At 72.2% G+C, this 54933-nt stretch carries 55 protein-coding genes; 24 read left to right on the forward strand and 31 right to left on the reverse strand.

All coding sequences use genetic code 11. From position 1 onward, the window contains the following. Window positions 1–108 precede the first annotated feature (108 nt). The 5 genes from ACFV8H_RS02590 to ACFV8H_RS02610 all read right to left on the reverse strand — a co-directional run bounded on the left by ACFV8H_RS02590 (window position 109) and on the right by ACFV8H_RS02610 (window position 4145). Window positions 109–996, reverse strand: coding sequence for a hypothetical protein (locus ACFV8H_RS02590; protein WP_380396207.1), 888 nt, complete (start codon window positions 994–996; stop codon window positions 109–111). Between the two features lie 152 nt (window positions 997–1148). Beyond that, window positions 1149–1580, reverse strand: coding sequence for an NUDIX domain-containing protein (locus tag ACFV8H_RS02595; RefSeq protein ID WP_380396208.1), 432 nt, complete (start codon window positions 1578–1580; stop codon window positions 1149–1151). Further along, window positions 1526–2425 carry a WbqC family protein gene (locus tag ACFV8H_RS02600; RefSeq protein WP_380396209.1) on the reverse strand — a complete coding sequence of 300 codons (900 nt, stop codon included), beginning with the start codon at window positions 2423–2425 and terminating at the stop codon, window positions 1526–1528. The genes ACFV8H_RS02595 and ACFV8H_RS02600 overlap by 55 nt, the downstream gene beginning before the upstream one ends. Next, window positions 2367–3041, reverse strand: a complete 675-nt coding sequence (locus ACFV8H_RS02605) for a YdcF family protein (RefSeq protein WP_380396210.1) — start codon at window positions 3039–3041, stop codon at window positions 2367–2369. The genes ACFV8H_RS02600 and ACFV8H_RS02605 overlap by 59 nt, the downstream gene beginning before the upstream one ends. A gap of 9 nt (window positions 3042–3050) precedes the next feature. Next, window positions 3051–4145: a helix-turn-helix domain-containing protein gene (locus ACFV8H_RS02610; RefSeq protein WP_380396211.1), complete on the reverse strand. Its 1095-nt coding sequence runs from the start codon at window positions 4143–4145 to the stop codon at window positions 3051–3053. A 189-nt stretch (window positions 4146–4334) separates the two neighbouring features. Between ACFV8H_RS02610 and ACFV8H_RS02615 the strand changes: the two genes are divergently transcribed. The 6 genes from ACFV8H_RS02615 to ACFV8H_RS02640 all read left to right on the forward strand — a co-directional run bounded on the left by ACFV8H_RS02615 (window position 4335) and on the right by ACFV8H_RS02640 (window position 8924). Beyond that, window positions 4335–4751 (forward strand): hypothetical protein, encoded by a 417-nt coding sequence (locus ACFV8H_RS02615; RefSeq protein ID WP_380396212.1) that lies wholly within the window; start codon window positions 4335–4337, stop codon window positions 4749–4751. A 175-nt stretch (window positions 4752–4926) separates the two neighbouring features. Beyond that, complete coding sequence (locus tag ACFV8H_RS02620; RefSeq protein ID WP_380396213.1) at window positions 4927–5325, forward strand: ATP-binding protein; 399 nt, start codon at window positions 4927–4929, stop codon at window positions 5323–5325. Between the two features lie 288 nt (window positions 5326–5613). Beyond that, window positions 5614–5751: an albusnodin family lasso peptide gene (locus ACFV8H_RS02625; protein WP_380396214.1), complete on the forward strand. Its 138-nt coding sequence runs from the start codon at window positions 5614–5616 to the stop codon at window positions 5749–5751. A 69-nt stretch (window positions 5752–5820) separates the two neighbouring features. Then, a complete protein-coding gene (locus ACFV8H_RS02630; RefSeq protein WP_380396215.1) occupies window positions 5821–7638 on the forward strand; it encodes an albusnodin/ikarugamycin family macrolactam cyclase in 1818 nt (605 codons plus the stop codon). Continuing rightward, window positions 7631–8365, forward strand: coding sequence for a lasso peptide biosynthesis B2 protein (locus ACFV8H_RS02635; RefSeq protein WP_380396216.1), 735 nt, complete (start codon window positions 7631–7633; stop codon window positions 8363–8365). The genes ACFV8H_RS02630 and ACFV8H_RS02635 overlap by 8 nt, the downstream gene beginning before the upstream one ends. 7 nt (window positions 8366–8372) lie before the next feature. Continuing rightward, window positions 8373–8924 (forward strand): GNAT family N-acetyltransferase, encoded by a 552-nt coding sequence (locus tag ACFV8H_RS02640; protein WP_380396338.1) that lies wholly within the window; start codon window positions 8373–8375, stop codon window positions 8922–8924. A 106-nt stretch (window positions 8925–9030) separates the two neighbouring features. Here ACFV8H_RS02640 and ACFV8H_RS02645 read toward each other — a convergent pair whose 3' ends face one another. After that, the gene (locus ACFV8H_RS02645) at window positions 9031–10236 is read right to left on the reverse strand and encodes a helix-turn-helix domain-containing protein (protein ID WP_380396217.1); all 1206 of its coding nucleotides are present in this window, start codon (window positions 10234–10236) and stop codon (window positions 9031–9033) included. 204 nt (window positions 10237–10440) lie between these two features. Here ACFV8H_RS02645 and ACFV8H_RS02650 point away from each other — a divergent pair, with 204 nt between their 5' ends. The 4 genes from ACFV8H_RS02650 to ACFV8H_RS02665 all read left to right on the forward strand — a co-directional run bounded on the left by ACFV8H_RS02650 (window position 10441) and on the right by ACFV8H_RS02665 (window position 12500). Continuing rightward, a complete protein-coding gene (locus tag ACFV8H_RS02650; RefSeq protein ID WP_380396218.1) occupies window positions 10441–11076 on the forward strand; it encodes a Uma2 family endonuclease in 636 nt (211 codons plus the stop codon). Between the two features lie 104 nt (window positions 11077–11180). Then, on the forward strand, window positions 11181–11711 hold the full coding sequence (locus ACFV8H_RS02655; protein ID WP_380396219.1) for a GNAT family N-acetyltransferase: 531 nt from the start codon (window positions 11181–11183) through the stop codon (window positions 11709–11711). Between the two features lie 172 nt (window positions 11712–11883). Next, the gene (locus ACFV8H_RS02660) at window positions 11884–12297 is read left to right on the forward strand and encodes an NUDIX hydrolase (protein ID WP_380396220.1); all 414 of its coding nucleotides are present in this window, start codon (window positions 11884–11886) and stop codon (window positions 12295–12297) included. Window positions 12298–12302: 5 nt separating this feature from the next. Further along, window positions 12303–12500 carry a hypothetical protein gene (locus ACFV8H_RS02665; protein WP_380396221.1) on the forward strand — a complete coding sequence of 66 codons (198 nt, stop codon included), beginning with the start codon at window positions 12303–12305 and terminating at the stop codon, window positions 12498–12500. Window positions 12501–12575: 75 nt separating this feature from the next. On the opposite strand, the gene ACFV8H_RS02670 is transcribed toward ACFV8H_RS02665, so the two are convergent. Both ACFV8H_RS02670 and ACFV8H_RS02675 read right to left on the reverse strand, forming a co-directional pair. Beyond that, complete coding sequence (locus tag ACFV8H_RS02670) at window positions 12576–13010, reverse strand: NUDIX hydrolase (protein ID WP_380396222.1); 435 nt, start codon at window positions 13008–13010, stop codon at window positions 12576–12578. A gap of 505 nt (window positions 13011–13515) precedes the next feature. Beyond that, window positions 13516–14847 carry an MFS transporter gene (locus tag ACFV8H_RS02675; protein WP_380396223.1) on the reverse strand — a complete coding sequence of 444 codons (1332 nt, stop codon included), beginning with the start codon at window positions 14845–14847 and terminating at the stop codon, window positions 13516–13518. 327 nt (window positions 14848–15174) lie between these two features. On the opposite strand from ACFV8H_RS02675, the gene ACFV8H_RS02680 reads away from it, so the two are divergent. Continuing rightward, window positions 15175–16818, forward strand: a complete 1644-nt coding sequence (locus ACFV8H_RS02680; RefSeq protein ID WP_380396224.1) for a hypothetical protein — start codon at window positions 15175–15177, stop codon at window positions 16816–16818. An 84-nt stretch (window positions 16819–16902) separates the two neighbouring features. Here ACFV8H_RS02680 and ACFV8H_RS02685 read toward each other — a convergent pair whose 3' ends face one another. Beyond that, window positions 16903–17361, reverse strand: coding sequence for a VOC family protein (locus tag ACFV8H_RS02685; RefSeq protein ID WP_375894462.1), 459 nt, complete (start codon window positions 17359–17361; stop codon window positions 16903–16905). A 136-nt stretch (window positions 17362–17497) separates the two neighbouring features. Here ACFV8H_RS02685 and ACFV8H_RS02690 point away from each other — a divergent pair, with 136 nt between their 5' ends. Beyond that, on the forward strand, window positions 17498–18745 hold the full coding sequence (locus ACFV8H_RS02690; RefSeq protein ID WP_380396225.1) for a hypothetical protein: 1248 nt from the start codon (window positions 17498–17500) through the stop codon (window positions 18743–18745). 207 nt (window positions 18746–18952) lie between these two features. After that, complete coding sequence (locus ACFV8H_RS02695; protein ID WP_380396226.1) at window positions 18953–20452, forward strand: alkaline phosphatase PhoX; 1500 nt, start codon at window positions 18953–18955, stop codon at window positions 20450–20452. Between the two features lie 30 nt (window positions 20453–20482). On the opposite strand, the gene ACFV8H_RS02700 is transcribed toward ACFV8H_RS02695, so the two are convergent. Next, window positions 20483–22084, reverse strand: coding sequence for a PucR family transcriptional regulator (locus ACFV8H_RS02700; RefSeq protein ID WP_380396227.1), 1602 nt, complete (start codon window positions 22082–22084; stop codon window positions 20483–20485). 358 nt (window positions 22085–22442) lie between these two features. On the opposite strand from ACFV8H_RS02700, the gene pruA reads away from it, so the two are divergent. Together pruA and ACFV8H_RS02710 are read left to right on the forward strand one after the other, a co-directional pair. After that, window positions 22443–24071, forward strand: a complete 1629-nt coding sequence (gene pruA, locus ACFV8H_RS02705) for an L-glutamate gamma-semialdehyde dehydrogenase (protein WP_375894473.1) — start codon at window positions 22443–22445, stop codon at window positions 24069–24071. A gap of 157 nt (window positions 24072–24228) precedes the next feature. After that, window positions 24229–25158 (forward strand): proline dehydrogenase family protein, encoded by a 930-nt coding sequence (locus ACFV8H_RS02710; protein ID WP_375894476.1) that lies wholly within the window; start codon window positions 24229–24231, stop codon window positions 25156–25158. A gap of 60 nt (window positions 25159–25218) precedes the next feature. Here the strand turns inward: ACFV8H_RS02710 and ACFV8H_RS02715 are convergent, their stop codons facing one another. Next, window positions 25219–25818 carry a Uma2 family endonuclease gene (locus ACFV8H_RS02715; RefSeq protein ID WP_380396228.1) on the reverse strand — a complete coding sequence of 200 codons (600 nt, stop codon included), beginning with the start codon at window positions 25816–25818 and terminating at the stop codon, window positions 25219–25221. A gap of 149 nt (window positions 25819–25967) precedes the next feature. Between ACFV8H_RS02715 and ACFV8H_RS02720 the strand changes: the two genes are divergently transcribed. Then, on the forward strand, window positions 25968–26669 hold the full coding sequence (locus ACFV8H_RS02720) for an RraA family protein (RefSeq protein WP_375894479.1): 702 nt from the start codon (window positions 25968–25970) through the stop codon (window positions 26667–26669). An 11-nt stretch (window positions 26670–26680) separates the two neighbouring features. Here the strand turns inward: ACFV8H_RS02720 and ACFV8H_RS02725 are convergent, their stop codons facing one another. The 4 genes from ACFV8H_RS02725 to ACFV8H_RS02740 all read right to left on the reverse strand — a co-directional run bounded on the left by ACFV8H_RS02725 (window position 26681) and on the right by ACFV8H_RS02740 (window position 31255). After that, window positions 26681–27169 carry a GNAT family N-acetyltransferase gene (locus ACFV8H_RS02725; protein WP_380396229.1) on the reverse strand — a complete coding sequence of 163 codons (489 nt, stop codon included), beginning with the start codon at window positions 27167–27169 and terminating at the stop codon, window positions 26681–26683. A 58-nt stretch (window positions 27170–27227) separates the two neighbouring features. Continuing rightward, window positions 27228–28193 (reverse strand): SGNH/GDSL hydrolase family protein, encoded by a 966-nt coding sequence (locus tag ACFV8H_RS02730; RefSeq protein ID WP_380396230.1) that lies wholly within the window; start codon window positions 28191–28193, stop codon window positions 27228–27230. Between the two features lie 153 nt (window positions 28194–28346). Beyond that, the gene (locus tag ACFV8H_RS02735) at window positions 28347–29723 is read right to left on the reverse strand and encodes a TerD family protein (protein ID WP_380396339.1); all 1377 of its coding nucleotides are present in this window, start codon (window positions 29721–29723) and stop codon (window positions 28347–28349) included. Between the two features lie 182 nt (window positions 29724–29905). Continuing rightward, window positions 29906–31255 (reverse strand): hypothetical protein, encoded by a 1350-nt coding sequence (locus tag ACFV8H_RS02740; protein ID WP_380396231.1) that lies wholly within the window; start codon window positions 31253–31255, stop codon window positions 29906–29908. Between the two features lie 329 nt (window positions 31256–31584). On the opposite strand from ACFV8H_RS02740, the gene ACFV8H_RS02745 reads away from it, so the two are divergent. After that, the gene (locus ACFV8H_RS02745) at window positions 31585–32085 is read left to right on the forward strand and encodes an SsgA family sporulation/cell division regulator (protein WP_375894490.1); all 501 of its coding nucleotides are present in this window, start codon (window positions 31585–31587) and stop codon (window positions 32083–32085) included. Here ACFV8H_RS02745 and ACFV8H_RS02750 read toward each other — a convergent pair. The 3 genes from ACFV8H_RS02750 to ACFV8H_RS02760 all read right to left on the reverse strand — a co-directional run bounded on the left by ACFV8H_RS02750 (window position 32004) and on the right by ACFV8H_RS02760 (window position 35671). Continuing rightward, window positions 32004–33629, reverse strand: coding sequence for a GAF domain-containing protein (locus ACFV8H_RS02750; RefSeq protein WP_380396232.1), 1626 nt, complete (start codon window positions 33627–33629; stop codon window positions 32004–32006). The two genes, ACFV8H_RS02745 and ACFV8H_RS02750, sit on opposite strands and share 82 nt — an antisense overlap. A gap of 294 nt (window positions 33630–33923) precedes the next feature. Beyond that, on the reverse strand, window positions 33924–35159 hold the full coding sequence (locus tag ACFV8H_RS02755) for a M48 family metalloprotease (protein WP_380396233.1): 1236 nt from the start codon (window positions 35157–35159) through the stop codon (window positions 33924–33926). After that, complete coding sequence (locus ACFV8H_RS02760) at window positions 35159–35671, reverse strand: BlaI/MecI/CopY family transcriptional regulator (protein WP_380396234.1); 513 nt, start codon at window positions 35669–35671, stop codon at window positions 35159–35161. Before ACFV8H_RS02760 ends, ACFV8H_RS02755 begins: the two co-directional genes overlap by 1 nt. A gap of 163 nt (window positions 35672–35834) precedes the next feature. Here ACFV8H_RS02760 and ACFV8H_RS02765 point away from each other — a divergent pair, with 163 nt between their 5' ends. The 3 genes from ACFV8H_RS02765 to ACFV8H_RS02775 all read left to right on the forward strand — a co-directional run bounded on the left by ACFV8H_RS02765 (window position 35835) and on the right by ACFV8H_RS02775 (window position 37846). Next, window positions 35835–36500, forward strand: a complete 666-nt coding sequence (locus tag ACFV8H_RS02765) for a DedA family protein (protein WP_380396340.1) — start codon at window positions 35835–35837, stop codon at window positions 36498–36500. Beyond that, window positions 36500–37162: a phosphatase PAP2 family protein gene (locus ACFV8H_RS02770; RefSeq protein ID WP_380396235.1), complete on the forward strand. Its 663-nt coding sequence runs from the start codon at window positions 36500–36502 to the stop codon at window positions 37160–37162. The genes ACFV8H_RS02765 and ACFV8H_RS02770 overlap by 1 nt, the downstream gene beginning before the upstream one ends. 168 nt (window positions 37163–37330) lie before the next feature. Then, window positions 37331–37846 (forward strand): pyridoxamine 5'-phosphate oxidase family protein, encoded by a 516-nt coding sequence (locus tag ACFV8H_RS02775; RefSeq protein ID WP_380396236.1) that lies wholly within the window; start codon window positions 37331–37333, stop codon window positions 37844–37846. A 1-nt stretch (window position 37847) separates the two neighbouring features. Here ACFV8H_RS02775 and ACFV8H_RS02780 read toward each other — a convergent pair whose 3' ends face one another. The 11 genes from ACFV8H_RS02780 to ACFV8H_RS02830 all read right to left on the reverse strand — a co-directional run bounded on the left by ACFV8H_RS02780 (window position 37848) and on the right by ACFV8H_RS02830 (window position 46863). Beyond that, the gene (locus ACFV8H_RS02780; protein WP_380396237.1) at window positions 37848–38498 is read right to left on the reverse strand and encodes a DUF3592 domain-containing protein; all 651 of its coding nucleotides are present in this window, start codon (window positions 38496–38498) and stop codon (window positions 37848–37850) included. Window positions 38499–38934: 436 nt separating this feature from the next. After that, entirely contained in the window at window positions 38935–39195 is a 261-nt protein-coding gene (locus ACFV8H_RS02785) for a hypothetical protein (protein WP_380396238.1), read from the reverse strand. A 204-nt stretch (window positions 39196–39399) separates the two neighbouring features. Beyond that, window positions 39400–39687, reverse strand: coding sequence for a hypothetical protein (locus tag ACFV8H_RS02790; RefSeq protein WP_380396239.1), 288 nt, complete (start codon window positions 39685–39687; stop codon window positions 39400–39402). 7 nt (window positions 39688–39694) lie between these two features. Further along, entirely contained in the window at window positions 39695–41146 is a 1452-nt protein-coding gene (locus ACFV8H_RS02795) for a hypothetical protein (RefSeq protein WP_380396240.1), read from the reverse strand. A gap of 30 nt (window positions 41147–41176) precedes the next feature. Continuing rightward, entirely contained in the window at window positions 41177–41509 is a 333-nt protein-coding gene (locus ACFV8H_RS02800) for a WXG100 family type VII secretion target (RefSeq protein WP_380396241.1), read from the reverse strand. Between the two features lie 157 nt (window positions 41510–41666). Beyond that, window positions 41667–41987, reverse strand: coding sequence for a DMT family transporter (locus ACFV8H_RS02805; protein ID WP_375894509.1), 321 nt, complete (start codon window positions 41985–41987; stop codon window positions 41667–41669). A gap of 7 nt (window positions 41988–41994) precedes the next feature. Further along, complete coding sequence (locus ACFV8H_RS02810) at window positions 41995–42702, reverse strand: HAD family hydrolase (protein ID WP_375894512.1); 708 nt, start codon at window positions 42700–42702, stop codon at window positions 41995–41997. 64 nt (window positions 42703–42766) lie between these two features. Further along, entirely contained in the window at window positions 42767–43852 is a 1086-nt protein-coding gene (locus tag ACFV8H_RS02815; RefSeq protein WP_375894514.1) for an ABC transporter ATP-binding protein, read from the reverse strand. Between the two features lie 31 nt (window positions 43853–43883). Continuing rightward, window positions 43884–44693, reverse strand: a complete 810-nt coding sequence (locus tag ACFV8H_RS02820) for an ABC transporter permease (RefSeq protein WP_380396341.1) — start codon at window positions 44691–44693, stop codon at window positions 43884–43886. Next, window positions 44693–45685 carry an ABC transporter permease gene (locus ACFV8H_RS02825; protein ID WP_380396242.1) on the reverse strand — a complete coding sequence of 331 codons (993 nt, stop codon included), beginning with the start codon at window positions 45683–45685 and terminating at the stop codon, window positions 44693–44695. The genes ACFV8H_RS02820 and ACFV8H_RS02825 overlap by 1 nt, the downstream gene beginning before the upstream one ends. A gap of 8 nt (window positions 45686–45693) precedes the next feature. Continuing rightward, complete coding sequence (locus ACFV8H_RS02830; RefSeq protein ID WP_380396243.1) at window positions 45694–46863, reverse strand: ABC transporter substrate-binding protein; 1170 nt, start codon at window positions 46861–46863, stop codon at window positions 45694–45696. Window positions 46864–47275: 412 nt separating this feature from the next. Between ACFV8H_RS02830 and ACFV8H_RS02835 the strand changes: the two genes are divergently transcribed. Beyond that, window positions 47276–48055: a GntR family transcriptional regulator gene (locus tag ACFV8H_RS02835; RefSeq protein ID WP_375894522.1), complete on the forward strand. Its 780-nt coding sequence runs from the start codon at window positions 47276–47278 to the stop codon at window positions 48053–48055. Between the two features lie 76 nt (window positions 48056–48131). Here the strand turns inward: ACFV8H_RS02835 and ACFV8H_RS02840 are convergent, their stop codons facing one another. Further along, on the reverse strand, window positions 48132–49721 hold the full coding sequence (locus tag ACFV8H_RS02840; protein ID WP_380396244.1) for a TauD/TfdA family dioxygenase: 1590 nt from the start codon (window positions 49719–49721) through the stop codon (window positions 48132–48134). A 314-nt stretch (window positions 49722–50035) separates the two neighbouring features. Here ACFV8H_RS02840 and ACFV8H_RS02845 point away from each other — a divergent pair, with 314 nt between their 5' ends. Beyond that, the gene (locus ACFV8H_RS02845; protein WP_380396245.1) at window positions 50036–51676 is read left to right on the forward strand and encodes an APC family permease; all 1641 of its coding nucleotides are present in this window, start codon (window positions 50036–50038) and stop codon (window positions 51674–51676) included. Window positions 51677–51728: 52 nt separating this feature from the next. Here ACFV8H_RS02845 and ACFV8H_RS02850 read toward each other — a convergent pair whose 3' ends face one another. Continuing rightward, on the reverse strand, window positions 51729–52808 hold the full coding sequence (locus tag ACFV8H_RS02850) for a pyridoxal-phosphate-dependent aminotransferase family protein (RefSeq protein ID WP_380396246.1): 1080 nt from the start codon (window positions 52806–52808) through the stop codon (window positions 51729–51731). A gap of 175 nt (window positions 52809–52983) precedes the next feature. Between ACFV8H_RS02850 and ACFV8H_RS02855 the strand changes: the two genes are divergently transcribed. Then, the gene (locus ACFV8H_RS02855; protein ID WP_375894531.1) at window positions 52984–54075 is read left to right on the forward strand and encodes an amidohydrolase family protein; all 1092 of its coding nucleotides are present in this window, start codon (window positions 52984–52986) and stop codon (window positions 54073–54075) included. A 113-nt stretch (window positions 54076–54188) separates the two neighbouring features. Further along, a complete protein-coding gene (locus tag ACFV8H_RS02860) occupies window positions 54189–54866 on the forward strand; it encodes a uracil-DNA glycosylase (protein ID WP_380396247.1) in 678 nt (225 codons plus the stop codon). Window positions 54867–54933 lie beyond the last annotated feature (67 nt).

Below are 54933 nucleotides of genomic sequence, written 5' to 3' on the forward strand. Positions count from 1 at the left end.
GCCACCTGGCCAGGCGGCGCGCGTCGCTGGTGGAGCAGGGCGAAGCACCTGTCGGAAGCGAGAGGGCCCTGTCCCTGCGGTGCCCCTTCGGGCTGGCGGGAGCCTGTCTCAGGCTGCGATCTGTGCAGGCCGAGTGCTGGTCATTGCGGAGCGCAGGGCGGTTCGGACTCGGGCGGCACCTGCGGCGGCCACGTCCGCGCCCTTGTGGGCCGTTGGCGTTCGGATGGTCAGGCCGGCGCACGGGCGGCAGATGCCCGGTCGAGGCACGGGGTCGTGGCAGTTGGCGCACTCGGCGTACCGGGCCGGTGGCCGTGCAGCGGGCCGGGCGGGCGGCATCTTGTGCTCCAGGCGGTAGCGGAGCACGGCGGCGGCCGAGTGCACCGGGGCGGGCAGGCCCGACAGCAGGGCTTGGGCGAGGTCGGCGTGGGCCGCGCCGCGTTGCAGCCACTGTGCGACGAGGGGCGCGAGTGCGGCGGCTTCGGCCTCGCCCAGGCGTAGCCGGGGTTCGGGGCGGATCACCCGGAACAGAGTGGCGACCGCTGCGCGGATCTCGGGTGCTTCCTCCCCTCCTCCCCGGTCGCTTTCGTCTGCCGGGCTCGGGGGGAGGGAGGGTTCTTGCTGCCGGTCCTTTACAACAGGGCTGCCAGCACGGCCGGTTGCCGGTTCGCCGGGCGCCGGACGGGTGGTACCCGGCGGCGCCGTGAGGTGCGGGGTGTCGTAGACGTGGGTCTCGGTGATGATCGTCCCGTCGGGCATCCGGATCTTCTCGGCCCGGTAGTACCCGGCCTCGGTCAGCTCCTTCAACGCCTTGCGGACGGCGCCACGCCCATGCGGGCTGCTGTCGGCCATGTGCCGCCCGTCCTCGCGCCAGCCGTCGGGGCGGGAGAGGAGGTCCGCGAGCAGGCCGCGGGCGGTGTAGCTCAGCCGCCGGTACTGGAGTACGGCGTTGGGTAGCACGGTGAAATTGCGCACGTGGGCGCTACGATGGATCCGCATCGGGAGGTTTGGCTCCTGGTGCCAGACCCCGGAGCGTTGGCGCGCTGCCGGGGTCACCTGTTTTTGATTGGATTACGGAACGTATCATGTTAATTGACGCTGCGTGAGACGTTCGCGGCATTCAGTGTGCTGATGTAGCTACCGGTTTTCGGCTACCCGGCGGCGAGGAGGTCCCCGCGTTCGATAGCCTCGCGGAGGACCGTGGCGATCTCCTGGGGCAGGAGGTTGATCGCGTCGAGGGCCTCGGTGGTGAGGGGGATCTCCTCAAGGACGTACTCGCCTCGGCCTTCCTGACTGAACTCGGGGCCGGTGCGGTCTTCGAAGCTCCACTTCTCGATCGCGGTGAGGTAGAAGTCCTGGCGCTCGTCGTCGGTCTCGATGGTGTGGAGGAGACTGACGATCTCAGCCTCGCCGGCGATCTCCTCGCGGACCTCGCGCAGCAGAGCCCCCTCGGGGCTGGCGTCAGTGGGCTCGATCTTGCCGCCGACGATCACCCAGTACGGGTCGATGCCGGGGCGGATGCGCTTGATCAGCAGCAGGGTGTTGTCTGGGGAGAGGAGGACGGCTCGGACGCGGTGCTGCAAGGTGGTCTGCTTTCTGGTCGGTGGTGCGAGGCGGTCGGTGGAGGAGCCAATCTCCGCTCGTCTTGCCGATGAAGCTCGGCAACCGACCGCAACTCGGTTGCCAGAGAGCTCGGACCGATTTCTGCAAGCGCCCGCAATGCCGTCACTCGTCTTCCTCCCTGCCACACGCCATCCTGTGGCGCACCGAACGGGAGTACCGTGAGTCCCCGCGAGCGGAAGGGCGCGTGGTCGATGTATCGCAGGCCGCCAGGTCCGCACAGGTAGTTGATCGAGCCCGCTTCCGCGGCGAGGTCGGCCAAGCGTTCGGAGCGCCCTTGGCGGGCTGGCAATCCGGAGCTGTGGAGGGTCTGCCCGGGCCAGCTGAGGATGGCGAGCAGCGCCCGGGTGGACTCCTCGGCGACTACGGCCGTCCGGTCCGTTTCCTTGAGGATTGCGAGGACCGGCGCGAGTACTGCTTCGACAGCGGGCCAGTGCGGGCTGCGACGGTAGGCATGGTGGACCATCCCAGCCATGCGGCGAACGCTCAGCTCGGGGTTGGCGAGACGGGCCTCGCAGATGAGGGTGGACCGTCCGGTCGGCAGGTGGGTCGGAAGGGAAAGCCACCGCGAACGCCGTGCGTCGCCGAGGTCGGCGATGCGCGCGCGATGTTGATAGTCGCGCCGGGCGAACTGGACATCGTCCAGCACCACCCAGACATCCGCCGCGAACACCTTGGCCAGGGTGCTCAGTCGGGGAAACAGGTTGGGCTGATGGACAGCGCTTGTTCGGCCAAGTGGCGGAAGAAAATTAGGACTTGATGAGTCGTGTGTCGAAGCCGGCGCGGCAAAGCCGGTCGTAAGCGGCATTGGCTTCCTCCGGGACCTCCTGCTCGACGGCGAACCCGAGCTTTGGGTACTCGATCACCCGTTGCATGTCCCCGACGAGCATGTCGATGACGTGCTTCTCGTTCCCGATCACCTTCACATAGCCGTTGAACTCCAGGGGTGCCGAGGAGCAGACCACCTCAACGTCCGGCCACAGCTTGCGGCAGGTGGCGAACGCGCGCCTCTCCATGTAGGGCATGGCGATCAGCATCACGGATCGAACCTTGCGACCGGCCGAGGCCAGCACCTCTTGCGAGAGGCTGATGTTCTGCCCGGTGTTCGTGGCCTTCGGCTCAAGCAGGATCGCAGACTCCGGGACGCCGAGTTCAAGAGCGTGCTCGCGGAAGTGCACCGCCTCGCCCCGGGGGAACCGCTCCGGGTGTGTGGGATTGGGGCCGCCGGTGAAGACCAGGGTCGGGAAGAGGCCCGTGTGGTACAGCTCGGCCGCGTAGACCGGCACTCCGAGATCGTGGCTACCGAGGCCGATCGCCGCATCGCACGGCCGCAGCTCGTGGTGCATCTGGTGGTAGTCCCAGATCGTCTGGGCATCCCGCCACTGCTCATCTGTGATCGCAAGCTGAATGTCCGCCACCCGCATACTCCTTGATCACCGGCGTCCCAGAGCGGGCTGGCGGCCGTAGTTCCGCCGGATGCCGTCGATGCTCTGTAGTTGGTGACTCATACCGTACTTGGCGGCCAGTTCAGCGGTCGCTGCGAGAACAGCGAGCCCGTCGGCGGTGGTAGCCGGGTCTGACAGGAGGATGTGTCCGTGCGCGGTGTCGAGACGGACCCGCTGCATCGGCGAGTCGAGCACGCTCGTCGAGCGGGCGATGTCGATGAAGTGCAGCGCGGCGGAGAGGTCACCGGCCCCGCGGTGGGCCAGTGCGAGCTTCTGCTGGGCGACCGACCAGTCCTCGACCTCGGACAGGTCCTCGAAGTCCCGGCTGGCGGCCTGCATGACTGAGGCGGCGTAGTCGTGGTTCCCGTTCTTGCTGAGTGCGGTCCCGACCCACAAGCGGGCCCTGGCACGGTCACGGCGGCTGAGTCGGTCATCGGCGGTCAGCTGTTCGTACTGGCCGGCTGCGCTGTTGTGTTGTCCCGACATCTCCGTGACCACAGCAAGCGACAATTCGATCTGGGCGATGCGGCGGGGAATCTCGAGTTGGGCGAACATCGTCCGCGCAGCGGAGTACGACTGATGGGCCGAGGCTGATCCGAGCAGCGCGCCCTGGTCTCGCCGCAGGTCTCCCACCAGCGTCGTCGAGCGTGCGAACAGATACAGGCCCTTGTCGTCCAGGTCCCGCGTCGGCCACCGAGTCAACCACCTGCTCAGTAACTGTTCCGTCAGGCCGAAATTTTGCCTGCTCAGGGTTATGGCTGCCCGCTCGATGTCCTCCGCCCAGGACTCGTAATCCCACAGGCGGGGCCCGGCCTGTAGGACGCGGGCAGCCTTGCCGGGGTGTGGACGCCCGGATAGCTCGGTCTCGAACCGCAGATGCACGGCGGCGTCGGCCTGGGAGAGCGCGGTATCGAGGATCGCCTGCGTATCGGGGCGTGGGTGCGTAGCAGCTCCCAGTGCCTCCCATTTGGAGATCGTTCGCTCAGCCACGCCAAGGCGCTGGGCGAAACCGCGCACGCTCAGCCGGAGGGCTTTGCGTAAGGCGGCGGCCTCCAGCCCCGTCCACTCGTGCACGCTCGCCATGCCCGCGGCCCTCCTTCTCGGAGCAGCCATCGAAGCACGCCCCGCTGGCGCGGTGCGGGGAAAGTGCAGCGGAAGTGCGACACAGCGTCATTTCGGCGCTGGTGGCGAACCGTCACTCTGGAGTCATCAGCCGCCGGGAGGCAGTTGCGCCAGCCACCTGCTTCCTCGACGCCCTGGATGGTCGTGATCATGGAATCCCTGACCGAGCACCGCGATATCCCAGCCCCGCTGGTCTACGGCTACCTGCGGCTGATCGACAGCGGGTACGAGCGGGAGTCCGCGCTCCAGGCTGTGTTGCTGGAGTACTGCCGCCAGCATGAACTGCAACTGTCGGGCGTCTTCACCGAACGGGAGAATCTCGGCAATCGTGAGAGCGCCGCGTTCACCGGGCTTCTGGACGCGCTGGCACTGCCCGACATTTATGGCGTCGTCCTGCCAGCCAGGGCCCACTTGGGCCCGGGGCCGGTCGCGGTCGAGCGGCACCGGCAGATAGCCGCCCTTGGACGGCGACTGCTGGTCATCCGCCCTTCGGCCGGGCTCGGTCCGAACCACGAGCGGTTCGGACCGGCGCCCACACCACACCACCGATCTTCCCGGAGCCTGTGATGGCTGCTACCCGTCGCCCGCAGTACCCCGCACCGATGTCCTTCGGGCCGCGCAGACCTGGCTGGGACCGCTCACGGCGGATCGCTCCGGCGACTGCGGCTGCTGGCTGGGGCGACTTCTCCCCGGCCTTCGACCTCCAGATGGGCAGGGCCTTGTGAGTACGGTGCCTGCCTCGGTGCCCGCCGTCGAGAAGTGGTCCGTCGTCCACCTGCCCTATCAGCCCGAATCGGCCTCGGCCGCCCGACGCTTTGTGCGGGACAAGCTGGCCGCATGGGGCCTTGAGGTGCTGCTGGACAACGCCGAGCTGATCATCTCCGAGCTCGTCACGAACGCTGTGAAGACCGGCTGTCGACGGCGCATGACCGTCCGGATCGACCGGATCAGTACCGCGTTGGTGCGGATCTCGGTGACGGACGGCTCCCGCGTCCCGCCGGTGCTGCTTGATGCGGGCGAGGACGACGAGTGCCACCGGGGTTTGGCCCTGGTCAACCGCCTGACCCAGGGACAGTGGGGTACCACCATCGAGCCCCTCGGCAAGAAAGTGCACGCCGACCTGCGGGCCGGTGTGACGTGAGCGGCCGACACCGCGGTCGGCTCCGCTACTTGATCGGAGCCGTCCTGCTCGCGTCCTGGGCAGCCCGAAGCCTCGCGGTGCTCGGCACCTTGGTCAAACGCCAGTGCACAGGCGAACTGTTGTCCGAGATCGAGGTGCCCCTGCCGGATGCCCGACCTGGTGAACAGCTGCGCCCTTGAGACTTCCCTCCCGGTCTACGCCGGGTCGGAAACGCGGCACCACGTGGTGCCGAGCCCTGCCGACCGACGGGGCGGCAGGGAGAGACCCCTCTGTGTTCGAGGAGAACGAATGAACGAGCTGATCCACATCGTCGACACCGAAGACGAGGACGAGCCGGCGCTGGTCCAGGTCGGTGACGCCGCCGCCCTGACCGAGGGCCAGGGCGGCGGCAGCAGCGAGGACAAGCGGCGCGCCTACAACTGCTGACCCGACGTGTTGCCGCCCCCACCCAGTGGGGGCGGCAACACCCCGTCCGGCCCCGGAAGGAGTCCCGTGGTGATATTCGGAGGATTCAGCACCACTCGCGTCACCCCGCGCCCACACGGCTCTCGGCTGTTTGCCGAGGGCTCCCGCTGCTGGCGGCTCGGCGATGGGTCGGCCACCATGGTCACCGGGCAGGGCGGAGCGCGTCGAGTCCTGGTGCTGGGCCTGTGCGGAGCCAGCGATTTCGAGCTGTCCTGCCTGGCCGACACCACGCTGCCTCCCGATGTTGCCTGGCGGTGGCCCGGTGCCTACGCGGTCGTCGAGGAAACGGCCGACTCCGTGGTGGTGCACACCGATCCGGCCGCCGCCCACCCCGTCTATGCGACGCGGTACGCGGGCGGCTGGGCCTGGTCCACCTCGGCCCGCATGCTGGCCTCGCTCACCGGCGCCGCGATCGACACCCAGCGGCTGGCGTGCGCGGTCTTCCTGCCCTCCGTCCCGGCCCTGGCCGGGACGAGGTCGTTCTTCGCCGACATCGAGCTGCTGAACCCCGGCCACCGGATCGAGCTGCCTGCCGACGGCGGATCGGCCCGCCGCCGGCCGGTGTGGCGCCCGGAGCCGTTGGCTGGCCGTCATCCCGGCCTGAAACTTCACGACGCACTCGCAGCGGCCGTTGCCCTGCGAACCACGGCCGACCCGGATCTGTCCAGCGACCTCTCCGGTGGCCTGGACTCCAGCAGTGTCGCCGTCCTTGCTGCCGATTCCCTCCCGGCCGGACACCGGCTGAACGCGGTCACCGTCCACCCCGACGGCAACCAAGCCGGCGCTGACCTGCGGTACGCACGGCTCGTGGCCACCCGCAGCGGCCGGATCGACCACTGCCTGCTGCCCCTGACCGGCGACCACCTGCCCTATACCGCCATCACCGAGATCCCGGTTACGGACGAGCCGCCGCCCTCGACCCTCACCCGGGCCCGCCTGACTGCCCAATTCATCTGGATGCGCGACGAGTTCGGCACCCGGACCCACTTGACCGGGGACGGCGGTGACAGCGTGCTCTTCCAGCCACCGATCCACCTGGCCGACCTGATTCGCCATCGTCGGTTACGCCGAGCGGTGAGCGAGGCGACCGGTTGGGCCCGCCTTCGGCACACCGGCGTGCCGCTCCTGCTCCGTGACGCCACTCGCGCGGCCCGGACCAGCCGAACCCAAGCTCTGCACCGTCTCGCCGAGACCGTCGGGACCCCGGGCCGCAATGACCACGGCACGGTGATCTGGTTCCCACTCGTGCCGTTCCCCGCCTGGGCGGAGCCACCCGCCCGCTACCTACTGGTCCAGGCCGGACGCGAAGCCGTCGCGGCGGAGGACCCGCTGACCGGCCTTGACGCTTCCGTACGGGTGCTGGTGGACGAGATCCGGGAGATCGCCCGCACCGCGACCGCCGACGCCGCCCTCGCCGCAGTCCACGGAATTGACCTGCAGAACCCGTTCCTCGATTCTGCCGTGGTCGACACCGTGCTCCGGACCCCGTTGGACCAGCGCCCCGCGCTCCACCGCTACAAGCCGCACCTCGCCAGCGCGATGGTCCGCCTGCTGCCAACGGAACTCGTGGCTCGTACCACCAAGGGTAGTTTCGACACCGATCACTACGCCGGGATGCGCGCCAACCTCCAGGACCTGACGAACCTGGCCGACGGCTACCTCGCCGCCCTCGGCCTCCTGCACCCGGCCAGATTCCGCCACCATCTGCGCCAGGCCGCAGCCGGGCTGCCGATGCCGCTCGCCACGATCGAGCAGGCCTTGGCGGCCGAGGCATGGCTGGCCACCTACCACCGCGCCCCGGCCCCGGACTGGACCTACGACCAGGCCAGGAGCAACCCCGATGACTGACCTTCCCGCCTTCGTCACCGCGCCCGCTCACATCAGGGTTGTCGACTTCGGCCACGTCCTGGTCTTCGTCGACTACCGCACCGGCCGTGTCCAAGGACTCCTCCCGGCCGCGGCCGAACACTGGCGGCAGATCGCCCGCACCGGCCGCACCGCGGATTCGCCGTCGGCGCTGGCCGAGCAGCTCCTAGGCGCCGGGCTCCTGTCTCCCGCAGCTGTCCCGGCACCGTGGCGGTCGCCGCCGCTGACGGCAGCCCCCGGCGCAAGCTGGGGGAGCACCGAGCACCCGGCAGGCGTTGACCGCCCCGCCCGCGCCCCCGTGGGCGCCACCCTGGCCGCAGCCAGTGCCCTCGCCGCGATCCTTGCCGTCAAGTGCGCCGGCAGCCCTACGACCGCGATGCACCGCCTCACCCGGACCATCCACCTGGCCGCGTCAACCTGCCACCACCCGGCCACCCCGTACCAAGCGGCCGCCGCTGTCCGGGCCGTTCGTGGCGCGGCCTGGCACTCCCCGGCCCGAACCGCCTGCCTGGAAGAGTCCGCCGCTGCCGTGCTGCTGCTGGCTGCTCGCCGCCTCAGCGTTACCTGGTGCCACGGAGTCGCCGCCGACCCGGTCCGCCTCCACGCCTGGGTGCAGACTGAGGACGGCAGCCCCGTTGCCGAGCCGCCGTCCACCCTCGCCTACGCGCCCGTCCTCACCCTCGGAGCCCACCATCGCCACCAGCTCTGACCCGATTATCTGGGTCCGCGACAACACCTGCGGCCTCGGCCCCTACCGCGCAGATCTGGTCGAGACGTACTGGCGCTGGGAACAGGACCCGGCCCTCCTCGTCGGCTACGGTCGCCAGCAACCCGAATCCCTGGAGGCCCGCACCGAAGGCATGGCCGCCCAACTGCGCGGTGACAACATCCGGTTCACCGTCTACGACCTTGGCGGCGAGGTGCCCGTCCCGGTCGGTGTCGTCACGCTGCTGCCCGACCCGTCCGTGCGCACCGCCGAGTACGTGATCATGCTCGCCCCCGAGTCCCGGGGGAAGGGCCTGGGCACCGCCGCGACCCGGCTCGTCCTCGACTACGGCTTCCACATCACCAACCTGCGGATGATCTGGCTCAAGGTCCTCGCCCCCAACGTGGCAGCCGTCCGCGCCTACGAGAAGGCCGGGTTCCGTGCCGTCGGCAGTCTCCGTCAAGCCGGTTACTGGCTCGGCCAGGTCTGCGACGAGCTGATCATGGATGCCCTTGCCGTGGAGTTCCCCGGCCCCTCGGTGATCACGTCTCTTCTGACGTAGGCCACGAGGACGATTGGCGCAGCGACATGGCGTGGAGGCCACTCGCCATGTCCGTCCCGGCCGCGGACTCCGCGCACCTCGGTGCCACCCGGATGCTGACCACCCATCAGTTGATGATCACGGATGTTCCGAGGATCGATGAGAGCTTGCGCAGCTTGGCCGTGGTGGCGCTGCCCGTGCTCGCCTTCTGTGCGATCACACCGGGAAATCCCTGATGCCGAGCCCAACCAGGCGCGGCCGAGCACACCTCGAGCAGGGTGTCCAGGGCGGTGTCGGACTGCCGAGTCTCGGCTTGGGCGAGTGCCACATCCAGCAGCATCCGGTTGCGCGCCGACGGGGTGAGCGAACTTGTGTCGCCGATTGACTCGAACAGGCTGAGTGCCTTGCCAGGTCGACCGGTTGAGACGGAGATCCCGATCGCCTGTGCGGTGACCGTTGCCGGTCCGAACGCCGTGCCGTTCACCCTCACATCCCGGCCCATCCGGGCCGCTACCGCACGCCCCTGCGACAGTAGATCGTCAGCGCCGTCCACGTCCCCCTGGCGAGCAGCGACGACGGCCGCGAAGGTCACGTGCCACCCGTAGGTGGCGAGCATCCCGAGGTCCCGGTCCCCGTACCTGGGCTCAATGGACTCGTACGACATGCGGGCGGCTGCCTCCGCCTGGTCGAGCCGGGCGTCGCGTACGTAGATCCACGACCGGCCGGATGCGACCATGGCCGAGCGGACGGTGTCCCCGGCGCGGTCGGCCTGCTGTTGTGCGTGCCCGATTCCGGCGTACGCGAGATCTCGGGCGCCGAACTGGTTGGCCACATAGGCGGCGAGGCGGTAGGCATCCGCGAGGATGCCCGCCGCCGTACTCTTCTGGCCGACCGGGGCGGCTTCCAACGTGGCCGCGGCTTCGCGCAGCGCTGGGGCGACGCGTACCCCTGCGCCCACGTAGTCTCCGGAGCGGTAGGCCTCCCACACGGCGGCGAGTCCGGCTGCGAGTTCGGCCGGGGCCGGGGGCTGTACGTCGATGCCGACGCCGGCGGCGGTGTCGTGGACGGTGCGGGACAGCTCACGCATCATCGCCCGGTCGGCGCCGTGCATCGCGCGGCGAGGAGCCTGTTGGCCGAGGATCACCGACACCTCGGTGTGCAGAGCGGCCGAGATGCGCAGCAGCGTTTGGAGGCTGCCGCCGAGGTTGCGCTCCGCCTTGCGGATCGTTGCCACGGATAGGCCTGACGCTTCGGCGAGCTGTTCCTGTGTCATGTCTGGCCCGCGTAGGAGCTTGATGCGCTCGCCCGTGGTGTAGTCCGTCCACTGCGTCATGGTGGTCCCTTCCGGGTGCACGGCCGTACCCGGAAGGTACCCGCTCCCATGGGCGGGCGGACACGCTTCGGCTCCGAGTTCTGTGCTCGGCTTCGATGTGTGAGGGGCGTTGAGCGTCAACCTGCTGGCACGCAAACCTCCCGTTCGGGGGAAGGAATCGTGCAGAGGTGGCACATCTACCAGCGGGCGGCCAGGTTGGGGAGTATGTCGTCTGTCGTTGCGGCTGGGCGGTGGGTCTTGCCCGAATCGGCCTATGCGCTGTGGGCTCGTGGCGAACTCGATGAACACCTTCGGTTGCCTGAGGTCTTGAGGGTTGAGGTGATCGGTGGGGAGTTCGTGGTGACGCCCTATCCAAGTTGCGGTCATGCTGCGGCCGTCTCGGGGATTCAACGGGCGGTGCTCTGTGCCGAGTTCGCGAACCCGTATTTCCGATGGCGGGTGGTGCAGGCGGTTGGTCTCGACCTTGCGGAGATCGGGGACGGCTATGTTCCGGACCTCGTAGTAATGACCTCAGAGGTCGAATCGGCGATCATGGCGGAGGCGAATGACCGGTACCTTCGACCAGCTGATATCAGCCTGGTTGCCGAAGTGACCGCGCCTTTCAGTGCGCAGAATGATCGCCGTGCCAAGAGGCAGGGGTACGCGCGGGCCGGGGTGCCCTACTACCTGCTGGTGGACCGGGACCCGTGGCAGTCTGGCGTCACGCTGTTCGGCGGGCCGAACAAGGCTGAGGGGACGTACAAGGTGCTGGGGGAGTGGAAGTTCGGCGAATCGGTCCGGCTTCCGGAGCTGTTCGGCGTCGAGATCGGCACCGATGCCTGGAAACCCTGGTGTGGATAGGTGAAACGTCGCTGCCCGGGACTCCGGGCAGCGACGTTTCCGCGTCTCCGCTTCGCCCGGTGTACCTGGACGGCGTACGCCTACGACACCTGGAGGACCGCCGCATGACCGTTGAACTCCGCCACCACACCACCCTGCCCCCCGAGGCCCGGCAGGACCTGCTGGATGTGTACGCCGACGTGCGGGCCCCACTGCTGCACCTGCCGAACTACCGCGTCGACGTGTTCGCCGAACGCCTCGACCGGCATGCCGCCGAGCCCGGCTTCGGACTCGTCCTCGGCTGCGACGGCGAGGTGCCGGTCGGCTATGCCTACGGCAACACGATCGAGGGGGGTGACGGGTACTGGAAGCGCATGACCGAGCCCCTTCCGGACGGCTATACGGAGACCCCGGCTCTGGCCATCAAGGAGATCGGTGTCCGGATCCCATGGCGGGGCACGGGTGCCGCCCGCCGAATCCACGACGACCTGCTGCGCCGCCGAGTTGAGGGCCGTGTCACCCTCCTGGTCAACCCGCTCGCCGGGGACGGCAAGGTCCAGCGGCTCTACGAGACCTGGGGCTACCAGGCGTTCAACGCGCAACAGCCCTCGCCGGACTCGCCCCGGCTGACCGCGATGATCCGGCCGATCCGCTGAGCCTGGGGCGGTGGTGCCTGGTACTCCACGCTGATGCTGCGCCAACCAGCTGTTGCGCAAAGCTCTCGTTCGGGATCGTCGACGTGATCTGGGTTCCGCGAGAGTCGGTGGCCCGCTTCATCGACGTCGATACGATCTGCCCACCCAGCCTGGCCGCCCTGGAGGAGCAGACATGACACAGCAGAGTGCGGAGGAACGCCCGGGAATTGCCGCCGCGATCGTGGTCCGCGGAGGCCGCGTGCTGATGGTGCGGCGGCGGGTCAGTGAGGGCCAGCTCTCCTGGCAGTTCCCGGCCGGTGAGATCGAGGCCGGCGAATCGCCCGAGGAGGCGGCCGTTCGCGAGACCGCGGAGGAGACCGGGCTGGGTGTGGCCGTCGTCGGTTTCTTGGGCGAGCGGGTGCATTCGAAGACCGGCCGGCTGATGTCGTACACGGCCTGCGAGGTCGTCGGCGGCACCGCCGAGGTGGTGGACACGGACGAACTGGACGCCCTTGCGTGGGTGGCCCTCGCCGAGATCCCCGAGTACGTGCCGTACGGGCTCTTCGAGCCGGTGCAGGCATACCTGGACATTGCGCTCACTGCCTGACCGAGGTGGACGGCGTCGGGGTCGCCGAGTTGGTCGGCGAGGGTGGCCGGTGGCGGGCCGTCGGCGCGCTGCCCGGTCGGGAGGACGGCCCCGCATTCGTCATCGGGCTCGCCGTGAGCGATACGAAGATCGCTGTAGAGCTGTCGCTGGAGTTGGACCAGGCCGGGCAGGAGCTCAGCAGCGCATCGGCAGTAACTTCCTGAGCCGCAGCAGGTCGTCTCGACCGTGGAGTGGCGGGCCCCTCGGGGAATCCGAGGGACCCGCCACCCTCGTACGCCTCAGCGTGTGATCAGCTCGCGAACCGCGTCGCTCACCTCAGGCAGGTCGCTGGGGAGGGCCCATTGGTGGGCGTCGTGCTCGGTGGGGACAACCGGTTCGGTCTTCTGCACGGTGACGGCGAAGTTGAACTGGCGGGTGGTGCCGCCTCGGCTGTTCTTGTAGTCGAAGTGCCCGATGTAGCCGGTGACCTGGTCGATGGTGAGGCCGGTCTCCTCGGCGGTCTCCCGATGGAGGGCGTCCAGGATGGTCTCCCCTGGCTCGACCGTTCCGGAGGGGACCTCCCACAGGCCGCCCAGGTAGTCGTCGGGATTGCGGCGCACGAGCAGGACGCGGCCGTCGTGGTTGATCACGGCGGCGGCGACGAAGCCGGTGATTCCGGCGGTTTCGGCCTCGGCTGCCAGGCCAGCGGCGAACTCGGGGGAGGTGGCGGTCACAGCAGCTCCTTGTGATGGTCGCTGATCTTGATGGCCGCGCGGACGTACTGCTCGGCCAGCTCCAGATCCTGTTCACGATGCCAGGCCGGGAGCTTGATCGTCTGGGCGTGTGCGCGCTCGGTAGCCCGCCGAGCTCGTCCGGCCGGTAGATGAGCGTCAACCCGTACCAGGGCGGGACCACCCCTTCGGGTAGCTCGGTGGCCTCCGGGCCCGGTATCCGGGCCAGTTTGCCGTGCGGCCACAGCCATTTCGACCTGTCCCGGAGGCCGCCCCCGGCAGCCGGGGGCGGCCTCCGGGCGCTCATTGGCTTCTTCCGGCAGGGCGGCACGCGGTGAGGCCCGGGGCGGGCACCCGCCGGGAGGCGGGTGGGGGGTGGATGGTGGGGAACGGTGGGGGCCTGGCCGAGGAAGCGGATGATGCGCGGGTGTTCAGCTGGTGACGGGAACGCCGCTGCCCGGGACTTCCGAAGGGGGAGTCCCGGGCAGCGGCGCTTTCAGCGTTGGGGTCAGGCCGTGCGGGGTTTGCGGGCGACGGCGAGGGCCAGGGCGGTGCAGAGGAGGGCGGCGACGGTGGCGAAGCCGCTGATGGCGGGGAGGAGGCCGTAGCTCTTGACCAGGGCGCCCACGATGACGATGGGGAGGGAGCTGCCGAGGTAGACGATGATCCACAGGGAGCTCATCTCGGAGCCCCGGCGTTCCGGGTTCATCGCGGCGACGGCGGTGGTGAACAGGGAGCGGAAGGCGACGCCCTGGCAGGCGCCGCCGAGGACGCTGCCGATGAAGAGCAGCGCGGGGGTGTCGGTGTACCCGGCGGCGACCACCAGGCCCAGGCCGGTGGCCAGGCCGGTCATGCCGAGGGCGATGACCGTACGGTCGGCGGTCGGCGGGACGATCAGCTGGGCGGCGGCCGAGGAGCCGAGGAGCAGGGCGGCCACGATCGCGCCGGTCAGGTGCGAGGGCGTGTGCAGCAGCTTGGCGGAGAAGGCCGGGGCCAGGCTGAGGTAGACGCCGAAGACCGCGTAGGAGATGAAGCCGGCCGAGGCGGCGAGCAGGAACTCGCGGCGGCCGGCGACCGGCAGGGCGAGGCGCTGCGGGCGCAGGTGGGCCGGGGTGGTGATGCGGGGCGGTGACGCGGGCGGGCGGTTGCGGCCGGGCATCCGGGGGTGGACGACCGCCAGCGGCACGCAGAGCGCGAGCAGGGCGACGGCGTGCAGCAGGAAGGGCGTCAGCAGCGGGTCGGAGCCGTTCGCCAGCAGGGCCCCGACGACCGGGCCGAGGGCGACGCCGCCGGCGGAACAGGCCAGGGTGAGCTTGGCGGCGAGTGTCGGGTGGTCGGGCAGCAGGTCGCCGAGGGCGGCCCCGGCGGCGCCGGTGGACAGGCCGACGGCGATGCCCTGGACGGCCCGGCCGAGGGCGAGCTGCCAGAAGCTGTCGGAGGTGGCGAACACGACGTCGCCGGCGGCGGCCAGGACCACGGCGGGCAGGATCAGGGCGCGGCGGCCGAGGTGGTCGGACCAGTGGCCGACCACGGCCAGGACCGGGACCAGCGCGAAGACGTAGATCGTGAAGAGGATCGTGGTGTCGAGCGGGCCGAGGCCGAGGCGCTGCTGGATCATCGGGTAGATCGGCGTCGCCAGGTTGGCACCGATCAGCATGAACAGCAGGGCGGCGGCGACCAGGCCGACGCGTATGCCGCGCAGCGCGTTCCAGCGGCTGATCGCGGCGAGCTGGAGCTGGGCGCGGGGCGCGAGCTCCAGGGGGAGCAGGGCCTCCGACAGTCGGCGTCCGTCGAGCTGCGCGGTGCGCAGCACGGAGCCGGCGGGGGAGAGGTCCGCCATGGCAGGGGTCTCCTGTGGCCGGGCGCCACCGGGGTCGGCTGGGTGTGCCGGCGCGCCCGTCCTGAGGCGCTGTGGTGGTGGCCGCGGTGCGGGGCTCCCTGGTGGAGCGGGTGAGCTGAGAGAAGGGGCTTCGTTGCCCGGTGGCCCGCGCGGGGTTGTGCGCGGTGCCAAAGCGAAGGATAAGGGGTGGGCGCGTGGAAGCGGCGCGCGCCCCTTTGCGCGCCCTGTGAGGCCGGGCATCGGGGGTGCCCGGCCTATACGCTGAGGTGGTAGATCGACACGCGGAGCTGTTCGAGCTGACCGCTGGCTGAGGGAGAGCACACGACGATGGCCGGACGACGTCGGAAGAACACGGGGGCGGGGGCTTCGGCCGGAGAGGGCGCGGCCGAGGCGGTCCTGCCCGCGGACCTGGAGCTCCAGGACCTCTACGGGGCGTTCGCCGCGCACGGTCTGGACGACGAGGACCTGGACGACGCGGCGATCCTGGTGCCGCCGGTGAAGCTGCCCGCGGAGCAGGAGCTGGCCGAGCAGGCGAAGGCCGTGCCGATGTTCGGCTACGCGCTGGCGCTGGCCCGCTGGGCGTCCCCGCACCGGGTGGTGGACGAGTTCGGGGACCTCGTCCAGGAGGACCGGGCGCCGGTCGCCCGGCTGCTCGGGCTGGCCCCGGCCGAGGGCGAGGTGCCGGAGGAGGCCGAGGTCGAGGCGCTGCGGGCCTGGTCGCTGGCCTGCGACCTGGACCTGGTGGAGCTGGGCACGACCAAGGAGGGCGAGCACGTCGCCGTCCCGGGCCCGGACCTTGAGCCCGCCGAGCGGGGGGACGCGGAGACCGTCCTGGAGCTGTGGCTGACCGCCGCCGGGATCGTCCGGGAACTGGCGGTGGAGGCGGACTCGCTGCCGGAGCAGGACGAGGCGGCGGAAGCGTCGGCGGACCAGGCGGACCAGGACGAGACGGACGAGGACGACGAGGACGGCCTGAGCGAGGTCGAGGAGGCCCGGGACGCCGCCGCCGAGCTGCTCGACGAGGCACTCCAGGTGCTGTACGAGACCACCGCCTTCGCCGAGCCGGGCAACGAGACGGTGCCGCTGGGCGTGCTCGCCGCGCTGCTGGTGGTGCCGGAGGGCGAGGAGCCGAGCGAGGAACTGCTCGGCGACATCACCGACGTGATGGTCGCGCTGGACCCGATGCTGGGCGACCTCGCCGAGCTGGGCCTGCTGGAGTACCGGCCGATCGACCCGGAGCTGTTCGACGAGGAGGAGGGCGAGGAGCCCGCCCTCGTCGGGGAGGCGCCGCTGGACGAGGAGGAGTCGGCCCGCTTCGGGCTGGTCCGGCTCACCCCGCTCGGCCAGTACGGCATCCGGCAGTGGCTGCTGGAGGACGGCTACGACGCCCCGCTGGTCGGCGAGCTGGCCCAGGGGGACGCCGCCGAGCTGCTGCGCGGGGTGTGCGAGGCGGCCAACGTGCTGCCGGAGGAGGAGCTGCGGGTCTGGGTGGCCGGACGGGAGCCGGAGCCGGCGGCGCGCGAGCTGCTGGCGGCGGCGCGCGGCGACGACGCGTACGGTCCGCTGCGCCGGATGCTGTGCGTCTCGGCGCTGAACCTGCTGGGGGCGGGCGCCGAGCCCGCCGCCCGGGAGGTGCTGGACGACCCGGAGCTCGGCGGTGCGGCGCGGGCCTGGCTGTCCGCGCTGGGCGCGACGGACGTGCCGGTGCCGGAGCGGACGATGGCGCTGTGGACGGTGGTCGACACCTTCGCCGCCCAGCTGCTGGACAGCGGCGGCGACGCGGCGCTGCTGCGCGAGCTGATCACCGACCTGCCGGTGAAGGGCGACCCGGCGTCGTGGTTCGGTGAGCTGTGGCGGGTCGACCACCCGTACACGGCGGACGTCCTGGAGGCGATCGGCGAGCTGCACACGGACCGGGCGCTGGCCAAGGAGGCGCGCAAGGCGGCCTTCAAGGCCCGGTCGAAGGGCTGAGGAGGCGCTGGAGGAGGCGTTGAGGAGGCGCCGAGGAGGCGCTGAGGAGGGGCGGGCGAGGACGGCGGAGGGACGGACGACGGGCTACGGGAGGTCCAGCGAGCCGTCCTCGGTGAAGGGGAAGAACGGGTTGTGGGCCAGCTCCCACAGGTGCCCGTCCGGGTCCTCGAAGTAGCCGGAGTAGCCGCCCCAGCTGGTCGGGACCGGCGGCTTGACCACCACGGCGCCGGCCTCGACCGCGGTGCGCAGCGCGGCGTCCACCAGGGCGGGGGACTCCAGGTTCACCGCCAGGGTGACGCCGCGGAAGGAGGGTTCGCCGGTCGCGGGCACGCCCGCGTCGGCGGCCAGCTCCTCGGAGGGGAAGAGGCCCAGCACCGAGTCGGAGGTGCGGAACCAGACGATCTCCGGGCTGGAGGCGGCGGAGCGCCGCCAGCCGAGGTCCTGGTAGAACCGGGCGCTGCGGTCGAGGTCGGAGACGCCGAGGGTGACGATGCTGATCCGGGCGGGGAAGGCGGGCTGGGCTGCGTCGTTCTGTGCTGTCATGCCGCCAGCGTAGGGAGGGCTGCTGACATCGTGGCCGATGGACACGGCCACCGCCCCGGTACGGCAGCGGAGCTGATGACCCGGCAGCTCCCGGCACGTAAAGTGGCGTCAGCGGTGCGGGCGCGAGGACTCGGGGGTGCGGCAGAGGATGGTGCGGGAGAGCGGCGGAAGGCCCCAGGAGTGGAACGTCGAGCGGTCGGGGCCGGAGCGGTCGGGCGGGCCGGAGCGCTTCGCCGGCCAGGAGGACTTCTCCCGCCGGACCCTCGCCACGGTGGACTTCCCGGTGTACGGCGTGGTCGGGCCGCCCGGCCGGGGCGAGGCGCTCGCGGCCTTCGAGACCTGCGGCGGTGAGCTGCGCTGGGTCGAGGTGCAGTGCGGTGACTGGACCACCGCGGCCGGGCCGTACGTGACCGTGCGGACGTACCGGCCGGGGGCCGACGGCTGTGAGGTGCTGCCCGAGCTGGAGGACGTGGTCGAGGACGAACGGGACCGCGTCTACGAGCAGTTGGGCGTGGACGAGGGGGACGGGCCGGGGCGGGTGCGGACGCTGCGGGAGTGGATCACCGTGGACGGTGAGCCCTGCGCGGTGGAGGTGCACGAGGACCGGCCGGTGCCCGGCGGTGTGGCGGGTGGCGGGGTCTCGGGTGGTACGGCAGCCGGTGGGGCCTCGGGTGGTACGGCAGCCGGCGGGGCGTCGGGCGGCGGGTCGGAGGCCGCCGGGTCGGTGTGGGCCGTCCGGTTGCGGGTCCACGGGCAGGCCGTCACGGTGTGCGGGCGCGGGCTGCCCCCCGGCGGGGTGGAGCTCGCCGGGATCGGGGACTTCGACTGCTACCTGCGCGGGCGCACCGAGCTGCTGCGCGACCTGGCCTCCCGGCGGGCCCGCTACGTCCCGGTCGAGGAGCGTGAACTGCCGACCGCTGCGGGGCTGGAGGCGCACCGGGAGCTGATCGCCCAGAGCATCGCGGAGGCCGCCGCGATCGAGGCGCAGGTGCGGGTCGGGCGGACGCCGCGGCTGCCGCGCGGGCTGCGCGGGGACGTCTGCGCGGTGCGCTGGGAGGCGGCGGTGCGCCAGCAGATGCGGCTCGCCACGGAGACCCGGGAGGAGGCCGCGGCGGCGGTGACCTCGATGGTCAACCACCTCAACCGGCTGTCCCAGCAGACGCACTGGCTGATCGGCACGCCGCAGGGCGAGGCGGCGGTCGAGGAGGTGGTCCGGTACACCGTGTTCGCCAGCGAGGTGGCGAGCCTGCCGGCGCAGCGGGCCTGGGAGCAGCTGTGGCGGGAGCGTCCGGGGACGGCCGGGTCGGGCACCCCGGAGGAGCACCGGCTGGTGGAGCAGCTGTGGCTGGCGGCCTGGGAGCAGTGGCGGACCGGGCGCGGCTGACCCGCGCTCGACCGATGTGCGCTCGACCGATCCGGGCGGGGCTGACCCGCGCTCGGTAAAGCGTGGGTCATGTGTCGGTCATCGGTTGGCAAATGGTCGCCTCGTCGTGCGATGGGCGTCATGCCGGGTTCACCCCTGCGGCGGAGTCTGCTGGGCGTCGACGACCTGCCTCGACGCCCGTACACCCCCCCCCCAGGAGTTGCTGCCATGTCGCTGTCCCGTCGGGACTTCGTCAACCGTTCCACCCTCGTCGGGGCCGGCGTGCTGATCGCCGGCGGTGCCGAGGCGCTGGCCAGCGCCCCCGGTGCGATCGCCGCGCCGGTCGGCGGCGAGGCCCCGGTCGCCGCCGCGGCCGGTGCCGCCGGGACCAACGCGGCGGGCGGCGCCGCGATCGGCTACGGCCCGCTGGTGCCGGACCCGGCCGGGCTGCTCTCGCTGCCCAAGGGCTTCTCGTACAAGGTGCTCAACCGGGCCGGGCAGACCCGGCTGCGCACCGGCGAGTTCACCCCGAGCAACCACGACGGCACGTCCGCCTTCGAGGACGAGCGCGGCGGCAACCTGATGGTGGTCAACCACGAGCTGTCCGGCGCCCGGGCCAACTGGCCGCACCCGGTGCCGCTGACCGAGGGGCACGTCTACGACCCGGGCGCGGCCGGCGGCTGCACGATCGTGCACGCCAAGCGGGACGGCTCGGTCGAGCAGTGGGTCGGCATCGCCGGCACCGCCACCAACTGCGCGGGCGGGGTGACCCCGTGGGGCACCTGGCTGTCCGGCGAGGAGACCGAGGACAAGGCCGGCAAGAACGGCTTCACCAAGGACCACGGCTACGTCTTCGAGGTCGACCCCTTCGACGACGAGTACAACCGCGACCCGCAGCCGGTGAAGGCCTTCGGCCGGTACGCCCACGAGGCCGTGGTGGTGGACCCCAAGCGCGGTCACGTGTACCTCACCGAGGACGCCTCCAACCCGAACGGCCTGCTGTTCCGCTGGACCCCGCCGGCCGGCTTCCGGCACGGCCGGTACCAGCTGCGCAAGCTCGCCGCCGACGCCGGCGTGCTGGAGGCCTTCAAGGTCTTCGACGCCCAGGGCAGGTTCGTCGACGACCTCTCCCGGGCCACCAAGGTCGGCACCGTCTACGGCGCCGACTGGGTCAAGGTGCAGGACCGCGACGCCCGGACCGTCTCGGTGCGCAAGCAGTTCAAGGAGGGCGAGGTCACCCGGGCCCGCAAGCTGGAGGGCATGTGGTGGGGTGACGGCGGCTTCTACTTCGTCTCCAGCTTCGCCCGTTCGGAGAGCCCGCTGCAGCACGACGGCCAGGTGTGGTTCTACAACCCGGCGCGTCGCACCATCACCCTCAAGGTGCTGCTGGGCGTCAACGACGACGTCCTGGGCGACCACGACAACTACGACGGCCCGGACAACATCACCGTCTCGCCGTACGGCGGCATCGTGATCGCCGAGGACGGCAACGGGATCTCGCACCTGTTCGGCGCCACCGAGGACGGGCTGGTCTACCCGATCGCCCGCAACGAGCTGAACATCGGCAGCGCGGCCAAGCCCGAGTTCAGCGAGTTCACCGGGGTGACCTTCTCGGACGACGGCCGGACCCTCTTCGCCAACATCCAGGAGCCGGGCATCCAGCTGGCGATCAGCGGGCCGTGGCGCCGGCTGAACGAGCACAAGCGCGGCCAGGGGTACGGAGCCTGACGGAGCGTCAAGTAAACGGCTGCCCGCGGACTACTCGTCCGCGGGCAGCCGCAGTTGCAGCATCGCCAGCAGCCGCTGCTGCGGCTGGGCGAGGTCGATGCCGGTCAACTGCTCGGCGCGGCGCACCCGGTAGCGCAGGGTGTTGGGGTGGATGTGCAGGGCGTCGGCGGCGACCCGGACCTCGCCGAGCGCGTCCAGCCAGGCGAGCACCGACTCGGCGAGCCGGGTGTGGTGGCGGCGGTCGTACGCGGTGAGCGCGGTGAGCCGCGGGTCGCGCAGGCCGGTGCGGTCCTGGAGCAGTGCGAGCACCTCGCTGACCAGCACCTCGGCCTGGACGTCGATCAGCGCCGCGACGTCGAGGTCGACCCCGCCGCGGCCCATCGCGTCCAGGATGCGGTCGGCCTGGGCGCGGGAGTCCGGCACCTGGGACAGGCCGTCGACGGTCGAGCCGATCGCGGCGCGCAGCGGGACGCCGAGGTGCTCCCGGGCGGCGGTGACCACCTCGGCCGCCCAGTCGCGCACGGTGGTCATCGGCAGACCGGGCGGGAGCTCGGGCAGCAGCACGTAGACCCGGGACTCGATCGGGGCGAGCAGTGCGGCGCGGTGCCGGGCGGCGGTGTGCACCGAGATCAGGCCGGTGACGTCGGAGCGGTGCAGCGCCTCGGTGGTGCGGGCCCCGTACGCGAGCACGGTGGCCGGGCGGCGCAGGTCCAGGCCGAGGTGGGTGGCCAGCGACTGGGGGCCGGTGGAGCCCTCCAGCAGTCCGGTCAGCAGGGTCTGGGTCAGCCGGACGTCGGCGGACAACTCGCGTCGGCGGCGCACCAGTTGGGCGGCCGCGACCCGGGCGGCGCCGACCAGGGCCTGCTCGGCGTGGGCAGCCAGCGGCTGGGCGCCCTCCTGCACCCAGATGGTGCCGAGCGGCTGCGCGCCGGCCCGGATGCCGACCGCCAGGCGGCGGCGCAGGCCGAGCTCGGGGTGCGGCTCGACCGCGATCGGGGTGTCCGAGCTGCGCAGGTGCTGGAAGATGCCCCACTCGCGGAGCTTGGAGAGGTACGGCTCGGGGCCCTGCCAGCCGAGGATGGAGAGCCGGCGCAGGTCGTCGACCTCGTCGGAGTCGGAGGAGCGGGAGTAGGCGAGGACCCGGCTGGAGGTGTCCTCGATCGAGACGATGCCGTTGGTGAGCACGGCGACGGTCTGGGCGAGGGAGAAGAGGTCGCCCGCGTTGGGTTCGGGGGCGCCGGGGGAGGCCGGGGCGTCGGGACCGGCGATGATCGCCCGGGCGAGCGAGTCCAGGTGCTCCCAGCGGGTCTCCCGGCGCACCGACAGCAGGGCGACGCCCGCGTCGGTGGCGGCCTCGCGCAGGGCGTCGGCCTGGCCGGGGGCGTCCAGCTTGACCGCGACGGCGGCGGCGCCGGCCCGGCCGGCCGCGCGCAGGGCGGGGAGGGCGGCGCGGCCGCGGGCGCCGATGGCGAGCACGAGTTCGCCGGGGGAGGCGGTCGGCGGGTCCTCCGGGTCGAGGATCGCGACGTCGCGGACGGGGACGTCCAGGCCCTGGGGGGCGGCCTGGAGTTCGACCAGGGGTTCGCCCAGGGACATCAGCAGCTGGCGGAGCGGGAGCCCGGGGGTGGTCACGCCGGGCCTCCTTCATCCGCTCGGACAACGGTGTGCGGTCGATTTTAGCCGGTTGGACAGGACCGGGACGGTCCGACGGTTCCGGCCGGGGCGTCCAGCGGAGGGTGGTGCCGAGAGTGGCACCGCGAGTGGTGCCGAGAGTGGTGCCGAGGATGGTGCCGGTGGGGCAGGTAGGGCGGATGGGGCTGCCGTGACCGTTGTGTGATCGCTTTCGTCGGTCCGGACAACGCCGTACGGGGGAATTTAGCCGCCCGGCCAATCAAGTGGCCGGGCAGCCAGGAATAGCGTTCGTGCTGTGGCCCGTGCGTGACCCGCGCAGGCCTTCCCCCGCATTGCAACGAAGGAGAGCGTGCGCCTCATGGACGCTGTGACCCAGGTCCCCGCGCCGGTGAACGAGCCGGTCCACAGCTACGCCCCCGGCAGCCCCGAACGGGCTCGCCTGGAGGCCAAGCTGAAGGAGCTGGGCGGCCAGGAGCCGGTCCAGCTGACCATGACGATCAACGGTGAGCGCCGGATGGGCGGCGGCACCGAGATCCACGTCGTCCAGCCGCACAACCACGCGGCTCGGCTCGGCACCCTGCGCAACGCCACCCAGGCCGACGCGCAGGAAGCCATCGACACTGCCCTGGCCGCTGCCCCGGCCTGGCAGGCGCTCTCCTTCGACTCGCGCGCCGCGATCTTCCTCAAGGCCGCCGACCTGCTGGCCGGCCCCTGGCGCGAGACCCTGGCCGCCGCCACCATGCTCGGCCAGTCCAAGACCGCCCAGCAGGCCGAGATCGACACCCCCTGCGAGCTGGTCGACTTCCTGCGCTTCAACGTGCACTTCGCCCGCCAGATCATGGCCGAGCAGCCGGTCTCCTCGGACGGCGTGTGGAACCGCAGCGACCACCGCCCGCTGGAGGGCTTCGTCTACGCGATCACCCCGTTCAACTTCACCGCGATCGCCGGCAACCTGCCGACCGCGCCCGCGCTGATGGGCAACGTGGTGCTGTGGAAGCCGTCCCCCACCCAGCAGTACTCCGCGCACCTGCTGATGCAGCTGCTGGAGGAGGCCGGCCTGCCCAAGGGCGTCATCAACATGGTGACCGGCGACGGCCTGGACGTCTCCGCCGTCGCGCTCAAGCACCCCGCGCTGGCCGGCATCCACTTCACCGGCTCCACCGCCACCTTCCAGCACCTGTGGCGTTCCGTCGGCGAGAACATCGCCGGCTACCGCACCTACCCGCGGATCGTCGGCGAGACCGGCGGCAAGGACTTCCTGGTCGCCCACCCGTCCGCCGACCCGGCCGTGCTGAAGACCGCGATGACCCGCGGCGCCTTCGAGTTCCAGGGCCAGAAGTGCTCGGCGCTCTCCCGCGCCTACGTCCCCGCCTCGATCTGGGCCGGCCTCAAGGACGAGTTCGCCGCCGAGGTCGACGGCCTCACCATGGGCGACGTCAGCGACCTGTCCAACTTCATGTCGGCCGTCATCGACGAGCGCGCCTTCGCCAAGAACAAGGCCGCCATCGACCGCGCCCACGCCGACGCCTCCGTCGAGGTCCTCGCCGGCGGCAGCTACGACGACTCGGTCGGCTACTTCGTCCGCCCGACCGTCCTGGTCTGCCAGGACCCGGCCGCGGAGTACTTCCGCGAGGAGTACTTCGGCCCGATCCTCGCCGTGTACGTCTACGAGGACGAGAAGTACGAGGAGATGCTGGCCCAGATGGAGTCCGTCTCCGCCTACGGCCTGACCGGCGCCATCATCGCCCAGGACCGCGCCGCGGCCCAGGACGCGATGCACAAGCTGCGCTTCGCCGCCGGCAACTTCTACATCAACGACAAGCCCACCGGCGCCGTCGTCGGCCAGCAGCCCTTCGGCGGCGGCCGCGCCTCCGGCACCAACGACAAGGCCGGCGCCAAGCAGAACCTGGCCCGCTGGACGTCGACCCGCTCGGTCAAGGAGACCTTCGTCCCGCCGACCGACTACCGCTACCCGCACATGGGCTGACCAGCCCACCCCGACCGCTCTGCGCCCAGTAGCCAACGGTCACCCGCGACGCCCGGCCCCGCAGCCGGGCGCCGCCCCGCCGGGGCGGCGGCTCACCCCCGTACCGCCGCCCCGGCTCTTTCTGCCACCCTTGGAAACATCAGCTCCAGGAGTCACGATGCTCCGTTCCGCCCTTCTCGCGGCCTCGCGGTCCCCCCAGGTCCGCACCGTGGTCGAGAAGTTCCCCCCGACCCACGCGATAGTCGAGCGCTTCGTCGCCGGTGACGTCCTCGACGACGCCGTGACCGCGACCGACGACCTGGTCGCGACCGGCCGCAAGGTCACCCTCGACCACCTCGGCGAGGACACCAAGGACGCCGCCCAGGCCGCCGGCACCGCCGAGGCGTACGAGCACCTGCTCAAGGCCCTCAAGGAGACCGGCCTCGCCGCCGGCGCCGAGGTGTCCGTCAAGCTGTCGGCCGTCGGCCAGTTCCTGCCGGTGGACGGCGAGAAGATCGCGCTGGAGAACGCCCGCCGCATCTGCGAGGCCGCCGCCGACGCGGGCACCACGGTGACCCTCGACATGGAGGACCACACCACCACCGACTCCACCCTCGCCATCGCGCGCGAGCTGCGGGCGGACTTCCCCTGGCTGGGCGTCGTCCTCCAGGCCTACCTGCGCCGCACCGAGGCCGACTGCCGCGAGTTCTCCGGCCCCGGCTCCCGGGTGCGCCTGTGCAAGGGCGCCTACAAGGAGCCCGAGTCGGTCGCCTTCCAGGGCAAGCACGAGGTCGACCTCGCGTACGTCCGCGCGCTCAAGATCCTGATGGCCGGCGAGGGCTACCCGATGATCGCCTCGCACGACCCCAACATGATCAAGATCGCCGGCCAGCTGGCCCAGTGGAACAACCGCACCCGGGACTCCTTCGAGTACCAGATGCTGTTCGGCATCCGCCCCGAGGAGCAGCTGCGCCTCGCGGAGGAGGGCAACACCATGCGGGTCTACCTCCCGTACGGCCAGGAGTGGTACGGCTACTTCATGCGCCGCCTCGCCGAGCGCCCGGCCAACCTCACCTTCTTCCTGCGCGCCATGGCCACCCGTAGCTGACCCTGGCGGCAGGATGAACGGCCCGCACCCCTGACGGGGGGTGCGGGCCGTTCCGTTTGCCTATGAGCGGAGGAAGTACTTGGTGTCCAGCTCGAAGTCGAACGGGGCGGGGAGGGCGAGCGGCTCACCGAAGGCGGCCAGGTGGACTTCGGTGTACTCGTCCCGGTGGGGCTTGCCGAAGAGGCTGACCTGCGATTTCTCGCGGTCGATGAGGAGGTACAGCGGGATGCCGGCCCGGGCGTAGCAGTGGCGCTTGGCGATGCGGTCCTGGTCCGGCTTGCTGGAGGTGATCTCGGCGACCATCGCGAGCCCGTCCGGGTCCATCCAGGGCGGGGCGTCCCAAAAGATGTCGAGTTCCCTCGGAGCGAAGGTCAGGTCCGGGATGACGTAGTTCTTGGGGCAGAGACCACCCCTGGCCAATCGAAGCCCCTTGTTGCCGGAGCCTTGCATACGGACTGCTGACTTCGCCTTCACCTCGTCGATCAGCAGGTCGAAGTAGTACTCGTGCCTGCCGTCCGGCGGTGGTGCCACGATGATCTCTCCCTCGATGAGCTCAGCCCGGAAGCCTTCGGGGGAGTGCAGGCTCAGGAAGCTCTCCAGCAGGATGTCGGCCTGCGACGGGGAGTTCGTGATCGGTTGCTCATGCGCCACAGCACTCATGATGCCCCTCCTTCGGATGGGCGTCACGCTATTCGCCCTTCGGTCGGGTTATGCAGTACACGGCGGACTTTCACTCGATGGTGTGAGTTTGAGGTCCGGCATAGGATTCCGGTACTGGTCAACTTGGCTTTCGGTGGGAGGAGTTGGGGATGTCCAAGGGGTTCGAGGAGTTTGAGGGGTTGTCGACGCCGTTGGTGGCGGATGCGTGTGTGCGGCTCGGGGTGGGGGTGCGGGCGGCGCCGGTGGGGGTGGGGGCGGTGGTGGCCGGAGCGCGGGTGGCGGGGCGGGTGCTGCCGGTGCGGCACTACGGGAGCGTGGACGTGTTCCTGGAGGCGTACGGGGGCGCGCTGGACGGGGACGTGCTGGTGATCGACAACGGCGGGCGGACCGACGAGGCCTGCATCGGGGACCTCGCGGTGCTGGAGGCGCGGGCCGCCGGGGTGGCCGGGATCGTGGTGTGGGGGCTGCACCGGGACACGCCCGAGCTGGTGGAGATCGGGCTGCCGGTGTTCAGCTACGGCGCGCTGCCGGTGGGCCCGCTGCGGCTGGACGGCCGGGAGCCGGAGGCGCTGGAGTCGGCGCGGTTCGGGCCGCACCTGGTGACCGCCGGGGACGTGGTGTTCGCGGACGCGGACGGGGTGCTGTTCGTGCCGGCCGACCGGGCCGGGGAGGTGCTGGAGACGGCCGCCGGGATCGCCGCCACCGAACGGGCGCAGGCCGGGCGGATCACGGCCGGGGACACCCTGCGGAGGCAGACCCGCTTCGAGGAGTTCCTGGAGCGGCGCGCCGCCGACCCGTCGTACAGCTTCCGGCAGCACCTGCGGCGGGTCGGCGGGGCGATCGAGGAGTAGGGCCCCCGTGGCTACAGCGGGCGGTACATGACGTGCAGGCCGACGTAGCCGTCGACCGGGTGGTGGAAGGCCTCGGGGACGGTGCCGACCACCTCGAAGCCCAGCGAGCGGTACAGCTTGACGGCGTGGTCGTTGTTGGCGACCACCGCGTTGAACTGCATGGCGCGGAAGCCCGCCCCGCGGGCCCAGTCGAGGGTGTACTCGACCAGGGCCCGCCCGATGCCCTTGCCGTGGTGCGCCGGGTCGACCATGTAACTGGCGCTGGCCACGTGCCCGCCGTTGCCGGGGCGGTTGCGGTTCATGGTGGCGGTGCCGAGGACCGTGCCGTCCTCGTCGACGGCGACCACGGTGCGGTCGGGGGCGGTCTTCATCCACCACTCCCGGCCCAGCTCGGAGGGCATGTCCAGGGGGTAGGGGAAGGTCTCGCCGGCGGCGACGATGGCGTGGAAGAACGGCCAGATGGCCGACCAGTCCTCGGGGGTGGCTTCGCGGATGATCATCCGACCAGGATGATCCCCGGTGGCGGGCCGTGCCACCGGTTTTCCCGCCGGGCGCCGGTCAGTTGCCGAGGAGGGTGGACTCGACCTGGGCGGCGGCGAACTTCTGGCCCTTGGCGTTGGGGTGCACCAGCGCGTACTTGAGCGGGATGATGCTGGTCAGCACGCCGTCCAGCCAGTGGTCGGGGTCGCAGACGCTGTGTCCGGCGGAGCCCGGGTAGAGGTCGACGTAGGTGTCCTGCTGGGCCGAACTCGTCTGCTCGATGGCCAGGTTGAGCGGCTTGAGGATGCTGTCGCGGGCCCAGCCGAGGTCGCCGGGGGTGAAGGTGCCGAACTGCAGCAGGTTGCCGTACTGGCAGCGGGTGGCGTCCTCGGGGATCAGGTGCGGGTAGCCGACGGTGACGACCCGGGCGGACGGGGCCTTCTGCTGGAGGGCGGTGAGCATGGCGGTGTAGTCGGTGCGCAGCTGGTCGAGCCGGCCGGGGATCTGGGCGTCGTACTTGTCCTTGCAGGGCGTGCCCAGGCCGAGGTGGGTGGCGCCGAGTTCGATGCAGTCCTTGAGGATCTGTCCGAAGCCGAGGTCGTTGCCGCCGGTGCTCACGGTGATCACGGCGGTGTCCGGGTCGACGACGTCGATCTGCGGCGGGACGGGCGGGTACGGCGCGTCGGGGTCGCTGCCGAAGGGCGGGAGCGGGCGGCCGAGCGGGCTCTGCTTGTTCGTGGAGACGTCCGGGCTGGTGGCGCCGCTGCAGCTGGCGTTGTGGAGGTCGACCAGGGCGCCGAGGTCGCGGCGGATCAGCTCGGGGTAGGAGCCGGTGGTGCGGGCGCAGCCGTCCTGGGGCGCGGTGAGGTCGCCGGTGGCCTCGATGACGCCCGCGGTGTAGGAGTCGCCGAGGGCAGCCCACTTGAGCGTGCCGGTCCGGGTGGCGGGCTTGGCCCCGGCGTGAGCCGCGCCGGGGGTGATCAGGCCGACGGTGAGGGCGACAGCGGCGCCGGCGACGGCGAGGCGGGACGGGAAGCGGGGCACGGTCTCTCCTCCACGGGTGCACAGGTGCGTGAGTGCAGGGGAGGATGTGCTTCACCCCCCGGAGAGTCAATCGAGTCGATCCGTGGACGACTTGATGCCCCAGGGGGGTGAATTCGCTGGCGTGGCTTTGACGTTGAGCGGATGTGGTCGGGATCAGAGGAGGGCGGCGGAGGGCTCGATCATCGCCCGGGCGGTCTTGCCGTCGACGAACTCGCCGAGCGCCGTCATCTCCCACTCGCCGGTGGGGCGGCGGACCAGCTTGCACATCACCACGCCGGTGCGCGGCTCGGAGTGGGTCAGGTCGAAGCGGACCAGCTCCTCCTCGGTGCGGACGTCCACCAGGCGGCAGTAGGCGTTCCGCAGCTCGGTGAACTTCTGGCCGGAGAAGGAGTTGACCACGAACACCAGCGCGTGGACCTCGGCCGACAGGCCCTCCAAGTGGACGGTGATCGCCTCGTCGTCACCGCCGTCACCGCCGACCAGGTTGTCGCCGGAGTGGGCGATCGCGCCGTTGAAGATGCTCAGCTTCATGAACCAGGCCGTCTCCAGGCGCCGGTGCTTCGCGTCGAAGGCCAGGCAGGAGGCGTCCAGGTCGATGTCACGGCCGCGGGCGGCGGACTCCCAGCCGAGAGCCATCCGGACCGAGGAGAGGAAGGGGCGGCCGTTCTTCACCAGGGAGACGGAGCTGCCCTTGACCAGGTTGACCCGGCCCTTGTCGAGGGTGACCTTGGGGCGCTCGGCGGGGGCGGGGGTGGGCGTCGCTGCCGGGGTCGGGGTCGGGGCCGGGGCCGGTGCCGGGGGCTCCGGGGGTGCGGCGGGCATGGACGGGACGGTGGCCAGGGCGATCCGGGGGTCGACCGAGGGAGCCGGCGGCGCCGGGGGCACGGGCGGGGTCGGGGGCACCGGCGGGACGGGCGGGACGGGCGGCAGCGGAAGGTCGGCCGGGGAGTGCATCTGGAGGGTCGGCGCGCTCGCCTGCGGGGCGGGGGTCGGCGCTGCCTGCGGTGCCGGTGCCGGTGCCGGTGCCGGTGCCGGGGAGTCGTCGACGGTGACGCCGAAGTCGGTGGCGATGCCCGCCAGCCCGTCCGCGTACCCCTGACCGACCGCGCGCACCTTCCAGACCCCGTTGCGCCGGTAGATCTCCACCACGATGAGCGCGGTCTCCAGGCCCAGCCGGGGCGGGGTGAAGGTGGCCAGGACGGCACCGGTGTCGGCGTCCCGGACGGTGGCGGTGGGCTCGATCCCGGCGAAGGTGGCGGACTGGTCGGCCGGGCTGGCGGTGACCACGACCTTGCTGATGTCCGCCGGGACGGCCGGGGTGTCGACGGTGATCGCGTCCGGTGCTCCGGCGGCGGCCGGGCGCAGGCTCACGCCCGGGCCGTGCGGGGCGTTGAAGAAGACGAAGTCGGCGTCCGAGCGGACCTTGCCGGCGTCGGTCAGCAGCAGGCCGGAGACGTCCAGCGCCTTGGGCGCGGTGACCTCGACGGTCACCCGCGCGGCGGTCAGCGGTGCGTTGCCGCCTTGGGTCAGGACGGTGGACAAGGACTCCTCCTCGGGTGCGGAACGACGGCCCGGGCCGGGGCCGCTGGGGGCGTCGGGCCGGGTGCTGCACACAGTAACGAACGGGGGTGCGGGGATGAGCCCGGTGAGCTGGCCGATCGTCGGACGATCGGATCGGCCGAGGGGAGGTCAGCGAATCGGCAGGGGCGAGGTCAGCGGGCCTGGCCCACCGGCTGCTGGGCGGCCTGCGGCGCGGGCTGGAGCGCCTGCTGCGGCGCGGTCTGCCGGGTGGGCTGCCGGGTGGACTGCGCTGCCGACGGCGGGACGGGCGGCCGGCCGCCGGGCTGCTGGGTGGCGTGCTGGGCGGGCTGCTGGGCGGCCTGCTGGTTGGCCTGCGGCGCCGACGGGCCGAAGCTGCCGAGCGCGGCGACCGCCCGGGGGCGGTCGATGCCGAAGGCCGCGGCGTTCCAACCCTCCTGCGGGCCCGACTTGCGCACCGGACCGGTCTGCTGGGTCGGGCGGGTGCCGCGCACGACGAAGCCGTAGCGGCCGGGCTCGACGTCGGTGCCGGGCGGGGTGGTGAAGCGGTAGACCAGGGTGCCGCGTTCCTGCTGGGTGGTCACCACGGCGCCCGGCAGGTCGGTCCAGACGGTTCCGGTGCCGGGGGCCAACTCGCCTGCGGCGAGCCGGAATTCGGCCTGCAGTGCGGTGACCGGTTCGCTCACGGTGAGGTCGAGCGCGTGCCGGAGGCCGTCGCGGCCGAGGGTGGTGGTCAGCCCGGCGCCGGTCAGGGCCTGGTCGGTGTCCGGGGCGGTGCCGTCGGTGGTCTCGGTGCCCCCGGTGGCGCCGGTGCTCTCGGTGCCGGCGGCGCTTCCGGGGACGACGGCGGCCGGCGGCGGGAGCGGGCGGCCGGGCTTGGCTGGCTGGAGCGCGGGCGGGTGCGGGGACTCGCCCGTACCGGCTGCGCCGACGTCCGGCCGTCCGGTGCCCGTCTGCCCACTGCCCGGCTGCCCGGGGGTCGGGGCGGACGGGTCGGCGGCCGTGGGCGGCTGGGCGGAGGGGGAGGAGCCGTCGGCCGGGGTGTCGGCCGAGGGGCGCGGGTCGTGCCCGGCGGAGGCCTGCCCGCCGGTCGACGGCGTGACCGGGGCGGCCGTTCCGGCGCGCAGCCCTGACGGCGGCGTGGCGGCGGCGTTGGCCGGGCCGGACGGGTGCGTCGAGGGGTGGCCGGAGGGCTTCGGGGCGTGCGGGTGGCCGGAGGGCGGGGGAGGGGTGTCCGTGGTCCGCTCGGAGGCGGCCTCGGCCTGGTCCGTACCGCTCGGGCTGGGCGGCGGGGTGGTGCCGACCCGGGCGACGCCGGCCCGACGGCCGATGCCCTGCTGCTCGTTCAACAGGAGGGTGGTGGCGATGCTGATGCCGACGACGGTGGACATCGCCATCGCGGCACCGGAGAAGCGCAGGGTGGGCAGCCGGAAGCGGCCGCCGAACGGGCGGGGCCGACCGTGTCGACCCTGCCGTGCGGGTTCGTGCTGCACGTCCCGCGTGGTCTCCCCACGCACAGCCACCGGACCCCTCCCTCCCCGAAGCCGCCGTCGCGTCGCCGTATTCTCCCACGCACCACGCCGGGCAGCGGTCCGGCCGTTCCGGGCCGGCCTCGCGGGCGGGCCCGCGCCGGGAGGGGGAGAGCGTACCAGCGGGTGGCCGGACGACGGACAGTATCCCTCCATTTTCCGGACATCCGTTCGATGAGCGGAAGTTGACGGTCCGTCTGATATTCCTGGTAAGGGTCGGCGGGCCCGGGCGGGGGTTATTGCAACCCCCTTGCAACCCTTGCCCGCCCGGTCGCCGGTGACGCAGGCTGATGGCATCCCGCGCCGTTCCCGGAGAGACCGTCATGCCGCCCGACCCGCTGTCCGCAGCCTCCAGTGCCCCCCTCGCCGCCACCCCCACGGGCGGCGATGGGGGTGGCTCCACCGCCGCTCCGGTGTCGGTGGAGGAGGTGCTGACGCTGCGGATCTCACTGGGCGACGAAGTGGTCGGCGAGGTGTGCACCCGGTTCCGCTTCGACGCCGTACGGCCCTACGAGGTGCTGCTGACCTTCCACCTGGGGCGTCCGGACGAGGCGGACTGGGTGTTCTCCCGCGACCTGCTGCGCGACGGACTCCAGGGGATCAGCGGCCAGGGCGACGTCAAGCTGTGGCCGGCGTACTGCCCCTGCCACGGCTCGACACTGCACCTGGCGCTCGAATCCCCGCACGGCAGCGCCCTGCTGGAGGCCTCCAGGCCCCGGGTGCAGGCCTGGCTGGACCGCACCTACGCACTGGTCTCGGCCGAGGCCGAGCGCGACTGCGGGCCCACCGACGCCCAGTTGGCCGCGCTGCTCGCGGGCGGCTGAGGGGCGCAACTCTCCTTCGTGGGAGGGGTGTTGGTGACGGCACCGTCGGTGGACGCGCGGTTCGTGGGGGTGCTGTTCGTCGGGGTGCACGGCGCGGACGGGTCGCCGTCCGGGACCGCCGGGCCCCCGCCGTGGCGCGGTGACGGCACGGGTGCCGCGGCCCCGGGCAGCCGGACCAGGCCCGCCACCAGCTCCGCCCGCAGCCGCCGTACCGCGGGGGCCGTGGAGGAGGGCAGCAGGTCGAGCGGATCGGCCGGCCCCTCCACCGTGACCAGCACCGAGTCGGCGAAGCGGTACGGCCGGTGGGCCAGCAGGCCGCCCAGGTAGCGGCGCAGCCGGGACAGTTCGGCGCGGACCGTGACCGTCCGCCCCGCGTCGCCGAACAGCGCCTCGGCCAACTGGGCCGCCGTACTGCCCTCGCGGGCGGTGGCGAGCAGCAGCAGGAGCTCGGCATGGCGCGGGCTGACCGGGTGCGACCAGCTGTCGGCCGCGCCCCGGACGGACAGTTCGGGGCGGTCCGGTCGCCGCAGGTCGAGGCGGAGCCGGGCGCCCTCGGCGCGTTCGGCGGTCACCGTGCCGGAGCCGTCCGCCCCGGTCGGGCGGACGGGCCGCACCAGCCAGCCGTCCGCGAGCGGTTCCAGCACGCACTCGCCCAGCCCCGGCACCCAGTGCACGGCGGCCGGGACCCAGCCCTCGCTGGGGATGCGCAGCCGGCTCTGCGGCGGGAGCCCGGCCGAGGCGGCGGTCCAGCCGGCCGCGTCCACCACCAGGGCCGGTCCGCCGACCCGGGCGAGCAGCGGGGCGGCCAGGGTGCGCAGCCGGTTCAGCGCCTCCAGGCGGTGGGCACGCAGCTCGGTCTCGGCGAGCCGGGCGGCGGTGGCGGTGAGCTGGAGCAGGTACGGGCGGACGTTGTGGGCCGGGCCGCTGAGGTTGATGGCGCCGACCAGCCGGCCGGTGGTCGGGTCGTGCACGGGGGCGGCCACGCAGGTCCAGGTGTGGTGGCTGCGCAGGTAGTGCTCGGCGGAGTGGACGTGCATCGGGCGCTGGGCGCGCAGCGCGACGCCGATGCCGTTGGTGCCGACGGTCTCCTCGATCCAGCGGGCGCCGGTGACGAAGCCGATCCGGTCGGCGCTGCGGCGCAGGCCGCGTTCGCCCTCCTGCCAGAGCACGTGGCCCTCGGCGTCGGCGATGGCGAGGATCAGCGGTGCCTGGCCCACCGGCTCCAGCAGGGTCTCGCGCAGCACCGGCATGACGTCGTCGAGGCCGCTGGACCGGCGGCGCTGCTCCAGCTCGGCGGGGCCGAGCAGGACGGTGGAGGCGCCGGTGTCGGGGTCGAGGCCGAGGCGGCGCAGCCTCGCCCAGGAGTCGCCGATCTCGGGGCGGGGTTCGAGCCGGCCGGGCGTAGCGGGCCCGGGGTTCTCGGGGAGGACGAGTTCGCGGGCGGCGGCGTCGGCGAGGGTGCGTTCGTGGACCCTGGCCAGCTCCGCCGCGGTCGGCGGGGTGCGGCGCTCTGGTCGTCGGGACTGCCGTCCGGTCTGCCGCACTCGGGTTGCTCCTCGCCGCCGTTCGAGGACGCGCCGGGGTCGACGCGCTGACGAAAGCGTACGGGTGCGACGGGCGCGTGGGGACGGGGTCCACCAAGTCCGCATACCGGGCGGTACGGAAACGGCGGGGGGCGCCCGGCGGGCGCTTCTTCCGTGCCCTTGCGGTGTCCTTTCGGCGATCGTCCGGCGATGGTTCGGCGATCGTCGGGCGATGGTTCGGCGCCCTTCCGGCGTCCATCCGGCGCCCTTCCGGCGCCTTTTCGAGGTCGGCCGGCAGCGCACGTCCGGGGGCGGCTAGCGCTCCGTACCGGGTTCGTGCTGGGCGGTCTCGACGGTGTGGTGGAGGTCGGCGGTGGCCTCCAGGGTGGCCCCGGTGGTCAGGGCCAGGCAGGCGGCCAGCGCCAGCGCGACGGCCCGCAGCCGGGTGGCCGGGGCGGTGGAGGGGAGGGGCTGGAGGAGGGCCGCGACCCGTCGCGGGACCGGGCCGGAGTGGGCGGCGGCGACCAGCCGGGGCCGGGCCGGCCAGGGCGAGCGGCTCGCGGCGAGGGCGGCCCGGCCGACCGCGCGGGCGGTCACGGCGCGGTCGCCGATCCGGGCGGCGGCCACCTCGTCGGCCCAGCGCTCCAGGTGGTACCCGAGGGGAGCGCGCAGTGGGCGGAGCGCCGGGTGGACGTCGGCGGCGTGCTCGGCGAGGGCGAGGAAGACGTGGTGCCGGCCGGTCAGGTGGGCGCGCTCGTGGGCGAGCAGGGCGGAGCGCTCGGGCCCGCTGAGGGCGCGCAGCATCCCGGAGGTGACCACGATCCGGCCGGGCTCGCCGGTCCGGCCGGGGCGGCGCAGGCGGCCGGGGAGGGCGAAGGCGTCGGCGCACTCGTCGTCCAGCACGGTGAGCGGGTGGTCGGCGGGGTGCCGGAGCCGGGCCAGGGCCTGCCGCCAGGCCGCCCGGGCGAGGCGGCGTGCGGGGCGGCGTGCGGAGCGCGGGGCGGGGCGTCCGGCGGGGTACCGGGCGGGGTCCTGGGGCCCGCGCTGGGCGCGCGCCCAGCGCATCGGGGCTTGCCGGGGGCGCGTGTCCGGATGCTGGTCGGCGTCCGTCTCAGCGCACGTCGCGGTGTGCGATGCGGTGTGCGATGCGGTGTCTGCCTCGGGGCCCGGTGCAGCCGCTGTCCCGGCGCCCGACCCGGGCAGTGCGGCCCGGGCGGTGCGCAGTTCCCGGCACCGGTGGCGGGTCGTCCGTACGGCCAGGGCGGCGAGCGCGGCCAGGGCGAGGCCGGCCACCGCTGCGGCGAGCGGGGCGCTGGGCGCGGCGGCGGTGAGCCAGGGCAGCGAGAGGTGGCCGAGGGCGGCGACCGGGGGCAGCTGGAGCAGTCCGGCGGTGGCGAGCAGTCCGAGTGAGCAGAGGGTGCCGCCGGCCAGGACGGTGGCGGTGCCGGCCAGCAGCCAGGCGGCGGCCCGGGGCGGCAGCGCATCGGCGAGCCGGCGGGCCAGCGGGACGGTCAGGAAGGGCAGCAGCAGCGGCGCCCAGACGGCGATCATCACGGGGCGCCCGCCGATCCGGGGCCGCCCGTCGGTCGGGGGCCGCTCGCCGCTGCGGGTCTGCCGCCTGCGCTGTCGGTGCCGTCGGCCTCGACCTCGGCCTCGGCCCCGACATCGGTGCCGTCGGTTACGTCGCTGACGTCGGTGCCGTCGCCGAGCAGGGCGCGCAGCAGCTGCTCGTCCTCGGCGGAGAGGTCGGAGACGAAGCGGGCGAGCACGGTGGAGCGGTCGGCCTCGCGGCCGAGCTCGGTGTGCATCCGGCGGGCGGCGAGGCCCGCCGTGTCCTGGACGGTCGGGGTGTAGGCGTAGGCGCGGCCGGCCCGGGTGCGTTCGACCGTCCCCTTGTCGTGCAGCCGGGCCAGGATCGTCGCGATGGTGGTGCGGGCGAGGTCCCCGCCGAGCGCCGTCTGGACGTCCTGCGGGGTCATCGGCTGCCGGGCCGACCACAGGGCGGCCAGCACCTCGGACTCCAGCTCCCCGGCGGGCCGGCGGGCGGACGGTACGTCGGACATGGCGGCGCTTCCTCCAGCTTTCGTCTACAGTCATGTAGACCGTCTACGTCACTGTAGACGGTCCCGGGCGGGTCCGCCGCGCGTCGCGGCGACCGCCCCCCAACGTACGGGAGGTCCGCCAGCCTTGCTCCAGTTCCCCGCCGATCCGGCCGTTCACCTCGCGATGGGCACCCACCTCTCGATGGGCACCCACCTCGCCGTGAACCCGCTGGACGCCTCCTCGCTGCTCGCCGCCTTCGGGGCGTTCGGCATCGCCGTGGTGCTGTTCGCCGAGACCGGCCTGCTGGTGGGCTTCTTCCTGCCCGGCGACTCGCTGCTGTTCACCGCGGGCCTGCTCTGCGTGCCCGGCGCCACCAAGGGCCCGCAGCTGCACCTGTGGCAGGTGCTCCCCGCCGCCCTGATCGGGGCGCTGGCCGGGGCCCAGGTCGGCTACCTGATCGGCCGGCGCGGCGGCCGGGCGCTGCTGGGCCGGACCAAGCGCAAGAGCCTGCTGGAGGGCGTGGCGCGGGCCGAGGAACTGCTGGCCAAGTACGGCCACGGCAAGGCGATCGTGCTGGCCCGGTTCATCCCGGTGGTCCGTACGGTGCTGAATCCGCTCTGCGGCGTACTCGAAGTGCCGGTCCGCTCGTTCACCTTCTGGCAGGTCACGGGCGGTGCGGTCTGGACCGTCGGCGTGGTGCTGGCAGGGTACGGGCTCGGGTCCTCGATTCCCGGGATCGACCAGTATCTGCTGCCGATCATCGGTCTGGTAGTAGTTGTCTCCGTGCTCCCCATTGTTCTCGAACTGTTCCGCGCCCGTAAGGCGCGCCGTCACGGAGGTGACGTGTGATGTCCTCTCGGGCTCTCGCCGTGTACGACGGCAGTGGCATCGACGGCGGCCTCTACACCCAGGTGAACAAGTGGGCGCAGTCCGCCCCGACCTGGCTGGACGACGTGATCAAGGTCTGGTCCGCGATCGGTCTCGGCCTGTTCGCCCTGTTCATGCTGTACGCCTGGTGGCGGGCGCGCGGCGCCGACTCCGCGGTGATGGCCAAGGTGCTCGCATCCCCGGTGATCGTGGTCGTCGCGTACGGCCTCAACTCCGTGCTCAAGGGCATGGTCGAGGAACTCCGGCCGTGCGCGCAGATCAAGGGCAGCGTCTCGTTGGAGACCTGCCCCGCCGCCGGTGACTGGTCCTTCCCCAGCAACCACTCGGTGATCGCCTTCGCCGCCGCGATCTCGCTCTGGTTCGTCAGCCGCCGGCTCGGCGTCGTCGCCACCGTCTTCGCGGCCCTGATGGCCGCCTCCCGGGTCTGGGTCGGCGTGCACTACCCCCACGACGTGGCGGTCGGCGCCCTCGTCGGCACCCTGGTCGCGCTGGCGCTGGCCCCGCTGGCCGGACGCTGCGGACCGCTCGTCGACAGGATGCGGTCGGGCGCGCTGCGTCCCCTGCTCGGCCCCGGCACGGTGCCGGTGGTGACCCGCGGGTACGCCTCGCACCGCGCGCAGTAGAACCCGTAGAACCCTTAGAACCCATTTCGTGAGCGGCCCGCCCCTTGTCCGGTTTCGGACGGCGGGTGGAGCATGTGAGCCGGGCGTGCGGCCCCTGACGGGGGCGCCCGCCCGGCTCAGTCGTGCTCGGGGCGCGAAGGCACCGGGCGCCAGCGGAGGGAGTGCCGAATGCCGTACCGACTCGACGTCACGCAGGGGGACTGGCCGGGCGACCTGCTGCACAAGGGCGTCGAAGGACTGCTCGCCGAGGCCATGGTGCTCACCCTCGCCACCGCCGGCCACGAGCACGGACCGCACGCCAACCTCGCCTTCTTCGCCTACGACGAGGACCTCGTCCTCTACTTCGTCAGCGAGCGCTCCACCCGGCACAGCCACCACCTCGCCGAGGAGGCCCGGGCCGCCGCCACCGTCTTCCTGCCACCGCCCGCCTTCGGCGAGCAACTGCGCGGACTCCAGCTGACCGGCAGCGCGAGCGAGGCCTGGGGGCACCAGGCGGAAGCCGCCCTGGCGGCCTACCAGGGGCGGTACCCGGCCTTCGCCCAGGACGAGGAGGTCCGGCGGCAGTACCTCACCGGGGGCGGGGCGGCGGCGCTGTACCGGTTCCAGGTCGAGGACCTCACGGCGGTCGACGAGCCCAACTTCGGACGGCGCAACTACCTGCGGGCCCGGGTGGTGCGGGAGTAGCTCACCGCCCGTCCTGCGGGCTGCCGCCGATGACGAGGCCGCGCCGGTACGGCACCCGGCGCGGGCGCCCGTTGCGGACCACCGCCACCCCGAGACCGGCCGTGCCCGCCAGCAGGACGGCGTTGAGGCCGAGGGCGACGGCCCCGTCCCTGAGGAAGTCGACGTTCTCCGGGAGGCGCGCCTCCGCGACGCCCCTGGGGTCGTAGCGGACGGTGATCCGGTCGCCGACCGCGTGCGAGCGCAGGCCCGCGGACACCATGCCGTTCGGGATCGGCGCGCCGTTCTCGTCGGCGACCTCGTACGACGAGCTCGGCTGCTTGCCCTGCGGGCGGTCGTGCACCGCCGTGACACGGGCAGTGGTGGTCACCCCGGAAGTGCTCAGGATCACCGAATCCCGGGCCGACGCCACCGACCCCAGCGCGAGGAGCCACAGGACCGCGCCGAACGCCGCCATCCAGCAGCCCAACGCCGCCCCGAGCAGCCGGACCACGCCCACGACCCAGGCCACCCCGACCACCAACCCGAGCAGCGACGCCGTACCGAAACCGATGTACGTGCTCACCGCCACCAGCCCGAACGTCCCGGCCGGCACCGCCGCCACCAGCGCACCCGCCAACGCGACCGTCCCGCGTCTCGCCCTCGTCCCCGCCACTGCTGCCCCCGCTCCTCGATGCGCCGGGGTGGAACGCTACGCCCGCCCCCTCCCGCCCCTCGGCCGGGGGCTCCTGTTCCTGAGCGCCCGAGAGCGGGTCTCGTGGCAGTCAGGCCGTAGCCGAAGCGGAGGTTGATCGACGTGAGCGCGGGTGGTCACGTCTTCTTCCTCGCCAGGCTCGTCGATGACGCCGTCGCGTGCTCCCGATGGGAGTAGGAAGTCGGCCGGACCGACTTCCTGGTCATCATCGTCGGCCCCGACAGGCGGCGGCGGAGGACGCCCTGGTAGGAGAGGGTGGCCAAATCGCCCTTCACCTCGATGACTTCGACCAGGATGAGGGGCGCCCCCGGCGTGGCGATCTGCCACTCGGCGAGCTCGGCTGGTCCAGAGCGGGGGCGGCTCCGGCCGGGGCCGGAGCCGCCTGCGACGACGAACCTCAATCGGGTGGGATCGGGGCTTCCTCGGCGTCGAGGAAGAAGTAGGCGTAGACCTTCGCCAGGTAGCCGTACATCTCCTCTGCGGTTTCGAACTCGATGAAGGTGTGGTCGCAGAACTCGCCGGGCGTCATGCTTCGCTCGGCGAGCAGCCGCTCGAAGCTCAGCCGGAAGGCGTCGTACGAACGGAAGCCGCGGATCGTGAACCGGGTTTTGGCCAGGTAGTACGGGTCGGCCGTTTCGACGTTGAGGTACACCTGCATGAAGCCGGCCAGGTCGTGCTCCCGGGGTTCCTCGGCCGAGCGGGAACGGGAGGTCCTCGCTGTCGGCGAAGGGGCACGCGTGAATTTTCGCCAGAAGGGCATACGTCTCCGTTTCAGCGGCCTTCCTCATTGTCCAGGCCGCCCAGCGTGGCGGGATCGAGGGAAGCCGCGGGGAAGCCGGTCAGATCGGGATCCGCGGCTTCCTCAGTCAGGTGGGATCGGGACTTCCTCGGAGCCGAGGAGGAGGTACGCGCGAACCTTCTCGAGATACGCGTACATCTCCTCGTCGGTCTCGAACTCGACCCAGGTGAGTTCGCAGTACTCACCTCGGGTGAGATCCCGCTCGGCGAAGAGTTGAGTGAACCACTTCTGGAGTTCTTCACCCCATACGGGGTTCGACATGCTGATGGTTCTCTTCAAGCGATCCATGTAGGAGAAGGCCATCTCGACATTGAGGTACTGCCGCATGAATCCGGCGAGTTCAGGTTCCATGACGTCCTTACGGATGCTTTCCCGCTGCCGGGTTGGCGTAGGAGGTGACCAGATGCCACTTTCCATGTGCATCGGGTTCGTAGAAGGTGGCGATTTCCCCGCCTTCGAAGTCCACTGGCAGGTAGCGGCTCGGATCCTGCGGATCCTTGTAGAAACCGGTGAAGCGTTTGTGGCCGTCGGGTCCGAGGATATCTTCGATCGGGATCGGACTGTTGAGTGGGCGTCCGTTCTCCCTGATGTACTTCCGCATGTACTTGTCGACCGCGACCAGATCCGCGGGATCGTCGTACCGGGTGGCGTAAGGCCCGCACTTGTGCACCCCCCCGCCCTCGCCGTCCACCGTGGTGCCGGTCAGCGGGTCGATGTGGTCTTTGGACTTGACGTGGCCCGCGTTGCTCGAGGCTTGGGTGTACACCTTGGGCGACCCGTCCGGGTTGGTGATCGTGGTGCCGAGCCGCGTCTGCAGGGCGGTGTCGTCTGCCTTGACGTGGCGGCCGGGGGCGTGGCCCTCGCCGCTGAGGTCGGCGATGCGCTTGGCGGTGTCGACTCCCTTGCCACTGGGGCCGGCTCCACTGCTGACGGCGCCGAGCACGATGTCGAGGGGCATGACCGGGCCGGTCTGGAAGGTGTAGTCATAGCCCGCGGTGAGGGCAGCGCCGGTGACCATGCGGCCGGGTACGGTATCCGCGGCGTTGCCGACCTTCGCGACAGCAGCGAGGGCGACGGATGCGTTGTCGGAGACCTCGGCGGCCGTGGAGACCACACGAGCGCCGGCACCGAGGCCGGAGCCGGCGCCACCCATGATCAAGCCGGTCTTGAATGAGTCAGCGACTTCCTGCCCGCTGTAGCCGCCGTCGTCGAAGAACTCGACCCGGATGGGCTGGGCGACGGCGAGGTCGACGGTGATGGCCTCGACGGCGCCGAAGGCGGCGCCGACCAGGACGGTGGCGGCGATCATGGCGATGGTCTCGGAGACGGTCACGCCCAGGGCGGAGGCCGCGGCGACGATGCCCGCGCTGGCGGCGAGGGCGGCGCCCTCGGAGATGCCCAGGGTGAAGAAGGCGAGCGCGGTGCCGGCGACCAGCGTGCCGCCGACGATCGCGGCTTCCTCCTCCAGCTTCTTGATCGCCTTGTCGACCGCGTCGGCGAACTCGCGCAGCGCCTTGGCCAGGTTGCGGCAGGCTTCGGCGGTCTCGGGCATGAAGCCCTTGCCCTTGCCGGCGCTGTCCTTGCCGCCGTAGTACCGGCCCCAGAACGTGCCGAAGGCGTCGATGGCGGGGCCGTGGTTGTTGGCGACGATCGCGGCGGCGGCCTGGTTGGTGGGGACGGTGACGTTGTCGAGGGCGGTGGCCATCGCCTCCCAGGCGTCGGCGACCTTGCGGAGCTTGTCGGCGTCGGCGTCGGGCCACCACATCCCGGTGAGCTTGCGGACGGCCTTGGCCGCCGTGGACTCACCCATGCGCCCGCCCCGCCCGGGGGCGTCGGCCGGTCACGGGGTCAGGCCCTTCTTGACGTGGTTGTCGGCGTCGGTGTGGTTGTCGGCGTGGGCGTTCAGTCCCTCGCCGATGCTGGTCAGGCCCTTGACCAGGACGTCGAGTGCGGAGAGTACGTGGTCGTGCGGGGTGTTGTAGGCCTGGGCGAACTCGTTGCCCTGCTTGTCGCCGCCCCACGGGCTGCCCGCGTCGGCGAGGCTGCGCTTGAGCTTGTCGAGCGCGTCCTTGAGTGCCTTGCTCTGGTTCTCGAAGGTCGGCGCGGCGTCCTTGAGCTGCCCCGGCCGGATCCTGAACTCCGGCCCACCCGCCTTCGCGGCGTCATCACCCACGGCATCGTCCCCCGTACTGTCCGTTCATCAGAAAAGCGCGAAGGACAGGACGGTGGGACGGCCGACGGGGTTTCAGTGAGGCGGCGTGAGGTGGGTCACTTGACCGCGCGGGCGCCTGGGCAGGCGGCGCCCCGGGCCGGGCCGGGGGGGGGGGTGGTCAGTGGCCGCCCTTGAGGTTGAGGACGACGACTCCGACGATGATCAGGGCGATGCCGAGGATCTGCACCTTGCCCAGTGATTCGCCGAAGGCGACCACGCCGATGCCGGCGACTGCGGCCGTTCCGGCGCCCGACCAGACGGCGTAGGCGACCGAGACCGGGATGTGCTTGAGGGCGCGGCCGAGGAGGTAGAAGGACAGCGCGTAGCCGACCCCGACGCCGAGGCTGGGCCAGAGGCGGGTGAAGCCCTCGGTGAGTTTGAGGCAGCTGGTGGCGCAGACCTCGCTCAGGATGGCGAGGGCGAGCAGGACGTAGGGCATGTCGCTGTCAAACGGCCGGGGCGGTGGAGAGCTTCCCCAGCAGGGCCAGGTCGGCGCGCTCCAGGCTGTCCAGCAGGGTGATCCGCCGGCCGTCGGGCATCGGGACGGCGGTGGAGGGTACGGCGAGCACCGCGCAGCCGGCCGCGGCGGCGGAGGTGACCCCGGTGGGGGTGTCCTCGACGGCGACGCAGGTGGCCGGGTCGAGGCCGAGCCGCTCGGCGGCGGCCAGGTACGGGTCCGGCGCGGGCTTGGTGCGGGGGGTGTCCTCGGCGGCCATGGTGACGGCGAACCAGTCGCGGCCGATGGAGGACAGGACGAGGTCCACCACCAGGCGCGGGGAGGCGGAGACCAGCGCGGTGGGCACCTGTGCGTCGCGCAGGGCGGCCAGCAGGGCGAGCGCGCCGGGGCGGGGCACCGTCTCGGCGGCGACCTTGGCGGCGAAGGACTCGCCGAGCACCGTGGCGAGCTCGGCCTCGGGGCGGCTGGTGCCGCTGACCCTGTGCAGGTGGGCGGCGGTGTGCTCGACGGCCTGGCCGAGCACCTCGGGGGCGTCCTGGTCGGTGAGCGGGTGGTCCAGCTCCTCGGCGAGTTCGGCGGCGGCCTTCCACCACAGCTGCTCGGTGTCGACCAGGGTGCCGTCCATGTCGAAGAGGACGGCGGCGGGGAGGGGGACGGGGGCGGAGGGAGTGGGAACGGACGGGACGGTTTCAGGCATGGCGGTACCTTCGGTGGTTCTTCTGAGGGTGCAGAGGCGGTAACGAGGATCCCAGACGGGCCGCTCAGGCGGTTCGGCGGTCCACCAGTACCGGGCGCTCCGGCAGGGTGAGCTCGGCGCGCGCGCCGGCCGGCAGGGCGGCGGCGGCCTCGGTGGGCAGGTCGGCCTTGACCTCGGTGCCGTCGTCGAGGCGGACGGTGAGCCGGGTGACGGCGCCCAGGAAGGACGCGGTGACCACCTGGGCCGGGCCGGTCGCGGACGGGGTGAGGACGACGTTCTCCGGGCGGACCAGCACCTGGAGTTCGCCGTCGGCGGGCGCGGTGCCGTCGACCGCGTGCCGGCGGCCGAGCACCTCGACGCCGTCCGGGGTGCGGGTGCACGGGATGCGGCTCATGGTGCCGACGAACTCGGCGACGAAGGGGGTGGCCGGCCGGCCGTACAGCTCGGACGGGGTGGCGCACTGCTCCAGCTTCCCGGCCCGCAGCACGGCGACCCGGTCGGCCATGGACAGCGCCTCCTCCTGGTCGTGGGTGACGAACAGGGTGGTGATGCCCAGCTCCTGCTGGAGGCGGCGGATCTCCTCGCGCAGCTGGAGGCGGACCTTGGCGTCCAGCGCGGACAGCGGCTCGTCCAGCAGCAGCACGCGCGGCTGGAGGGCGAGCGCGCGGGCGAGCGCGATGCGCTGCTGCTGGCCGCCGGACATCTGGTGCGGGTAGTGCTCGGCGCGGTGCGGCAGGCCGACCAGTTCCAGCAGCTCCTGGGCGCGCTTGCGGCGTTCGGCCTTGCCGGTGCCGCGCATCCGCAGCCCGAAGGCGACGTTGTCCAGCGCGGTCAGGTGCGGGAAGAGGCTGTACGACTGGAACACCATGCCCGCGTCGCGCTTGTGGGCGGGGATCGAGGTGATGTCCTGCCCGTCGACCAGCACCTCACCGGAGTCGTGCTGCTCGAAGCCGGCCAGGATGCGCAGCGCGGTGGTCTTGCCGCAGCCGGACGGGCCGAGCAGGGCGAGCAGTTCACCGGGCCGGACGGTCAGGTCCAGACCGTCGAGGGCGGTGGTGGCGCCGAACGCGCGGCGCAGCGAGCGGAACTCGACGGTGGCGCCGCCGGCGGCGGTCGCGGCCCGGGAGGCGGTGGCGGTGGCCGTGGTCATGGCTGGTAACTCCTGGAGAACGGGGGGTGGTTCAGGACCGGGCGGCCTTGCGGCCGCGGCCGACGGCGGACATCAGCAGCAGGACGAGCCAGACGATCAGCAGGCTGAGCATCGACACCGCGACGGACATCTGGCCGTCGCTCTTGCCGTTGGAGTTGATCCACACCGAGAAGGGGCCGAAGCCGAGGATGGAGGCGGTGGTGAACTCGCCGAGCACCAGGGCGACGGTGAGCACGGCGCCGTTCAGCAGCGCGCTGCGCAGGTTCGGCAGGACGACGGTGAACACCGCGCGCAGCCAGCCGGCGCCGCAGTTGCGGGCGGCCTCGACCAGCGTGACCACGTCCACGCCGCGCAGTCCGGCGTCGATGGCCCGGTAGGCGAACGGCAGGGCCATCAGCACGTAGGCGATGACCAGGACGATCGGGAAGTCCGGGTTCTGGATGGCCACGATGGTCTGGAAGAACGGGGTGTCCTGGAGGTAGTCCGGGCCCCAGCGCAGCACGCCGATGATGCCGGTGGTGAGGGCCACCACCGGGACGACCAGCGGCATCGAGCACATGACCTCGATGACCGGGCGCAGCTTCGGCGCGCCGAGCCGGGCGGCGAGCACCGCGGGGACGAGCAGGAGCAGCAGCACCGCCACGGTGACGACGGCCAGTTCGAGGCTGAGCACCAGGCTGTCGGTGAAGCCGGGGGCGTTCAGCAGCTCGGTGTAGGCGCGGAAGGTGGTGCCGTTCTTGTGGTCGTCGACGCTGAAGACCACCGACGAGACCAGCGGCACCGCGAAGTAGATCCCGCAGAGCAGCAGGACCAGGCCGCGGCCGAAACGGATGCGATTGATCAGGCGAGCCACTTGGCACTCCGGCGCTGAAGGGGCAGGTACACGGCCATCACCAGGCAGGCGACCACGATCATGTCGAGGCCGAGGGCGAGGGCGAGGTTGCCCTGGCCGACCAGGACGTTGCCGGACAGCGCGTCGCCGATCTGCATCGAGATCAGCGGCACCGAACTGCCCACCATGGCCTCGGCGGTGGCGTACGCGGCGAAGGAGGCGCCGAACAGCAGCACGAAGCCGCCGAGCAGCGAGGGCAGCAGGACGGGCAGCGCCACGTGCCGCCAGTACTGCACGCCGGTGGCGCCGTTGTTGTACGCGGCCTCGCGCCACTGGACCTTGAGGCCCTCCAGGGCCGGGGTGATGGTGATGACCATCAGCGGCACCAGGAAGTACAGGTAGACCACGGACAGGCCGGAGAAGGTGTAGAGGTTCCAGCCGTGCTGGGTCAGGCCGAGCTTCTTGGTGACCTCGCCGGAGTTGCCGAGGGTGGCGACGAACATGAAGGCCAGCGGGACGCCGCCGAAGTTGGCGAGCACGCCGGAGGCGGACATCACGGCCTCGCGGAAGGCGCGGAACCGGGAGGTCGCCACGGCCTGGGCCAGCGGCAGGCCGACCACGGTGGCGATCAGCGCGGTCAGCAGGGAGAGCTTCACGCTGCCCCACAGGGCCGTCCAGTAGGCGCCCTGGAGCGAGCCGGTGAGGTTGTCGAGGGTGAAGGCGCCGCCGCCGTCGGGGGCGTCCGAGGAGGTGGTGAAGGCGCCGATGACGATCGCGACGGCGGGCAGGCCGAAGCCGATCGCGAAGAAGAGGATCAGGGGGAGGGCGGCGAGCCAGGCGCGGCTGCCGCGGGCCCGGCGCGCGGCCGGGCGGGGGGCCTCGGTGTGTACCGTGGTGGCGGTGACCGGGGCCGGGGCGGGGGAGACGGGGCCGGGGGCGCCGCCCCCGCCGCTCTGGGCGGCGGAGGCGTCGGCCGGCACCGGGGTGGGAGCCGTAGTCATCAGTCAGATCAGCCCGAGATCGCCTTGGCCCAGTTCTCCGTCACGACCTTCTTGGCCGCGGTGGTCTGGTCGTCGGTGGGGAAGGTGGTGAAGGGCTTCTCGATGGCCGGGAGCTTGGCGGCGGCGGCCGCGTCCAGGGTGCCCGCGGCCTTCATGGCGTCGAACAGGGCCGGGGTGGCGTAGCCGCCCAGGTAGCCGTTCTGGCCCTCCGCGCTGTAGAGGTACTCCTCCCACAGGCGGGCGGCGGCCGGGTGCGGCGCGTCCTTGTTGATGGCCTGGTTGTAGAAGCCCGCGTAGATGCCGTCGGACGGGATGCTGACCTGCCAGTCGATGCCCTTGTCCTTGAACTTGTCGGTGTAGCCGGCGTTCAGGTAGGACCAGTCGACGCTGATCGGGGTCTCGCCCTTCTCGATGGTCGCCGGGGTGACCTCGACCGGGTTGAAGTTCCCGGCCTGCTTGAGCTTGCCGAAGAAGTCGATGCCGGGCTGGATGTTGTCCAGCGAACCGCCGTTGGCCAGGGCGGCGGCCATGACGGCGCTGTACGCGGCGTTCGCCTTGGTCGGGTTGCCGTTGAGCGCGACCATGCCCTTGTACTCGGGCTTGAGCAGGTCGGCGAAGGTCTTCGGGCAGGGCGACACCTTCTTGGCGTCGCAGGCGATCGAGACGTAGCCGCCGTAGTCGTTGTAGCTCAGACCGTTGGCGTCCTTCATGGAGGCCGGGATCTTGTCGAAGTCGGCGACCTTGTAGGGGGCGAACAGGCCCTGCTTGCCGCCGGAGGTGGCGAACGCGGCACCCAGGTCGACCACGTCGGGGGCGCGGTCCTGGCCCTTGCGGGAGGTGATCGCGTTGATCTCGTCCTGGCTGGAGCCGTCCGGGTTCTCGTCCTCGATGTCGATGCCGTACTTCGCCTTGAAGCCGTCCATCAGCTTGCCGTAGTTCGCCCAGTCGCGAGGCAGCGTGATGACGTGCAGCTTGCCTTCCTTCTTGGCGGCGGCGACCAGGGCGTCCATGCCGCCGAGGTCGGCGGCCGAGGTGGCGGTCTTGGCGCTCTTGCCGCCCGCGGCGTCGCTGCCGGACTTCGCGGTGGAGGAGCCGGCGGAACCGCAGGCGGTGAGGGACAGCGCGGCGGCGGTCAGGACGGCCGCGAAGGCGGCGGAGCGGGCACGGTGCACGGACACGGGTCAGTCTCCTGATCGGGTGTACTGCGAAGGGGGGTGCTGCACGGGAGTGGTGTCCGATCTGATCGGGGGATCGATCGTGCGAGTGGCCGGGGCGCGGATCCGTCGGTGGCCCGTCGGGAGATCCGTCGGGAGATCTGTCGGGGGTCCTTGCCGCGTTCGTCCGGTATCCGTTCGGAACCGTCCGAGTTGACTAGCCAACTTCGCTGACGGAGGTAAGTAACCCGAAGTTCGGTGACGGGAAGGTGAACGGACGGCCCAGAACCGGGGTCGGCTGCGGGAACGGTGGAATCCGGCCATCGGTGCGTGATCCGTTCGGTGCGATGCTCGAACGGCGCAGCGGGATAAGGTCGGGCTGTCCGTGCCGGTACGGCTGCGCTGGACACCGCCCCTGGAGGGTCAATTGAGTGACGTGGCAGTAGAGCCCGGGCGCCCCGTCGAGCGCACGGCCGGAGCCCTGTACCGCAAGGTGGCCGCCGATCTGCGCGAGGCCATCACCACCGGCGCGTACGGCGAGGCCGGCCGGCTGCCCGCCGAGGGCGCGCTGGCCGAGCAGTACGGGGTCTCCCGCGGCACCGTCCGCCAGGCGCTCGCCGTGCTGCGCTCCGACGGGCTGGTCACCTCCCGCCGCGGCACCCGCCGGGTGGTGCTCGGCGGCGCCCGGGTGCAGAGCTTCTCCGAACTGCTCAGCTTCACGCACTGGGCGTACTCGATGGGCGAGGAGCCCGGCGGCATCCTGGACTCCCTGGTGCGCCGCCCGGCCGACGCGGCCGAGCGCGAGCAACTGCGGCTGGAGCCCGGCGCCGAGGTGTACGTCACGGTCCGGCTGCGGACGCTGTCCGGCACCCCGGTGATGGTCGAGCGGACGATCTACCCGCCGCGGGTCGGCGAGATCGTCGCCGAGCTGCCGCCGGACGTCGTCTCGCACACCGAGGTGCTGCGCGAGCACGGCATCCTGTTCACCGACGCCGACCACACCATCGACATCGTCGCGGCCAACGCCGAGGACGCCCGACTGCTCGGCTGCCGCCGGGGCGGCCCGCTGCTGCGCGAGCGGCGGCGCACCACCGACCCGACCGGCACGCCGGTGGAGTGGTCCCAGGACCGCTACCTGCCCGGGACGGTGGCGTTCAGCGTGCACAACTCGCTGGCCACGTCGGCGCTTTCGCGGCACGCCCGGGAGCTGGACTGAGCTCCCGGGCGCGCTCGGCGTCCTGCGCGGCCTACGCGCCCTACGCGTCCTGCGCGTCCTGCGCGTCCTGCGCGTCCTACCGCATGAGTGAGGCGAGCAGCGGGCGGTAGTGCTCGAAGTCCGGCGTCCGCAGGCCCGGCTCCTTCGCCTGCTCGTCCCACCGGCGTACGGCCACCGCGTCGACGGCGCCCGGGAGTTCGGCGAAGGCGGCGGCCTCCTCGGTGCCCATCGGGCCGCCCTGGACGGTGAGGGTGTACTCGGAGGCCTCGGAGAGCCGGGCGCGGTAGCCGGGCTCGACCGCGCACAGGTAGCGCTTGGCGGCCACGTGCAGCCGGACCGGCTCGGTGACCTCCGGGCCGAACCAGGCGGCCAGCCGGTCGGCGCCGGTGTGGCTGTGCCGGTTGTCCTGACCCTCCATCAGATCCCGTCCGTGCAGCGGGCCGTGGCCGTGCTCATCAAAGAAGTGTCCGACGTCGTGCAGCAGGGCCGCGGCGACCAGGTGGCCGGGGGCCCCGGCGGCCTCGGCGGCGGCCGCGGCCTGGAGCATGTGCTCGGCCATGGTGACCGCCTCGCCCAGGTACTCCCCGGCGCCCTCGCCCGCGAACAGCCCGGCCAGTTCGTCCAGGGCGGCGGTGCGGCGGTGCAGCACGGCGAGGGTGCTGTGCAGGGAGTCCAGGTCCGCGTAGCACCCCTGGAGGTGCCGGTGGCCGTCCTGCTGGAAGGCCGTACGGGCGTGCAGCAGGCGGGTGTTGTCGAAGACCAGGCAGTCGCCCGGGCCGAGCCGGAAGGTCAGCTGGAGCTCGGGGCGCAGGGTGATCGCGGCGAAGCGGCGGTAGGCGGCGTAGAAGGCTTCCCGGTCGTCGCCGCGGAGCGTGCCGATCGAGCGGTTGTTGAACCGGACCTCGCGGATCCGGCCCAGCGGGTCCACGTCGATCAGCGGGCGGTCGGCGCGCAGTTCGGTGCGGCGGTCGCGGAAGACGAAGGGGACGGGCGTGCGGGTGAGCGTCGCGAAGTCCTCGGGGGCCTCGTCCCGGAGGATCGCCGCCGCCTGGAAGCCGTCCACCAGGCCGGAGTCGCCGCCGGTCGCCGAGTTCTCCAGGCAGTGCAGCAGTTGGAGGGTGGGCACCGGGTCGCGGTACGGGTTGTCGGTGTGCGGGGCGATCGTCCTGTTCGTGAACGCGAGGTTGTTGGGGTCCGGCTCGACCCGGACGTCGAACAGCTCGCCGTAGTTGGTGACCCGCACGTAGCCGAAGCTCTCGGCCACCCGCAGCACCTGCCGTTCCACGGTGGGCACCCCGCGCAGCACCGCGAAGCCGCTGCGCCGGACGGCGGCGAGGACGGCGGCCTGCTCGGCGGGGTCGGTGAGGTAGGCCTCCCAGTCGGCCTCGGGGATGCCGCGGGCGAAGTCGGCGGCCGTCCAGAGCCGCTTGTCCTGCTCGGTGCGGCCGTCGCCGCCGGCCGGCTCGGCCAGCCAGGCGAGCGGGTAGCGGGAGCGGTGGCCGTCGGACCAGAGCACCTCCAGGTGGCCGTCGGTCTCCGTGCTCGCGGCGATCGCGAGGTCCGGCGGGAGGTCGTCGATCTGGAACAGCTTCTGGCCGTTGCGCGGGTCCCGGCAGTCGGCGCAGGGGCAGTTGTCGCGCAGCCAGTACGGCGGCAGCTCGGTCACGGTCTCCTCCTCGGCGGTAAGTTGTCTAGCCAACTTCGGCTCTGGGCGGAGCCTGCCGGTCCCCGGTGAGTTCCGCGTGCCGGTCGGATGAACGCCCGGGGAACTGTGTCGGGGGGAGTGACCGAAAACCGTCGGGGCGGGGCGGGGCGGGGCGGGGCCGGGCCGGGCGGATGGTGCCGCGCCGACCGGCGGCCGGGTGCCGTCCGCTCCGGCCGTTCGGGTGAGGGGACGTGGGGCGCGGCGCGTTTCCCGGTGGGTGCGGATGCCGCTGCGGCACTGTCGGGGGGATTCCCCGAGGTGAGAGGCGTGGCGCCATGGCCCATTCCAATACGACGGCATCGCCCCCCACGGGGCACGGCGGGCTGAAGCGCGAGGTCGGCGTCGCCGGGCTGCTCTTCGCCTCGGTCGGCGCGATCATCGGGTCCGGCTGGCTGTTCGGGGCGCAGAAGGCGGCGGTGGCAGCCGGGCCCGCCGCCCTGCTGTCCTGGGGCATCGGCGCGGTGGCGATCATCCTGCTGGCGCTGATCCATGCTGAGCTGGGCGGACTGTTCCCGGTCGCCGGCGGCACGGCCCGCTACCCGCACTACGCCTTCGGCGGCTTCGCCGGGATGTCCTTCGGCTGGTTCACCTGGCTCCAGGCCGCGACCATCGCGCCGATCGAGGTCCAGGCGATGATCAACTACGCCCGGCACTGGACCTGGGCGGACGGCTTCCTCAACAAGGACCTGACACTGACCGGGACGGGCTTCCTGGTCGCGGCCGTGCTGATGGGCGTGTTCGTCGCGATCAACTTCCTCGGCGTCCGGCTCCTCGCCCACACCAACAGCGTGGCCACCGTGTGGAAGGTCGCGATCCCGATCCTGGCGATCTTCGCGCTCGGCATCCAGGACTTCCACGGCTCCAACTTCACCGTGCACGGCTTCGCGCCGGACGGCGCCAAGGGCGTGCTCGCCGCGATCAGCACCAGCGGCGTGATCTTCGCGCTGCTCGGCTTCGAGCAGGCCATCCAGTGGGCGGGGGAGAGCCGCAACCCCCGCCGGGACATCCCCCGGGCCGTCCTCGGGTCGGTGGTGATCGGCACGATCATCTACGTGCTGCTCCAGGTGGTGTTCATCGGCGCCCTGCCGCCGGAGACCTTCGCCGGGGGCTGGGCCAAGCTCGACTACCCGGGGATCAGCGGCCCGTTCGCGGGCCTCGCCACGCTGATCGGCCTCGGCTGGCTGGCGACGATCCTGTTCATCGACGCGGTGATCTCGCCCGCGGGCACCGGGCTGGTCTACATCACCTCCAGCTCCCGGGTCACCTACGGCCTCAGCCGCAACGGCTACGCGCCGCAGGCCCTCCAGCGCACCGACCGCAACTCGGTGCCCTGGCTCGGGCTGCTGATCGCCTGGGTCGCCGGCGTCATCTGCTTCCTGCCGTTCCCGAGCTGGCAGAAGCTGGTCGGCTTCATCACCTCGGCCGTCGTGCTGATGTACGCGGGCGCGCCGCTGGCCTTCGGGGTGCTGCGCAAGCGACTGCCCGGGATGGAGCGCTCGTACCACCTGCCGGCCGGCACGGTCATCTCGCCGATCGCCTTCGCGGTGGCGAGCCTGGTCATCTACTGGTCCGGCTGGGACACCCTGTGGCGCCTCGGGCTGGCGATCCTGATCGGGTACGCGCTGCTCGGCGGGTACTCGGCGTACGCCGCCTCGAAGGGGGTGCCGAACGCGCCGCGGATGGACTTCAAGGCCGGGCAGTGGCTGCCGGTCTACCTGGTCGGCATGGGGATCGTCTCGTGGCAGGGCACCTTCGGCGTGGGCGCCAAGGGGAACCTGCCGCTGTGGTGGGACATCGGGGTCGTGGTGGTGTTCTCGCTGCTCATCTACTACTGGGCGCTGTCCGTCGCGCTGCCGGCGGAGGAGATCGAGCGGAACATCCGGGGCGTCGAGGTGGTGGACGCGGGCGGGCACTGAGCGCGGCCGGGAGAACGGCCCCCGAAGCGGTTCGGGGGCCGTTCGGCGTTTCCTAGGCGGCGGCCTTCCACGCCGCCTCGGCGGCCTCCAGCGCCGCGTCGGCGTCGCCCCCGGTGGCCGTGGCGAGGGCGGTCAGGCAGGCCCGGACGGTGTCCAGCGAGGCCGCCGTGCCGTAGTGGTTGACGCGGAGCATGGAGGCCGCCAGTGCCCCGCCGCCGGGCTGGACGGGCAGCGCCGGGTCGAGGGCGGCGGCGAGCTCGGCGGCGTGCACCCCGGCCGGGGTGCGCAGGGTGGTGGCGACCGGAGCCGCGGCGGCGTCCTGGTGGACGTACGGGCTGAGCGTGCCGAGGGCGCGGGCGCCGGCCCGGGTGGCGGCCGAGGCGGCGCGGTGCCGGGCGATCACGGTGGGCAGGCCGTCGGCGGCGATCCGGTCCATGCAGGCGCCGAGCGCGAGCATCTCCAACTGGGCCGGGGCGTGCGGCAGTACGGCGCGGCCGGCGTCCGTCCAGCGCTCCTTCCAGTCCAGCAGGGACAGGTAGGAGCGGCGCGGGGCGGCCGGGTTGGCGGCGATCCGCTCCCAGGCACGCTCGGAGACGGAGACGGCGGAGACCCCGGCCGGGCCGCCCATCGCCTTCTGGCCGCCGATCACGCACAGGTCGATGCCCCACTCGTCGGTGAGCAGCGGCTCGGCGGCGACCGAGGCGACCGCGTCGAGCATCAGCAGGGCGCCGTGCGCACGGACCACGGAGGCGATCCCGGCGACCGGGTTGGTGTTGCCGGTGGCGGCCTCGGCGTGCACCAGGGAGACGAAGTCGATCTCCGGGTGGCTTGCCAGCGCCTCGCCGACCTGCTCGGGGCTCACCGCGCTGTCGAAGGGCACCGCGAGGTCGACCACCGTCGTCCCGCAGGAGCGCAGCCAGTTGCCGAAGGTCTGGCCGTACGGGCCGGTGACGATGTTGAGCGCGGTGGAGCCGGGGTGCGCGGCCCCGCGGATCGCCGCCTCCAGGGGCAGCAGGGCCTCGCCCTGGGTGACGATGACGTCGGCCTCGGTGTGCAGCAGCGCGGCGACCTGGTCCTCGATCGCCGCGAACCCGGCGGCGCTGAGCGGGGGGAGGTCGAGCAGGGAACTCACGCGCCCGCCTCGCTTCGCTCGACGAGGGCGTTCGCCAACGCGCTCCTCTTGATGGTTCGCTCGCTGCGCTCTCTCACGGCTTCACGGCCTTTCACGGGGCGGGTGGTGGGTGCGGCAACGAGTCTGCCGCATGCGCGCCGGTGGCAGGGAACGCGCCCGTCGGTAGAGTGCGGCCATGACTGAAGGTGCGGTGCTGCACGTCCGGGGCCGGGTGCTGGTCGGTCCGGAGGAGGTCCGGGACGAACTCTGGGTGGTGGACGGCCGGGTGAGCTTCACCCGCCCGCCGACCGCCGGGGACGTCCGGACGGTGACGGGCTGGGTGCTGCCCGGTCTGGTGGACGCGCACTGCCACGTCGGCCTGGACGCGCACGGCGCCGTGGACGCCGAGACCAGCGAGAAGCAGGCGCTCACCGACCGTGACGCGGGCACCCTGCTGATCCGCGACGCCGGCTCGGCCGCCGACACCCGCTGGATCGACGAGCGCGAGGACCTGCCCCGGATCATCCGGGCCGGCCGGCACATCGCCCGCACCCGCCGCTACATCCGCAACTACGCCCACGAGATCGAGCCCGGGGACCTCGCCGCCTACGTGCGGGCCGAGGCCCGGCGGGGCGACGGCTGGGTGAAGCTGGTCGGCGACTGGATCGACCGCGAGCGCGGCGACCTCGCCGCCTGCTGGCCGGGCGACGCGCTGGCCGAGGCGATCGCGGCGGCGCACGAGGAGGGCGCGCGGGTCACCGCGCACTGCTTCGCGGCGGAGTCGCTGCCGGACCTGCTGGCGGCCGGGATCGACTGCGTCGAGCACGCCACCGGGCTGACCGAGGAGCTGATCCCGGCCTTCGCCGAGCGCGGGGTGGCCATCGTGCCGACCCTGGTCAACATCGCCACCTTCCCGCAGCTGGCGGCCGGCGGGGAGGCCAAGTTCCCGGCCTGGTCGGCGCACATGCGGCGGCTGCACGAGCGCCGCTACGACACCGTGGGCGCCGCGCACGACGCGGGCATCCCGGTGTTCGTCGGCACCGACGCGGGCGGTTCGCTCGCCCACGGGCTGGTCGCGGACGAGGTGGCGGAGCTGGTGAAGGCGGGGCTGAGCCCGGCCGAGGCACTGTCGGCGGCGAGCTGGGGCGCACGGGAGTGGCTCGGGCGGCCGGGGCTGGAGGAGGGCGCTCCGGCGGACTTCGTGGTGTACGAGGAGGACCCGCGGGCGGACGTCCGGGTGCTCGCGGACCCGCGCACGGTGGTGCTGCGGGGGCGGCCGGTGGGGTGACCGGGCGCGGCGGTCGGCGAGGCGGTGGGCGGCCCGGTGGCTGCTCCCGGTGATCGTTCGCGGTGACCCTCCGTCGTGACGCCCTGTCGGTATCGGCCGATAGGGTGACGACCATGGCACCGCGTCCACTGAATGAGATCGTCGAGCCCGGCTGGGCCACCGCACTTGAACCCGTCGCCGGGCAGATCGCCGCGATGGGCGACTTCCTCCGCGCCGAGATCGCGGCGGGCCGCACCTACCTGCCGTCCGGGCCGAACGTGCTGCGGGCGTTCCAGCAGCCGATCGCCGACGTCCGGGTACTGATCGTCGGGCAGGACCCGTACCCGACGCCCGGCCACGCCGTCGGCCTGAGCTTCTCGGTGGCACCGGAGGTCCGGCCGATCCCGCCGAGCCTGATCAACATCTTCCGGGAGTACGGCACCGACCTCGGCCTGCCGCAGCCCTCCAACGGCGACCTCACGCCCTGGACGCAGCAGGGCGTCCTGTTGCTGAACCGGGCGCTGACCACCCAGCCGCGCAACCCCCGGTCCCACAAGGGCAAGGGCTGGGAGGCGGTCACCGAGCAGGCGATCCGGGCGCTGGTGGCGCGCGGCGGTCCGATGGTGGCGATCCTGTGGGGCAGCGACGCCCGCAACCTGCGCCCGCTGCTGGGCACCATCCCGACGGTGGAGTCGGTGCACCCGAGCCCGATGTCGGCCGACCGCGGCTTCTTCGGCTCGCGGCCGTTCAGCCGGGCCAACGAGCTGCTGGTGCGGCAGGGGGCGCAGCCGGTGGACTGGCGGCTGCCGTAAGGGAGTTGCTCCCGTAGCAGATCCCGGTCAGTGCCGGACGTCAATCTCACCCCAACGAGTGAAATGA

The organism is Kitasatospora sp. NPDC059827 (assembly GCF_042731675.1).
Classification (GTDB): domain Bacteria; phylum Actinomycetota; class Actinomycetes; order Streptomycetales; family Streptomycetaceae; genus Kitasatospora.

What these genes read in the sequence shown, in the direction of transcription:
- ACFV8H_RS02590 (WP_380396207.1), bottom strand. Translation starts at nt 996, where the DNA reads ATGCGGATCCATCGTAGCGCCCACGTGCGCAATTTCACCGTGCTACCC.
- ACFV8H_RS02650 (WP_380396218.1), top strand. Translation starts at nt 10,441, where the DNA reads ATGTCGTCTGTCGTTGCGGCTGGGCGGTGGGTCTTGCCCGAATCGGCC.
- ACFV8H_RS02655 (WP_380396219.1), top strand. Translation starts at nt 11,181, where the DNA reads ATGACCGTTGAACTCCGCCACCACACCACCCTGCCCCCCGAGGCCCGG.
- ACFV8H_RS02615 (WP_380396212.1), top strand. Translation starts at nt 4,335, where the DNA reads ATGGAATCCCTGACCGAGCACCGCGATATCCCAGCCCCGCTGGTCTAC.
- ACFV8H_RS02790 (WP_380396239.1), bottom strand. Translation starts at nt 39,687, where the DNA reads ATGGAACCTGAACTCGCCGGATTCATGCGGCAGTACCTCAATGTCGAG.
- ACFV8H_RS02775 (WP_380396236.1), top strand. Translation starts at nt 37,331, where the DNA reads ATGCCGTACCGACTCGACGTCACGCAGGGGGACTGGCCGGGCGACCTG.
- ACFV8H_RS02695 (WP_380396226.1), top strand. Translation starts at nt 18,953, where the DNA reads ATGTCGCTGTCCCGTCGGGACTTCGTCAACCGTTCCACCCTCGTCGGG.
- ACFV8H_RS02685 (WP_375894462.1), bottom strand. Translation starts at nt 17,361, where the DNA reads ATGACAGCACAGAACGACGCAGCCCAGCCCGCCTTCCCCGCCCGGATC.
- ACFV8H_RS02805 (WP_375894509.1), bottom strand. Translation starts at nt 41,987, where the DNA reads ATGCCCTACGTCCTGCTCGCCCTCGCCATCCTGAGCGAGGTCTGCGCC.
- ACFV8H_RS02660 (WP_380396220.1), top strand. Translation starts at nt 11,884, where the DNA reads ATGACACAGCAGAGTGCGGAGGAACGCCCGGGAATTGCCGCCGCGATC.
- ACFV8H_RS02720 (WP_375894479.1), top strand. Translation starts at nt 25,968, where the DNA reads ATGTCCAAGGGGTTCGAGGAGTTTGAGGGGTTGTCGACGCCGTTGGTG.
- ACFV8H_RS02725 (WP_380396229.1), bottom strand. Translation starts at nt 27,169, where the DNA reads ATGATCATCCGCGAAGCCACCCCCGAGGACTGGTCGGCCATCTGGCCG.
- ACFV8H_RS02860 (WP_380396247.1), top strand. Translation starts at nt 54,189, where the DNA reads ATGGCACCGCGTCCACTGAATGAGATCGTCGAGCCCGGCTGGGCCACC.
- ACFV8H_RS02770 (WP_380396235.1), top strand. Translation starts at nt 36,500, where the DNA reads ATGTCCTCTCGGGCTCTCGCCGTGTACGACGGCAGTGGCATCGACGGC.
- ACFV8H_RS02645 (WP_380396217.1), bottom strand. Translation starts at nt 10,236, where the DNA reads ATGACGCAGTGGACGGACTACACCACGGGCGAGCGCATCAAGCTCCTA.
- ACFV8H_RS02795 (WP_380396240.1), bottom strand. Translation starts at nt 41,146, where the DNA reads ATGGGTGAGTCCACGGCGGCCAAGGCCGTCCGCAAGCTCACCGGGATG.
- ACFV8H_RS02760 (WP_380396234.1), bottom strand. Translation starts at nt 35,671, where the DNA reads ATGTCCGACGTACCGTCCGCCCGCCGGCCCGCCGGGGAGCTGGAGTCC.
- ACFV8H_RS02745 (WP_375894490.1), top strand. Translation starts at nt 31,585, where the DNA reads ATGCCGCCCGACCCGCTGTCCGCAGCCTCCAGTGCCCCCCTCGCCGCC.
- ACFV8H_RS02635 (WP_380396216.1), top strand. Translation starts at nt 7,631, where the DNA reads ATGACTGACCTTCCCGCCTTCGTCACCGCGCCCGCTCACATCAGGGTT.
- ACFV8H_RS02605 (WP_380396210.1), bottom strand. Translation starts at nt 3,041, where the DNA reads ATGCGGGTGGCGGACATTCAGCTTGCGATCACAGATGAGCAGTGGCGG.
- ACFV8H_RS02765 (WP_380396340.1), top strand. Translation starts at nt 35,835, where the DNA reads ATGGGCACCCACCTCTCGATGGGCACCCACCTCGCCGTGAACCCGCTG.
- ACFV8H_RS02815 (WP_375894514.1), bottom strand. Translation starts at nt 43,852, where the DNA reads ATGACCACGGCCACCGCCACCGCCTCCCGGGCCGCGACCGCCGCCGGC.
- ACFV8H_RS02810 (WP_375894512.1), bottom strand. Translation starts at nt 42,702, where the DNA reads ATGCCTGAAACCGTCCCGTCCGTTCCCACTCCCTCCGCCCCCGTCCCC.
- ACFV8H_RS02785 (WP_380396238.1), bottom strand. Translation starts at nt 39,195, where the DNA reads ATGCAGGTGTACCTCAACGTCGAAACGGCCGACCCGTACTACCTGGCC.
- ACFV8H_RS02845 (WP_380396245.1), top strand. Translation starts at nt 50,036, where the DNA reads ATGGCCCATTCCAATACGACGGCATCGCCCCCCACGGGGCACGGCGGG.
- ACFV8H_RS02675 (WP_380396223.1), bottom strand. Translation starts at nt 14,847, where the DNA reads ATGGCGGACCTCTCCCCCGCCGGCTCCGTGCTGCGCACCGCGCAGCTC.
- ACFV8H_RS02755 (WP_380396233.1), bottom strand. Translation starts at nt 35,159, where the DNA reads ATGATCGCCGTCTGGGCGCCGCTGCTGCTGCCCTTCCTGACCGTCCCG.
- ACFV8H_RS02680 (WP_380396224.1), top strand. Translation starts at nt 15,175, where the DNA reads ATGGCCGGACGACGTCGGAAGAACACGGGGGCGGGGGCTTCGGCCGGA.
- ACFV8H_RS02610 (WP_380396211.1), bottom strand. Translation starts at nt 4,145, where the DNA reads ATGGCGAGCGTGCACGAGTGGACGGGGCTGGAGGCCGCCGCCTTACGC.
- pruA (WP_375894473.1), top strand. Translation starts at nt 22,443, where the DNA reads ATGGACGCTGTGACCCAGGTCCCCGCGCCGGTGAACGAGCCGGTCCAC.
- ACFV8H_RS02710 (WP_375894476.1), top strand. Translation starts at nt 24,229, where the DNA reads ATGCTCCGTTCCGCCCTTCTCGCGGCCTCGCGGTCCCCCCAGGTCCGC.
- ACFV8H_RS02715 (WP_380396228.1), bottom strand. Translation starts at nt 25,818, where the DNA reads ATGAGTGCTGTGGCGCATGAGCAACCGATCACGAACTCCCCGTCGCAG.
- ACFV8H_RS02600 (WP_380396209.1), bottom strand. Translation starts at nt 2,425, where the DNA reads ATGCCGCTTACGACCGGCTTTGCCGCGCCGGCTTCGACACACGACTCA.
- ACFV8H_RS02855 (WP_375894531.1), top strand. Translation starts at nt 52,984, where the DNA reads ATGACTGAAGGTGCGGTGCTGCACGTCCGGGGCCGGGTGCTGGTCGGT.
- ACFV8H_RS02825 (WP_380396242.1), bottom strand. Translation starts at nt 45,685, where the DNA reads ATGACTACGGCTCCCACCCCGGTGCCGGCCGACGCCTCCGCCGCCCAG.
- ACFV8H_RS02625 (WP_380396214.1), top strand. Translation starts at nt 5,614, where the DNA reads ATGAACGAGCTGATCCACATCGTCGACACCGAAGACGAGGACGAGCCG.